This window comes from Labrys okinawensis (assembly GCF_047345005.1).
Lineage (GTDB): Bacteria > Pseudomonadota > Alphaproteobacteria > Rhizobiales > Labraceae > Labrys > Labrys okinawensis.
Window position 1 is genome coordinate 3,232,293 of sequence record NZ_CP178864.1, and the last position, 54,759, is coordinate 3,287,051.

Annotated in this window: 58 protein-coding genes (2 of these 58 running past the window's edge); 17 read left to right on the top strand and 41 right to left on the bottom strand. The window is 62.6% G+C overall.

The window, feature by feature from the left end; genetic code table 11:
* The 3 genes in view from ACMDCR_RS15100 to ACMDCR_RS15110 are tightly spaced (at most 59 nt apart) and all read left to right on the top strand, a layout consistent with a single transcriptional unit that may run on beyond the window.
* Positions 1-255: the 3' portion of an amino acid ABC transporter permease gene (locus ACMDCR_RS15100; RefSeq protein ID WP_413993289.1), read on the top strand. 411 nt of this gene lie to the left of the window's left edge; the window shows 255 of its 666 coding nt (coding positions 412-666); its start codon lies beyond the left edge, outside the window; it ends in the stop codon at positions 253-255.
* A gap of 9 nt (positions 256-264) precedes the next feature.
* Positions 265-1,062 carry a GntR family transcriptional regulator gene (locus ACMDCR_RS15105; RefSeq protein ID WP_413993290.1) on the top strand — a complete coding sequence of 266 codons (798 nt, stop codon included), beginning with the start codon at positions 265-267 and terminating at the stop codon, positions 1,060-1,062.
* A 59-nt stretch (positions 1,063-1,121) separates the two neighbouring features.
* Complete coding sequence (locus ACMDCR_RS15110; RefSeq protein ID WP_413993291.1) at positions 1,122-1,850, top strand: amino acid ABC transporter ATP-binding protein; 729 nt, start codon at positions 1,122-1,124, stop codon at positions 1,848-1,850.
* A gap of 443 nt (positions 1,851-2,293) precedes the next feature.
* Here the strand turns inward: ACMDCR_RS15110 and ACMDCR_RS15115 are convergent, their stop codons facing one another.
* The 17 genes from ACMDCR_RS15115 to ACMDCR_RS15195 all read right to left on the bottom strand — a co-directional run bounded on the left by ACMDCR_RS15115 (position 2,294) and on the right by ACMDCR_RS15195 (position 14,769).
* The gene (locus ACMDCR_RS15115; protein WP_413993292.1) at positions 2,294-2,722 is read right to left on the bottom strand and encodes a ribbon-helix-helix protein, CopG family; all 429 of its coding nucleotides are present in this window, start codon (positions 2,720-2,722) and stop codon (positions 2,294-2,296) included.
* Positions 2,723-2,726: 4 nt separating this feature from the next.
* Entirely contained in the window at positions 2,727-4,709 is a 1,983-nt protein-coding gene (locus ACMDCR_RS15120; protein WP_413993293.1) for a conjugal transfer protein TraG, read from the bottom strand.
* 24 nt (positions 4,710-4,733) lie between these two features.
* The gene (locus ACMDCR_RS15125) at positions 4,734-6,497 is read right to left on the bottom strand and encodes a relaxase/mobilization nuclease domain-containing protein (RefSeq protein ID WP_413993294.1); all 1,764 of its coding nucleotides are present in this window, start codon (positions 6,495-6,497) and stop codon (positions 4,734-4,736) included.
* Positions 6,498-6,744: 247 nt separating this feature from the next.
* Positions 6,745-7,551, bottom strand: a complete 807-nt coding sequence (locus ACMDCR_RS15130) for a lytic transglycosylase domain-containing protein (protein ID WP_413993295.1) — start codon at positions 7,549-7,551, stop codon at positions 6,745-6,747.
* 3 nt (positions 7,552-7,554) lie between these two features.
* Positions 7,555-7,890 carry a DUF736 domain-containing protein gene (locus ACMDCR_RS15135; protein WP_413993296.1) on the bottom strand — a complete coding sequence of 112 codons (336 nt, stop codon included), beginning with the start codon at positions 7,888-7,890 and terminating at the stop codon, positions 7,555-7,557.
* A gap of 67 nt (positions 7,891-7,957) precedes the next feature.
* The gene (locus ACMDCR_RS15140) at positions 7,958-8,503 is read right to left on the bottom strand and encodes a S26 family signal peptidase (RefSeq protein WP_413993297.1); all 546 of its coding nucleotides are present in this window, start codon (positions 8,501-8,503) and stop codon (positions 7,958-7,960) included.
* Positions 8,500-9,021 carry a DUF2840 domain-containing protein gene (locus tag ACMDCR_RS15145; RefSeq protein WP_413993298.1) on the bottom strand — a complete coding sequence of 174 codons (522 nt, stop codon included), beginning with the start codon at positions 9,019-9,021 and terminating at the stop codon, positions 8,500-8,502. The genes ACMDCR_RS15140 and ACMDCR_RS15145 overlap by 4 nt, the downstream gene beginning before the upstream one ends.
* Positions 9,018-9,272 (bottom strand): hypothetical protein, encoded by a 255-nt coding sequence (locus ACMDCR_RS15150; RefSeq protein WP_413993299.1) that lies wholly within the window; start codon positions 9,270-9,272, stop codon positions 9,018-9,020. The genes ACMDCR_RS15145 and ACMDCR_RS15150 overlap by 4 nt, the downstream gene beginning before the upstream one ends.
* Positions 9,269-9,907: a ParA family partition ATPase gene (gene parA, locus ACMDCR_RS15155; protein WP_413993300.1), complete on the bottom strand. Its 639-nt coding sequence runs from the start codon at positions 9,905-9,907 to the stop codon at positions 9,269-9,271. Before parA ends, ACMDCR_RS15150 begins: the two co-directional genes overlap by 4 nt.
* A 310-nt stretch (positions 9,908-10,217) precedes the next feature.
* Positions 10,218-11,105, bottom strand: coding sequence for a replication initiator protein A (locus ACMDCR_RS15160; protein WP_413993301.1), 888 nt, complete (start codon positions 11,103-11,105; stop codon positions 10,218-10,220).
* Positions 11,106-11,123: 18 nt separating this feature from the next.
* Complete coding sequence (locus ACMDCR_RS15165) at positions 11,124-11,405, bottom strand: helix-turn-helix transcriptional regulator (RefSeq protein ID WP_413993631.1); 282 nt, start codon at positions 11,403-11,405, stop codon at positions 11,124-11,126.
* 138 nt (positions 11,406-11,543) lie between these two features.
* Positions 11,544-11,831: a DUF2285 domain-containing protein gene (locus ACMDCR_RS15170; protein WP_413993302.1), complete on the bottom strand. Its 288-nt coding sequence runs from the start codon at positions 11,829-11,831 to the stop codon at positions 11,544-11,546.
* Positions 11,832-12,090: 259 nt separating this feature from the next.
* Entirely contained in the window at positions 12,091-12,315 is a 225-nt protein-coding gene (locus tag ACMDCR_RS15175; protein ID WP_413993303.1) for a transcriptional regulator domain-containing protein, read from the bottom strand.
* A 119-nt stretch (positions 12,316-12,434) separates the two neighbouring features.
* Positions 12,435-12,698 carry a DNA -binding domain-containing protein gene (locus ACMDCR_RS15180; RefSeq protein ID WP_413993304.1) on the bottom strand — a complete coding sequence of 88 codons (264 nt, stop codon included), beginning with the start codon at positions 12,696-12,698 and terminating at the stop codon, positions 12,435-12,437.
* Positions 12,699-12,824: 126 nt separating this feature from the next.
* A complete protein-coding gene (locus ACMDCR_RS15185; protein WP_413993305.1) occupies positions 12,825-13,073 on the bottom strand; it encodes a helix-turn-helix domain-containing protein in 249 nt (82 codons plus the stop codon).
* Positions 13,074-13,317: 244 nt separating this feature from the next.
* Positions 13,318-13,641 (bottom strand): DUF736 domain-containing protein, encoded by a 324-nt coding sequence (locus ACMDCR_RS15190; protein ID WP_413993306.1) that lies wholly within the window; start codon positions 13,639-13,641, stop codon positions 13,318-13,320.
* A 741-nt stretch (positions 13,642-14,382) separates the two neighbouring features.
* A complete protein-coding gene (locus tag ACMDCR_RS15195; RefSeq protein WP_413993307.1) occupies positions 14,383-14,769 on the bottom strand; it encodes a hypothetical protein in 387 nt (128 codons plus the stop codon).
* Here ACMDCR_RS15195 and ACMDCR_RS15200 point away from each other — a divergent pair.
* On the top strand, positions 14,753-14,893 hold the full coding sequence (locus ACMDCR_RS15200) for a hypothetical protein (RefSeq protein WP_413993308.1): 141 nt from the start codon (positions 14,753-14,755) through the stop codon (positions 14,891-14,893). The genes ACMDCR_RS15195 and ACMDCR_RS15200 overlap by 17 nt on opposite strands.
* A gap of 65 nt (positions 14,894-14,958) precedes the next feature.
* Here ACMDCR_RS15200 and ACMDCR_RS15205 read toward each other — a convergent pair whose 3' ends face one another.
* On the bottom strand, positions 14,959-15,126 hold the full coding sequence (locus tag ACMDCR_RS15205; RefSeq protein ID WP_413993309.1) for a hypothetical protein: 168 nt from the start codon (positions 15,124-15,126) through the stop codon (positions 14,959-14,961).
* Positions 15,127-15,595: 469 nt separating this feature from the next.
* Between ACMDCR_RS15205 and ACMDCR_RS15210 the strand changes: the two genes are divergently transcribed.
* Positions 15,596-16,306 (top strand): DUF1353 domain-containing protein, encoded by a 711-nt coding sequence (locus ACMDCR_RS15210; protein ID WP_413993310.1) that lies wholly within the window; start codon positions 15,596-15,598, stop codon positions 16,304-16,306.
* 230 nt (positions 16,307-16,536) lie between these two features.
* On the opposite strand, the gene ACMDCR_RS15215 is transcribed toward ACMDCR_RS15210, so the two are convergent.
* From ACMDCR_RS15215 to ACMDCR_RS15230, 4 genes are all read right to left on the bottom strand, one after another.
* Positions 16,537-16,854, bottom strand: coding sequence for a hypothetical protein (locus ACMDCR_RS15215; RefSeq protein WP_413993311.1), 318 nt, complete (start codon positions 16,852-16,854; stop codon positions 16,537-16,539).
* 87 nt (positions 16,855-16,941) lie between these two features.
* Positions 16,942-17,865: a DUF2493 domain-containing protein gene (locus tag ACMDCR_RS15220; RefSeq protein WP_413993312.1), complete on the bottom strand. Its 924-nt coding sequence runs from the start codon at positions 17,863-17,865 to the stop codon at positions 16,942-16,944.
* A 350-nt stretch (positions 17,866-18,215) separates the two neighbouring features.
* On the bottom strand, positions 18,216-19,253 hold the full coding sequence (locus ACMDCR_RS15225) for a toprim domain-containing protein (protein WP_413993313.1): 1,038 nt from the start codon (positions 19,251-19,253) through the stop codon (positions 18,216-18,218).
* The gene (locus ACMDCR_RS15230; RefSeq protein WP_413993314.1) at positions 19,253-23,578 is read right to left on the bottom strand and encodes a strawberry notch-like NTP hydrolase domain-containing protein; all 4,326 of its coding nucleotides are present in this window, start codon (positions 23,576-23,578) and stop codon (positions 19,253-19,255) included. Before ACMDCR_RS15230 ends, ACMDCR_RS15225 begins: the two co-directional genes overlap by 1 nt.
* A gap of 210 nt (positions 23,579-23,788) precedes the next feature.
* On the opposite strand from ACMDCR_RS15230, the gene ACMDCR_RS15235 reads away from it, so the two are divergent.
* Together ACMDCR_RS15235 and ACMDCR_RS15240 are read left to right on the top strand one after the other, a co-directional pair.
* Positions 23,789-24,025, top strand: a complete 237-nt coding sequence (locus tag ACMDCR_RS15235; protein WP_413993315.1) for a hypothetical protein — start codon at positions 23,789-23,791, stop codon at positions 24,023-24,025.
* Positions 24,026-24,055: 30 nt separating this feature from the next.
* Positions 24,056-24,712, top strand: a complete 657-nt coding sequence (locus tag ACMDCR_RS15240; protein WP_413993316.1) for an SEC-C metal-binding domain-containing protein — start codon at positions 24,056-24,058, stop codon at positions 24,710-24,712.
* A 93-nt stretch (positions 24,713-24,805) separates the two neighbouring features.
* On the opposite strand, the gene ACMDCR_RS15245 is transcribed toward ACMDCR_RS15240, so the two are convergent.
* The 6 genes from ACMDCR_RS15245 to ACMDCR_RS15270 all read right to left on the bottom strand — a co-directional run bounded on the left by ACMDCR_RS15245 (position 24,806) and on the right by ACMDCR_RS15270 (position 30,799).
* The gene (locus ACMDCR_RS15245; protein ID WP_413993317.1) at positions 24,806-26,944 is read right to left on the bottom strand and encodes a ParB/RepB/Spo0J family partition protein; all 2,139 of its coding nucleotides are present in this window, start codon (positions 26,942-26,944) and stop codon (positions 24,806-24,808) included.
* A 173-nt stretch (positions 26,945-27,117) separates the two neighbouring features.
* The gene (locus ACMDCR_RS15250) at positions 27,118-28,311 is read right to left on the bottom strand and encodes a DUF932 domain-containing protein (RefSeq protein WP_413993318.1); all 1,194 of its coding nucleotides are present in this window, start codon (positions 28,309-28,311) and stop codon (positions 27,118-27,120) included.
* Between the two features lie 192 nt (positions 28,312-28,503).
* The gene (locus tag ACMDCR_RS15255) at positions 28,504-28,716 is read right to left on the bottom strand and encodes a hypothetical protein (RefSeq protein WP_413993319.1); all 213 of its coding nucleotides are present in this window, start codon (positions 28,714-28,716) and stop codon (positions 28,504-28,506) included.
* A complete protein-coding gene (locus tag ACMDCR_RS15260; RefSeq protein ID WP_413993320.1) occupies positions 28,716-29,669 on the bottom strand; it encodes a hypothetical protein in 954 nt (317 codons plus the stop codon). Before ACMDCR_RS15260 ends, ACMDCR_RS15255 begins: the two co-directional genes overlap by 1 nt.
* Positions 29,666-30,340 (bottom strand): hypothetical protein, encoded by a 675-nt coding sequence (locus tag ACMDCR_RS15265; RefSeq protein ID WP_413993321.1) that lies wholly within the window; start codon positions 30,338-30,340, stop codon positions 29,666-29,668. Before ACMDCR_RS15265 ends, ACMDCR_RS15260 begins: the two co-directional genes overlap by 4 nt.
* Positions 30,341-30,799: a hypothetical protein gene (locus ACMDCR_RS15270; protein WP_413993322.1), complete on the bottom strand. Its 459-nt coding sequence runs from the start codon at positions 30,797-30,799 to the stop codon at positions 30,341-30,343. It abuts the gene before it with no gap.
* 37 nt (positions 30,800-30,836) lie between these two features.
* On the opposite strand from ACMDCR_RS15270, the gene ACMDCR_RS15275 reads away from it, so the two are divergent.
* Complete coding sequence (locus ACMDCR_RS15275) at positions 30,837-31,043, top strand: hypothetical protein (protein WP_413993323.1); 207 nt, start codon at positions 30,837-30,839, stop codon at positions 31,041-31,043.
* A 10-nt stretch (positions 31,044-31,053) separates the two neighbouring features.
* Here the strand turns inward: ACMDCR_RS15275 and ACMDCR_RS15280 are convergent, their stop codons facing one another.
* A complete protein-coding gene (locus tag ACMDCR_RS15280; RefSeq protein ID WP_413993324.1) occupies positions 31,054-34,356 on the bottom strand; it encodes a UvrD-helicase domain-containing protein in 3,303 nt (1,100 codons plus the stop codon).
* On the bottom strand, positions 34,353-37,004 hold the full coding sequence (locus ACMDCR_RS15285; protein ID WP_413993325.1) for a PD-(D/E)XK nuclease family protein: 2,652 nt from the start codon (positions 37,002-37,004) through the stop codon (positions 34,353-34,355). Before ACMDCR_RS15285 ends, ACMDCR_RS15280 begins: the two co-directional genes overlap by 4 nt.
* A 101-nt stretch (positions 37,005-37,105) precedes the next feature.
* Here ACMDCR_RS15285 and ACMDCR_RS15290 point away from each other — a divergent pair, with 101 nt between their 5' ends.
* From ACMDCR_RS15290 to ACMDCR_RS15300, 3 genes are all read left to right on the top strand, one after another.
* Entirely contained in the window at positions 37,106-38,893 is a 1,788-nt protein-coding gene (locus ACMDCR_RS15290; RefSeq protein WP_413993326.1) for an ATP-dependent nuclease, read from the top strand.
* Positions 38,886-40,052: a UvrD-helicase domain-containing protein gene (locus ACMDCR_RS15295; protein WP_413993327.1), complete on the top strand. Its 1,167-nt coding sequence runs from the start codon at positions 38,886-38,888 to the stop codon at positions 40,050-40,052. The genes ACMDCR_RS15290 and ACMDCR_RS15295 overlap by 8 nt, the downstream gene beginning before the upstream one ends.
* A gap of 102 nt (positions 40,053-40,154) precedes the next feature.
* Positions 40,155-40,667 (top strand): 3'-5' exonuclease, encoded by a 513-nt coding sequence (locus tag ACMDCR_RS15300; RefSeq protein WP_413993328.1) that lies wholly within the window; start codon positions 40,155-40,157, stop codon positions 40,665-40,667.
* Positions 40,668-40,674: 7 nt separating this feature from the next.
* Here ACMDCR_RS15300 and ACMDCR_RS15305 read toward each other — a convergent pair whose 3' ends face one another.
* Both ACMDCR_RS15305 and ACMDCR_RS15310 read right to left on the bottom strand, forming a co-directional pair.
* Positions 40,675-41,580, bottom strand: coding sequence for a DUF4238 domain-containing protein (locus tag ACMDCR_RS15305; RefSeq protein WP_413993329.1), 906 nt, complete (start codon positions 41,578-41,580; stop codon positions 40,675-40,677).
* A gap of 75 nt (positions 41,581-41,655) precedes the next feature.
* Complete coding sequence (locus ACMDCR_RS15310; protein WP_413993330.1) at positions 41,656-42,804, bottom strand: C2H2-type zinc finger protein; 1,149 nt, start codon at positions 42,802-42,804, stop codon at positions 41,656-41,658.
* A gap of 172 nt (positions 42,805-42,976) precedes the next feature.
* Here ACMDCR_RS15310 and ACMDCR_RS15315 point away from each other — a divergent pair, with 172 nt between their 5' ends.
* Positions 42,977-43,528 (top strand): hypothetical protein, encoded by a 552-nt coding sequence (locus ACMDCR_RS15315; protein WP_413993331.1) that lies wholly within the window; start codon positions 42,977-42,979, stop codon positions 43,526-43,528.
* A gap of 172 nt (positions 43,529-43,700) precedes the next feature.
* Here ACMDCR_RS15315 and ACMDCR_RS15320 read toward each other — a convergent pair whose 3' ends face one another.
* The 7 genes from ACMDCR_RS15320 to ACMDCR_RS15350 form a co-directional block, all read right to left on the bottom strand.
* Positions 43,701-44,078: an XRE family transcriptional regulator gene (locus ACMDCR_RS15320; RefSeq protein ID WP_413993332.1), complete on the bottom strand. Its 378-nt coding sequence runs from the start codon at positions 44,076-44,078 to the stop codon at positions 43,701-43,703.
* Between the two features lie 4 nt (positions 44,079-44,082).
* A complete protein-coding gene (locus ACMDCR_RS15325; RefSeq protein ID WP_413993333.1) occupies positions 44,083-44,448 on the bottom strand; it encodes a type II toxin-antitoxin system RelE/ParE family toxin in 366 nt (121 codons plus the stop codon).
* A 43-nt stretch (positions 44,449-44,491) separates the two neighbouring features.
* Positions 44,492-44,911 carry a thermonuclease family protein gene (locus ACMDCR_RS15330; protein ID WP_413993334.1) on the bottom strand — a complete coding sequence of 140 codons (420 nt, stop codon included), beginning with the start codon at positions 44,909-44,911 and terminating at the stop codon, positions 44,492-44,494.
* Positions 44,908-46,161, bottom strand: a complete 1,254-nt coding sequence (locus ACMDCR_RS15335) for a tyrosine-type recombinase/integrase (RefSeq protein WP_413993335.1) — start codon at positions 46,159-46,161, stop codon at positions 44,908-44,910. Before ACMDCR_RS15335 ends, ACMDCR_RS15330 begins: the two co-directional genes overlap by 4 nt.
* 147 nt (positions 46,162-46,308) lie before the next feature.
* Entirely contained in the window at positions 46,309-46,962 is a 654-nt protein-coding gene (locus ACMDCR_RS15340) for a JAB domain-containing protein (RefSeq protein WP_413993336.1), read from the bottom strand.
* Positions 46,963-46,977: 15 nt separating this feature from the next.
* Positions 46,978-47,808, bottom strand: a complete 831-nt coding sequence (gene map, locus ACMDCR_RS15345; RefSeq protein ID WP_413993337.1) for a type I methionyl aminopeptidase — start codon at positions 47,806-47,808, stop codon at positions 46,978-46,980.
* Between the two features lie 111 nt (positions 47,809-47,919).
* Positions 47,920-48,585, bottom strand: coding sequence for a TetR/AcrR family transcriptional regulator (locus tag ACMDCR_RS15350; RefSeq protein ID WP_413993338.1), 666 nt, complete (start codon positions 48,583-48,585; stop codon positions 47,920-47,922).
* A 78-nt stretch (positions 48,586-48,663) separates the two neighbouring features.
* On the opposite strand from ACMDCR_RS15350, the gene ACMDCR_RS15355 reads away from it, so the two are divergent.
* Complete coding sequence (locus tag ACMDCR_RS15355; protein WP_413993339.1) at positions 48,664-49,512, top strand: NmrA family NAD(P)-binding protein; 849 nt, start codon at positions 48,664-48,666, stop codon at positions 49,510-49,512.
* Positions 49,505-49,999, top strand: coding sequence for a DUF1772 domain-containing protein (locus ACMDCR_RS15360; RefSeq protein ID WP_413993340.1), 495 nt, complete (start codon positions 49,505-49,507; stop codon positions 49,997-49,999). Before ACMDCR_RS15355 ends, ACMDCR_RS15360 begins: the two co-directional genes overlap by 8 nt.
* A 79-nt stretch (positions 50,000-50,078) precedes the next feature.
* On the opposite strand, the gene ACMDCR_RS15365 is transcribed toward ACMDCR_RS15360, so the two are convergent.
* The gene (locus ACMDCR_RS15365) at positions 50,079-50,705 is read right to left on the bottom strand and encodes a 2OG-Fe(II) oxygenase (protein WP_284316588.1); all 627 of its coding nucleotides are present in this window, start codon (positions 50,703-50,705) and stop codon (positions 50,079-50,081) included.
* Positions 50,706-51,061: 356 nt separating this feature from the next.
* Between ACMDCR_RS15365 and ACMDCR_RS15370 the strand changes: the two genes are divergently transcribed.
* The 3 genes from ACMDCR_RS15370 to gpt all read left to right on the top strand — a co-directional run bounded on the left by ACMDCR_RS15370 (position 51,062) and on the right by gpt (position 53,772).
* Positions 51,062-52,192, top strand: coding sequence for an Mrp/NBP35 family ATP-binding protein (locus tag ACMDCR_RS15370; protein WP_413993341.1), 1,131 nt, complete (start codon positions 51,062-51,064; stop codon positions 52,190-52,192).
* Positions 52,193-52,269: 77 nt separating this feature from the next.
* On the top strand, positions 52,270-53,028 hold the full coding sequence (locus ACMDCR_RS15375) for a competence/damage-inducible protein A (RefSeq protein ID WP_413993342.1): 759 nt from the start codon (positions 52,270-52,272) through the stop codon (positions 53,026-53,028).
* Positions 53,029-53,268: 240 nt separating this feature from the next.
* Entirely contained in the window at positions 53,269-53,772 is a 504-nt protein-coding gene (gene gpt, locus ACMDCR_RS15380; protein ID WP_413993343.1) for a xanthine phosphoribosyltransferase, read from the top strand.
* Positions 53,773-53,929: 157 nt separating this feature from the next.
* Here gpt and ACMDCR_RS15385 read toward each other — a convergent pair whose 3' ends face one another.
* Positions 53,930-54,759 carry the final stretch of a glycosyltransferase gene (locus tag ACMDCR_RS15385; protein WP_413993344.1) on the bottom strand. The gene runs 982 nt beyond the window's last position, so 830 of the gene's 1,812 nt are visible here — the last part of the coding sequence; its start codon lies off the right edge, out of view — the gene reads right to left on this strand; the stop codon is at positions 53,930-53,932.

Consider the following 54,759-nt stretch of genomic DNA (forward strand, 5'->3'; position numbering starts at 1 on the left):
CCACAGGCGCGCCGGCTGATGGTTCCGCCGCTCGGGGGGCTCTACGTCATCATCGTCAAGAGCACTTCCATCGTCAGCGTCGTAGGGATAGGTGAATTGGTGCGAGCCGGAGACGTGATCGCGATGCGGGCGCCGCGTGATCTATTCTTCGTCTACGGGGCGGTGGCGCTACTTTATTTCGCGTATTGCTTCCCGCTGCTTCGTCTGGCCCGCTGGCTCGAACTGCGGTCCGGACGCCATCTTCCGATCTCCTGAAGAGAAGACATGATTGAGAACCAGTTTGAACATATGTCCGACCCCGACCAGCTTTCTACGGTGCCCGAGCGCATCCGGCACCTCGTCGACGAGGGCACCGCCCTTGGAAGGCTGAAACCGAACGGTCAGCTTCCTTCCGAGCGCTGGCTGACGGATCATCTCGGCGTCGCTCGAATGACTGTGCGGAAGGCGCTTTGGCAATTGGAGGCCGAAGGCTTCATTTATCGCTTCCACCGATCGGGCTGGTATCTCTCACCCCCACGTTTTTTCTATGATCCGTCGCGCGACGTCAGCTTCACCAAGGCCGTGGTCGATCAGGGACGCGTGGCCGGAGCCAAGGTTCTTTCGACGGGTAGCATGGTTGCGGACGCTGCGATTGCGAGTTCGCTGGGAATAGAAGCAGGAACCAAGCTCGTCATCATTCGCAGGTTGCGTTTCATCGACAACCGACCCGTGTTCGTCGAGATTTCGCACGTGATCGAGAGGCGGTGCCCTGGACTGGTCGAACTGGCTTCGACCGACATCTCGTTGGCGACCGTCTACGAACGGGAGTATGGAATCCTTCTTCGGCGCCGCGAGCTGTATCTGCATCCGACGGCTCTAAGCGATCCTCATGCCCGTGACCTACGTCTCGCGCACGGCACTCCCGGTCTGTTTGTGCGGCGGATTACCGACGACGCCGACGGCATGCCGTTCTCCTTCGACCACGAGTACTGGCGACACGATGCCTTGGAGATAAAGATAGATGTCCAAGGTCGACGCCCTGAAGAATCCGATGTTTCCATACGAGAAAAACAGGCAAAATGATCAGGATAGATATCCATAGCGCGCGTGACGCAAGCGATCGGACCAACGACAATTCTTGTATGGGGACGATCGAAATCCGGGATCTCAGCAAGTGGTTCGGAGATATGCAGGTTCTTCGAGATATAGCTCTCTCGGTCACCAAGGGCGAGCGGATCGTGATATGCGGCCCGTCAGGCTCGGGGAAGTCCACGCTTATTCGGTGCATGAACGGCCTCGAGCGATTTCAACAGGGCCGGGTTGAGGTAGGCGGAAAGATCGTTGACGGTGGCCGTGGTATCGACGAGACGAGGCGCGATATCGGCATGGTTTTCCAGCATTTCAATCTCTTTCCTCACCTGACCATCCTGGAAAACTGCACGCTGGCACCTAGAAATGTTCGGAAGACATCTCGGAGCGATGCCGAGCAACTTGCCATGAGTTACCTCGAACGAGTCCGGATTGCCGACCAGGCGAGCAAGCATCCGAGCGAGCTGTCAGGCGGACAGCAGCAGCGTGCGGCGATCGCACGAGCTCTATGCATGCAGCCCGACATCATGCTGTTCGACGAGCCGACATCGGCCCTTGATCCCGAGATGGTGAAGGAGGTGCTGGATACTATGGTCGGCCTTGCCGACGACGGTATGACGATGATCTGCGTTACTCATGAGATGGGGTTCGCCCGGCAGGTAGCGGACAGAGTGATATTCATGGATGGGGGAAAAATCGTCGAAGAGAACAAGCCTTCTGCTTTCTTCGACCACCCCCAGCACGAGCGCACGAAGAAGTTTCTCGGACAGATACTACAATAGCCTTCGAACGCGAGGTCTTGTTCGGGCCGACAGGAATCCTGTCGAGTGCCAGAGGGAAGCGTTGGGCCAACTACAGGGAGGCCGCGAACCGCATTCGCGCAGACTAGTCGCGCTGATTCGAGCAGTCACTGTTTCCTCCGCATCAACGGCCGCTCCTATCGTCGTGGGCCTCGCGGACCGCAAGAATTCAGCATCGTCGAAAGTGATTCATTCAAGTGATGTATTTTAGAGCAGCCACGTCCCCTGCGATGTGAATAGGGCGGTGGCGGTCCAGGCAAATGACGATCGATCCTCACACTACTGCGGACCGTTCTTCGAGGGGCTTCCTGCGATTTCCGCCTACGAGTTCGCCGCTGCAGCAAAACGAAGTTTCCAGAAAGCCGCAATCGAATAGACCTATCATCGTGAAAAGTATGGAAACGATGCCGTGAGTGGAAATCGTTTCACCCCGATTGGTCGCTACCAGGGCCTGCTGCAATATCATCCGGGATCTCGCGCAGAAAGCTCTGACCTTTCTGCAGCCGCTTGCCGAGAGTCTCCACAAAGCCGTCGAACCGCTCTCGCCCTTTGGCCTGCGCTGCAGCCTGGGCGTCCGGCGGCAAGGGCGGCGTGATCGACAGCCAGAAGCGCACGAACAGCGCCAGCGTCTCGGCAGTGATGCCGAGATCGCGCTCCATCCGCTGGACCTGTCTGGACAGCCGATCGAGCCGCCGGGCAAACGCCGCCTCGCGCACATCGGCGTGGTCGGGCGAGAGGAACGATGTGACCGCCGCCTCGACGATGGCGGATCGCGGCAGTTTCTTGCGATCGGCCAGTTCATTGATGCGCCCGATGAGCTCAACGGGCAGGGTGAGGTTGAGACGATCACGCATGGTCTCAGAGCTCCATGCCGTCGCCGGGATCGAGCGAGACCTGGCGAGCGACGCCGGTCATCTGGCGGCGCAGTGCCTGGCGTTGGCGCGCAACGTCCTCCGGCTCGTCATCGAGGATGTGTGCGAATTCCTCTGCCGGGCGCTGATCGGTGGTCTCCTTGACGATGGCGACGTGATCGGGAAGCTCGGGTTCGCGGCGCAGGCCGGCATTGGCGGTGTCGGGTGCCTGCGCCGCCATCAGCGCGGGGTCGGGTTTCTGCGGTTGCAGCGTCGACCAGCCATCCGTATGACGGGTGCGCCCGGATTTCTTCGGGTCGGGCGGCGGCAGCACGCGCTCGCGGAAGCGCGCATCCTCGTAATAGCGCGCCTTTCTCGCCCGGATGGGGGCGGTGCCAGCGACCATGACGATTTCGTCGGTTGGGGGAAGCTGCATGACCTCGCCCGGCGTGAGCAGGGGCCGTGCAGTTTCCGAGCGCGACACCATCAGGTGGCCGAGCCAGGGCGAGAGTCGGTGGCCGGCATAGTTCTTCATCGCCTTCATCTCAGTCGCCGTGCCGAGCGCATCCGAGACACGCTTGGCCGTCCGTTCGTCATTGGTGGCGAAGCTGACGCGAACATGGCAGTTGTCGAGGATCGAATTGTTGGCGCCGTAGGCCTTCTCGATCTGGTTCAGCGACTGGGCGATGAGGAAGCTCTTGATCCCGTAACCGGCCATGAAGGCCAGCGCGCTCTCAAAGAAGTCGAGGCGACCGAGCGCCGGGAACTCGTCGAGCATCATCAGGACGCGGTGCTTGCGCTCCTTGGCATGGAGATCCTCGGTGAGCCGCCTGCCGATCTGGTTGAGGACGAGACGGATCAGCGGCTTGGTCCGCGAGATATCCGAGGGTGGCACGACCATGTAGAGCGTGGCGGGCTTGGCCTCGGTGGTGAGATCGGCGATGCGCCAGTCGCATCGGCTTGTCACCTCCGCGACGACCGGATCGCGATAAAGGCCGAGGAAGGACATGGCGGTCGAAAGGACGCCGGATCGCTCGTTGTCGGATTTGTTGAGGAGCTCGCGCGCCGTTGAGGCGACGACCGGGTGAGGGCCGGCCGCTCCGAGATGTTTCGTCGTCATCATCGCGGCGAGCGTCGCCTCGATCGACCTCTTCGGGTCGGAGAGGAAGGCGGCGACGCCGGCGAGCGTTTTGTTCTCCTCGGCATAGAGGACATGCAGGATCGCGCCGACGAGGAGCGAGTGGCTGGTCTTTTCCCAGTGGTTGCGCTTGTCGAGCGAGCCTTCGGGATCGACCAGAACGTCGGCGACATTCTGGACGTCGCGCACCTCCCAGTCGCCGCGACGGACCTCGAGCAGTGGATTGTAGGCGGCAGAGTTCGGATTGGTCGGATCAAAGAGCAGCACGCGGCCGTGCCGTGAGCGGAAACCGGCAGTGAGCTGCCAGTTTTCTCCCTTGATGTCGTGAACGATGGCCGAACCCGGCCAGGTCAGGAGCGAGGGCACAACCAGGCCGACGCCCTTGCCCGATCGGGTGGGCGCGAAGCACAGGACATGCTCTGGCCCGTCGTGGCGCAGATAGTCCTGTTCCAGCCTGCCCAGAACCACGCCGTCCGCCCCGAGCAGGCCGGCCGCCTCAACCTCCTTCTTCTCGGCCCAACGTGCTGAGCCGTAGGTGGCGACATTCTTAGCCTCGCGAGCGCGCCAGACGGACATGCCGATGGCGACGGCGATGGCGATGAAGCCACCGGAGGCGGCGATGAAAGCGCCCTTGTTGAAAATGTCGGGCGCATAGGCGTCGAAGAAATACCACCACCAGAAGAAGGCGGGTGGGTAATAGACGGACACGCCGGCGAGCATGAACCAGGGCGTTCCGAGCTGCGCCTGAAACCCCAGCTGCCAGGCGACATATTGCGTGGCGGCCCAGGTGGTGGCGATCACGATCAGGAAGACGACGGTGATCTGCCCCCAGAGGATTTTGGTCGCGGACATGGCGAACTCCTTTTCTTGTCCTTGTCAGATGCCGAGATCGCGCTTGCGGCCGATCGCCCATTCGATGCCACCGCCCTCCTTGGTGACGCCGGCGACGTGCTGGCCGAGCTTGCGTTCGAGGTCGCGGGACCAGGGGACGAGCTGGAAGCCCAGACCGTCATCGATCATGGCGAAGCGGCCGGAGGAGAGGGTGAGACGCTGACGCACGACGCCCGCGACATGCTCGCCGGCCTGCGCCTTCACATGGGGTAGGCCGGTCTCGGCCGAGAGCTTCTCGCCGACGGCATCAAGCTCGCGCCGGCGGAGCGTGGCGAGGAGTTCGCGCTGCATGACGATGCGCTGACCGTCACGACGCGCCAGTCCCTGATCGGCGAGATGTTCGGCGCGGGCCTGCATGGCGTCGCGCACCTCCCGCCCGAATCCTGCCTGCGACAGCGGCATCGCCTCGCGCTCGACCAGGCGATGGTCGAGCCAGGTCGCGCCGGGTGCGGTGACCTGTGCCTGAAGGTCGAGATCGGAGCGCGTGGCGAGTACGAGAGTCGGGCGCGGGTCGTCCGGGCCACCGAAGTGGCGAAGCTCGACGATGCCGCCATTGGCCGGAGCATGTTCGAAGGCATCGACGTTGCGAAAGCGGACATGGTGCGCGCGCCCGTCGACACCGTCGATGACGGCATAGGCTTCACCACTCAGCTCGTCATGCAGCCCGCGATCGACGAGACGGCCGACGATCGGCGCGCCGGCAGTGCTACCGTCAACGACGAAGTCCGAGAAGCCGCGATCCTGGCCGCGTTCGGCGAAGGCGCGGTGCATGGTCTTGATGATGTCGCCGCGAATGCCGAGATCGCGCAGCGCGCGCTCGGCTTCGAGCCCGACCACCCATTGGCCGGGCTCGCCCTGGACGGCCAGGCCCATCTTTTCGAGATGCTGGAGGCGGCCGACCATGAGGCGGCGCAGTTCGGGATCGGAGGGACCGTGCTGCTCGGGCCGCAGATCGAGAAAGCCGGTCTCGTCGGCGGCGCGCTGAATCTCGCCATCGATGCGGGTCCAGCGCTCGGCGGTGATTTCTTTTTCAAGGGCGCTGCGGATCTCGTGTTCGGGCTTCGGGCCGAGCTCGATGTCGACCAGATCCTCGGCGCGGTAGCGAAGGCCACGGCTGATATAGTCGCGCGAGATCACGAGATCAGCGCCGGTCTCGTCGACGCCGCGCACCAGAAGATGGACATGGGGATTGTCGGTGTTCCAGTGATCGACGGCCGCCCAGTCGAGACGGGTGCCGAGATCGGCCTCCATCTGCCGGGCGAGGTCCCGGGTGAACGCCTTGAGGTCGGTCATCTCGGCCGCGTCCTCCGGCGAGACGATGAACCGGAAATGATGCCGGTCGTCCTTGCACCGCTCGGCGAAAGCGACGTCGTCGGCGCGATCGGCATTGGCGTCGAACATGACGCCCTTCTCGCCGTCCCGGCTCACGCCCTCGCGCTTGAGATAGGCGGCGTGGCTGGTCAGCGGCGCGGATCGGTAGGCCTTGCCCGTATGACGGGCGATGCGCGCCTTGATGACGACGCGGCGCTGTGACGAGAAGATGCGGGAGCGGCCGAAGACATTGCGGCCGCGCCCGAAGGTCGAGTGGCCGAGGTGCCGGCCAGATTTCCCTGTTGGTGCTCCGCCGGAGGTATGGCCGGCACGCTGCGCGGCGGCGAGAACCTGATTGACGAAGCTCTTTGTCCCCGTCGCCCGCGTCGAGCGGATGCGGCCCGGCTTGATGCGGAAGTCGCTGTCGCGTTCGCTCATGCCGGTGCTCCGGGCCGAGCAAAGATCGCTCCGTGCATATCGCAGCGTTGAAAACGCTGGAAAAATTCGGGCAGTATGCCCGCGACCGACCGGCATGCCCGCCAAAACGCAAGCCATGCCAATGGCTTACAGCGTTGCGGGCAGGGCCTTTTATCTCGCCTTCCTCTGTCGTTGCTCTTCGCGCTTCTCCTGATCCGCACCGATCCTTTCCGAAGCTGCGCCAGACCACGCCGGCCTGCGATCCCGGTCATTTCGCACCTCCCGCGCCGATGCGCACGGCGAAGAGGCCGTTCGAGCGGGGTGTGATTGCGGAGACATCGCGCACGGTAGCGTTCTCGGCTGCTGCCCCTGTGTCGCCGTTTGGCTGCACTGGTTCTGCAACTGCGATGCGGACGGCAGGTTGAACAAAGAGCGCCGCGCGACGCCAGGGCAGCGTTTCCAGCGTGATCGCGGCGGCGCGGCGCGGCGTCGGATCACTCAGTGGCTCGCCGCCGATAAGAGGGGCGAGCGCTGTGACATAGGCGCGGGTTTCGGCGGGTAATGGGCGTCCGGAAAGGTAGGCTTCGTAGCGCGTCGGCCCCGCATTGTAGGCGGCAAGGAAGCCGGGCGAGCCGAAACGATCATGCAGCTCGCGCAAATACGCCGTGCCCGCGAGAATGTTGTCGCGCGGATCGAAAGGATCGTGTCCGAGAGCCCAGCGGGTGCGAAGCTCCTGCCAGGTATCGGGCATGATCTGCATGAGACCGCGTGCGCCTGCGCTGGAAACGGCCTTCACGTCGCCGGCGCTCTCCTGCCGCATCACCGCGCGTATCCAGGCGCTCGGCACGCCGAAGCGCTTCGAAGCCTCGGCAACGTGCGCGGCGTAGGGATCGGCCTGAATGGCCGCCACGGCGGTATCTGCCTGCGCAACTGCCGGTGTGATCGAACAGGCCGGCAGGAGGAGGCCGGAAAGGAGAAGGAGGGCGATGCGGCGGGCGGAACCTCGCCGTCCGTCCTCCGGGCAGCTGCGGCGGAAGCGCAGCCATGGAGCGATGGAGATGTCGCGGTGGGGCATCGACTAGGCCCTTTCGCCGCGTTCGCGCGGACGGCCCCAATGCAGCAACCACGACGTGGCGTCGTCGCCGTTCTGGAACAGGCGCGCACGGATCGGCTCGTCGAAGGTCGGATCGTCGAGCTGAAGCGAGATGTATTCGCCGGCCTTGTCGCTGCTGCGCGTCCAGCCGGCGCCGACCTCGGGGCCATCCTCCGCGCCGCGCAGGACGCGATAGTCGGGCGCGTTCTCGGCGTCGCTCGGCTCGGCGGGAACGATGGTCAGTTCGAGGTTGAGGGTGAGGGTGTGAACGCGACCGAAGAAGCCGTTCGCCTCGCGTGTGAACTGTCCGATCTGTGCCATGGTTGTGGTTCCTTTCTGCGGATGCGGTGGTGAAGGAGCGGCGCAGCGCGCGCCGTCGGTCGCGCGTTCACCGCGTTGGCGCGCGCCATTCGAAGCGGTCGTCGCCTTCTTTGTCGGTCCACAGCGGGACCGCGCGGCCGATGATCTGGTCGGTGGAGAGGAGGCCGAAGTAGCGACCGTCGAGGCTGTCGCGGACTTGCCCATTCATCAGGAAGATTTCGCCGGCTGGGATGCGCAGGCAGCCCCGCCAGACGGGCAACGGACGGCCGGTGCGATCGCGCTCAAGCGCGGTGCCGGCCTCGATGCCGTCGACCGTGATGGCGAGGTTCGAGCGGCAGACGGTTTGCCCGGAGACGGCGCGGACGCGCTTCAGGAGCGGCACGCCCTTGGGCAGATAGCCGCGCTCGGCGAGGAACGAGGCGAGCGGTTCGGGCGGGTCGACGGCGACAAGATCGGTGACTTCGAACGGGCGGCCGAAGTCGATCGTGTAGAAGCCGATCGGTGCACTGGCCGAAGCGTTCCAGATGAGCTTGATCGGCATCGGCGTGAGCGCCGGATAGCTGACGCTCATCGTCGCGAGCGCCGTCGCGAGGACGATCCCCATGCGGCTCATGGTTCGGCCCTCCGGCGCAGGAGGAAGGCGCGGTGCTGATCGAGCGTGTAGGCGCGCGGCTCGTGGCCGGCGGTCAGCCGGTTGTGAACATGCCGCCAATAGTCGGGGGACGCCGCTTCGGGATCGACGCCGAGGCGTTCGACGGCATCGATCGCCTGGAGCACGCGCTCAACGTTGGGCCAGCCTTCGATCTTGAGCAGGATGTCGCCGCCGGGGCGGACGAAGGGCAGCGTCTGGTAGGCTTCGCCGCGGGCGACAATGCGCACGATGTCGATCCGCGAGATGATCGTGCCGAAATCATTGGAAGCCCAGCGCACGAAGGCGAAGACGGCGCCGGGGCGGAAGGAGACGATGCGGCGCCGGCGATCGATAGCTTGTTCGCGCGAGGCCGTGCCAAAGCGAATCCAGTGTTCGATCTTCTTCTCAACCCAGGTCAGTTGGACATGGGTGAGTGTGTCTGTCGGGAGCGCGGCCAGCGTCGGGCCGCCGCGCATGCGGGGGGCCGCGATGCCGGTCATGGGGTGTCTCCTTCGGGTTTGGGGAATTCGCGCGCGAGCAGCTCGCGCAGCATGTCGGCGACGGTGATGCCGCGCTGGAACGCGGCGATCTTGATGCGGCCGCGCAGCTCGGGCGTGACGTCGATGGTGAGCCGTGCGGTGAAGCCGGAAGGGCCTGCTGGAGTTCGTACCGGCGCGTCGGTTGCCTTGATCCAGCTATCGGGATCGGCGGGACGCGATGCGAAGCCGCGGCGCGGGGATCGCTCGTTCATGGCGCGACCCTCGCGATCTCGCTGACGAGCGCAGCGATCTCGCGCGCAGCAGGCCCGTCGTCACCGATCTCGAAGGCGAGGCGGCCGGACTGGGCGGCGTCTGCGTAGATGACGCGCTGGCCGATCGTCGTGCGCAGCACCGGCGGATCATGGTCGGCAAGCGTCTCGGCCGTTTCACGCGCAATGACGGTGCGGGCGCCACAGCGATTGAGAACAAAGCGCGCCCTGAGTTCAGGCCGGTAGATGCGCGCCTCGGAGAGCAGCGCCAGCATCTCGGCCGATGCCCAGCCATCGAGCGGCGATGGCTGCACGGGGATCAGCACCAGGTCGGCGGCAAGTAGCGCAGAGCGCATCAGCTCGGCGACGCGCGGTGGTCCGTCGATGACGATGTGGTCGACATCACGCGCCAACTCGGGCGCTTCCCGATGCAGCGTGTCGCGAGCAAGGCCGAGAACACCGAACAGGCGCGGGAACTGCTCTCGCGCTCGTTGCTGCGACCAGTCGAGCGCCGAGCCCTGCGGGTCCGCATCGATCAGGGTGACGCGGCTTCCCTTCCTGGCCAGCTCTCCGGCGATGTGGAGGGCGAGCGTCGTCTTGCCGACACCGCCTTTTTGATTGAGCAGCGCGACGATCATGACGCGCTCCCAGCCGTGAACGTGTCGCGCCAGTTCGCGATTAAGGGGAAATGAGTCTCCGATTTAAGGTGCAAGACAACGCCGGATCGCCCGCAGCCTGCGGCCCTCAGGGAGGCTGCACGGCGGTTATCCTCAAGCGTGGAAAAGCGGGGTGGCGTTAGAAAGATTCCGAAGGAATCTAGGTTAGATAAGTTACGGCCGCTGCAAGGCTTTGAATCGCGACGATGAATCGCCGATTCCGGTCCCCGATAGCACGAGGATCGGGTCCCCGATGGCACGATAGGGGCGGTCCCCGATAGCACGAGTGAATTCACAGCTTATCCCCAAAGCGCGTTGACGGTTTCCGTCGCGGGCGCGGCGGGGTGAAAAAGGTCGGATCGGTGGCGACGAAGGTGAGGACCTCGGGACCGTCGACCTGCTGCTGGATGGCGAGGCGATAGCCGGGGAGCGGCTGGCGCTTGACGATCGCGCGCAGGTCGTAGGCGAAGTGCTTGAGCGGCGAGAGACTGCCGGACTTCTGGTGGAGATGGCCGAAGTCGAAGCTCCAGCCGTAGGACTGGCGGCCACCATGCTTGCGCACGATGCGGTAGAGCCAGCGCTCAAGGCCGCCGGTTAGCTCGAAATAGGCCCGGTCGATGGTGAGTACGAGCGCGTCATCGAGGACGGCGCGATAGAACCAGTCGGGCAGGATCAGCTCGATGCCGGTTGGCCGTCCGTCACGATCGGTCTGCTCCTGCCATTCGTTGATCCAGGAGAAACGATGGCGTCGGCCCTCGGCCGGCTGGCGGATCGAGGTCGCGACGGTGGTGGATTGGAGACGGTCGAGCGCCGCCTTCAGGCGCTGGTAGTCGCGCATCGACACGCCGCGCCCCGTGAAGGTCAGGATTTCATAGGGCGTTGTCGCCATGAGCCGCGAGGTGCGTAAGCCAGCATCGCGCGCATTGACGATCTGGCTGGCGGCCCAGATCAGGATGTCGGCATCCCAGATCGTCGCCATCCCATGGTCCGGCACGGCCTCGACGCGGATGGTGACGCCGCCGGCCTTGAAGTCGATCGGGGCGATACGCTTTGATTTTGCGAGGGAGAAGAACGGATAGGCCATGAGGTCCTGCGCGTCACGGAGCGCGAACTCACCGGGAAGCGCATGGAACAGATCGAGCTGTCCGCGTTCCGAGGGTGGGTGAGAGCGCGCCGACAAGAGGGAGCTGCGGCGCGATCAGCGCGCGTAACGACCGGCGTGGACCGGCGCGTAGGTCTGTCGTTTGGCCGGTAGGACATTGCCGCCGCGCGGGTCGGTGGTCGACGTTACGGCGCCGCGATCGGCCCAGGCCTGAAGGTCGTCGACGGCATAGACGACACGGCCGCCAAGCTTTCGGTAGGCCGGGCCGGTGCCGTAAGTGCGATGTTTTTCGAGCGTACGGGCCGAGAGGCTCAGAAACGTTGCGGCTTCCTTGGTGCGCAGGAAGCGCGGCGGGATAACGTTGATATTGGGCTGCACGATGCGGGCCTCCGTGGGTTCGTTGCGGCCGTTGGTGAGCGGCGGGTGACGAAGGCCACGATGGCGAAGGACGATCGGCGAGATGCAGTGGGAAATTGGGCAGGCCAAATTCCCACACCGGCCGCGCCGGGATCTGTGTCAGGATTTCCAGCGATGACGAAGGAGGGCGCGATAGCCGCCGGCGATCATGGCGTTACCGTCCCGGATCAGGTCCATGACGGCGAAGCGTTCCGGCGCAACCTGCCATTCGTCGCGCGTCGGCCGCGCCAGGCGGAAGATGACGACGGCGATATCCATCTGGCTTGCGCCGTTGCGAAGGCCGTCGACGGCCTGGAGCATCCGGCGCGCGCGCCTGCGCTGCTGCGCCGTCATGCGCGTGTCGGGTGGGACGGCCCGGCCGTACAGCGAGGTGAGCAGGCGCAACACGGCTTCGGCGCGCCCGAAGCCGCTCGTGTCGATCGGAACGAGAGCGACGAGCGGCCGAGACGGCCCGCCGGCATCCGTGCGCAGGATATTGAGGTGCTTGCCGGCGCCGAGGTCGCGCAGGAGGTGCGTGCCGGCATCCTCGCCGCGCTTGACCGCCCCGAGCGCCGGCGAGGACGGAGCTGCGCCCTTCAGGATATCCGGACTGGCGGCGAGGACTACCGATCCGGTGTCCTCGTCCGGCTGCCAGATGACGGAGGTTTCAGGGGCTTTGAAGGCTGGCTCGACAGGGAAATCGCAAACCCCACCGATCGCGGATGTGTTTGATCAGATCGGCACTGTCGCTGCTGGAGCGAACCAGGCGAGTATAGTCGGCCCGATAGAAATCATTACGGCGGAGCCATTCCCAGCCGATTTCGGGAGCGCTGAGATCGTCGATGTAGTCGTAGCTGGGCGTATCGCTCCAATTCTCAGGGAATTCAGGCATTCGAACTCTCCACTTTCCACCGCTAGTCGTGGTTCGAATACGATTCCGATGAGTTGCGGCCGCCGCTAGCCGGAGGTGCGGTCAACAGGTGTTGCCACAGAGGCATCACTCCCGCTTTTTCAGTGGCGGGTGCCTTCGCGGACGAGTTGGCGATAGCCGTGCTCCGTCATCCAGCGGGCGCGGGCCAGATGGCTGTCGTGGACACGGCGCGCCCGGTCTGGTTCGAGGTCGGCGTCGAGCCCGAACAGAACCTGAACCGCATCCCGCCAATCGGCGCCGTCCCGATCCGCATCGAGCAGCCGCATGTAGAGCTTCATATGCGCGCGGTCGTAGGGCGTTAGCTCGTCGTCGGATGGCGCCATATCCTCAAACGGGTCGTTCATCGCGTATTTTTTCCTCCGCCCCACCGAGATTTTGGTGGCATACTTCTACAGAAGCTTTGTGGGAAACGGATGACGTCCAAAAAGGGTAGGTCGAGCCCTGTTGCCGCATCGAGCGAATGCAGTGGATCAGCGCTGATTATTGCCTTGGTCATTGACGAGCAGAACACCTTGTCCCCGATCGGTGGACAGCAGAACGATGCCGGCCGCCTCAAGAGCCCGTCGAACTTGATCGCGCGTCGTCTCGTACACCTCCAACCCGCTTTCGGATTCGAGGCGCTTCAGCGCGGTCAAAGATACTCGGGCCCGTTCAGCGAGCGTCTCCTGTGTCCAGCCAAGCAACGCGCGCGCGGCCCGTGATTGTCGGGCGGTGATCATGCATGATCACCTCCCATCTGGACCTACGCGCACGCCAGAACTACGGCTATAATAGTCGTTCTTGACGCGCGACGCCACCTGTTATGGCGTTGTCAGAACGCTCTTCCTCCGCTTTCCCCGGCGACAGATTCGGTTTCATCGCCAACATGTGGGCAAATGGTTCGGGCCGATCTATCGCGTGTTTCCGCCCCCATGGCAGGAATAGGTCCCGCCCGGGTGACCGGGCGGGGCGGCTGTGGGAGACTTAGTCGCCGTTGCGGCGGCTCGGGCGAGACCAGATCAGGGTGTAGCCTTCGCCCTCCTCGTCATCGAAGAGGTTGGCGAAGATCGGGGCGTTGAAGCTCGGGTCGTCGAGCTTGAGGCCCAGATAGTCGCGGCCTTCGTTGGAGCGCTTGGTCCAGGCGGCTCCGATCTCCGCCCGACCCACGAAGACCCGGTGGCTGGGGGCGTTCTCGCCGGTGGCGCGGGTTTCGGGGACGATCCGCACGCCGCGGGTCTGGACGCTGAGGGTGACGATTTCGCCGGTGAACTCTTCGCCCGACTTCTTGAAGGTGCCGATGGTCGCCATGGTAATTCTCCTTGATCCGGTCTGTTTCGAGCCAGCACCATTGCGGTCTCGATGGTGATCGAGCGGACGGAGGCGATCGCCGGCGCACCCTTGGGCCGAAGCGCAGCGGAGGATGGCGCGGGAGCGACTTTGTTGTTTCGCGAGGAATGACGGCGCCTCGGGGTCCCGCGCGGCTTGCCGCGTGGGGTGGGGGCCGGCAGGGGAAGAAAGTCGTGACGCGCCATTGCGTCGAAGGCGACCGAGGCTTTAGCCGGCCTTCGGCCAGATACACCCATCGATGAGACCGCTTCGGTGCGCTCGCTGCGACGGGAGGGGATCGAGGAGAACGAACTGGCGTCCCCGCGCGACCTCAACACTGACGGCAACCCAAGTTTCACTGTCGACTGGCCAACTCTTGCGAGCAGGGTTCAAGTGCCGGCATCGCCGAGCGATCAACCATCTGCAGATCCACCCTTTCCATCGGGGCGGTGTGGGTGACCCATCGAGGAGGAACCGTCGTTTCCCTCAGCGCTGCTGTGACCGCCGACAGCCGGGCACAACCATGCCCAAGCAAAAGCCGCCACTCCCTTCCGGCCTTGCTATGACGAGGGGCATAATCCTCGGCCTGTTCTGATCCGCCTTGCCTATGCAACGAGGCGCGTATGTGGAACACGGCGTTTCGTCGGTCCCCCCGAGCGGGCCTAAATCAATGGCGCTTGAGGTGAAAGGTTGCCGCTCAGCGAGATGATAGCTTCACGGCATTCATGCGCCGCGCGTGGCGCGTCGATCCGTGGCATCGGCTGCGGTCATGCCGGCGAGACGAATGAGCGCGGTGATACTGATTGCAATCGCCCCGACGCATGAGAATGCCATTTGCCAGCCGTCCGAAGGCATCAAGTGTTTCACGATGCCATGGGTCGCGGCATAGCCGGCGATCGCCGCGGGCGCCATGAACGCGAATGCGATCAGGAGCTTTGCCCATGTCGGCCGCAGAAAGGCGAGAAGCAGATGGCCTGCGCCGAACGTTGCACAGGCTGTGAGCAGACCGACGATGATCCCGCCAACGATGCCCGCTCCGCTTGTGTGCGCCCATAGGCCGGCGTTGACGCCGATGAAGGCGGGGAGAGCAAAGATGGCGAGCGAGAACATCAGCCAGCAAAGTGCAATGATGGCCGTAATCGAGCCGATAATGGCGAGAATTATCATGGTGGTGGTCTCCGTGAGAAAAGATCAGACGGTTGCGCCTTCCACCACCACCGCGGCGCATTTCTAGCGTTAGCGCGAATATGGCCGGAAAGGGAGCGGAATTTGCCGCTCCGCCAACCGGATTTCACCATTTCATGGGGCGTGAGGGTCAATTTCATGGACGATCTCCGAGAGGTCGCCGTCGTATTCGTCGGCGGGAATGACCGAGAGGGAACCGTCGCCCGCGCGGAAGATCACGATGGCGACCATCAGGCTGGCGGCGAGGCTGAAGGCGAAGGCGTTTGCATCGGCGAGGGACATCGATCCGGCTCCTGTTTGGGAGGCGGGGGACCATCCCCCGCGTGACAGGCGCCCGATGTGTCCGGCCGTGGGCCGCAATCACCGCGCGGGCGAAGCCGAGCGGCGGCACGCTTTGCGTAGTCCGACCCTTTAGGGGTTGATGGCGCCAGGCCCGCGGTTGGACCAAGGAATTGCGCTCATGAACACGGGGATGAGTTTCCTCTGCATCAACGAGAACGGATCGTTGGTTCGATTGATTCCACGCCACATCAGCCGATTAACTGCGGTACTGATGACTCCGCGCAGGCGAGTTCGTCGATCATGGCCGCGCCACGAATACGTTGGTGCCCCTCCCGTTCCAGAGCCCCCTTCGACCGCGGAGCCTCGGCGCGGTGTGGACAGTGCTCCTGCTGAATTTCACAAAACGCGCAACGCCCAGTTGATGGCCGGAGCAAAAAGGGTAGTCTGCGCCCAATAGGGAGGGGCGACCGTGAGAATTACAGGGGCATTTTTCGTATGTCTTGTGGGTCTGTTGATCGGGGCCAGCGAGGCGTCTGCGATTACTTTCTGCAAGACCAAGGATGAGCGTAACTGCTTTACGGGGAAATTTACCCTCGTGGACATTCCTGGCGACGCCGGGCACAAGCTGCTGGAGGCGGATTTTGGCTATGTCGATCCGGACGGGGTCGGATGGCAGACCAACAAGGATGCGAAAACGGACGGTGCGTCCATCCCACCGCTGCTACAGCCGTTCGTCGGGTCTCCGTGGGAAGACGGCTACATCCGCGCCGCCGTCATACACGACTGGTACTGTGATCGCCATGTCCGTGCATGGAAGGACACGCATCGCGTTTTCTACAACGCGATGCTTGCGAGCGGCCTGAACAAGCCGAAGGCCAAGCTCCTGTTTTATGCCGTCTACTCGTTCGGTCCGCGCTGGGGCTATCTGGAGCCAGGGACCAAGTGCCCAGGTACGCAGAACTGCATCCAGATGACGGGCAAGGAAGCGGTGTTCGTGCAATTGCCCGACACTTTGAACAGCCTCGCGAATGCCGACGAGCTGAAAGCGATGGAGGCAGCGATCGAGCAATCGGAGCCGACTGGCGGCTTCACCCTCGATCAATTGGTTGCAATCGCGGATAAGGCGCACCCGAAACAGACCCTGCTCGATACTGCGCCAAGCAAGGGCGAAACGAAGTAGCTAGGCCCGCAGAGACAGCCTGCAGCTTCATCATGCCGCTGTCGTTTGTAGTGATCGGACAGGGCGGGGTGATATCATCCTGGCCTGCGACTTTCTTGACGTCGCCGTCGGTGAAGTCGCAGGCGAGGATGCTGTGCGTGGGCGTCTTGCGAGCCGAATAGACGTTCACATGGACCTTAGCGGGACCGACCAGTCACTTCGGATGATCCGTTTTCGCAATGCGTGGCGTTTCACTGGGAGGTAATTTCGACGAGGGCTTTTCGGGCCGTATCCCGGCGCCCGATCAAGGCAAGCAGTTCGGCCTGTTCTGAGTGGGACAGGTTTCCGCTTTTACCTGCCTTATAGATTCCGAGATGGAACGCGTACCAATCCTGATAGGCATCGGCAAACTCGACCAGGGCATCGGCGTGGTTCGGTGATACGCCAATCAGTTCCAACACATTGTCTGGAAGGGATGTCTCATCATCGCCGATGATCCCAAGCGATTTTGATGTCTTCAGCATTGCCCATGCGATGACCTGACGAAGTATTTCTTCTGTGAAGATCATAAAACCCCCGTTAGATGACCTGTGCTCGAAACAACGCATATATGCGGGGCTTGGGTAGTGGAAGGGGGCACGTGTTGCTGGCGGCGCTCACGCGCCGCCGAATTTCCAGACCGGGATGCCGAGCTTCTTCGCCTTGTCGGCGAGGTTGTCGTTGATGCCCGTGCCGGGGAAGTGCATTATGCCCTTCGGCACGATGTCGAGCATCTCGTCGTTGCGTTTGAACGGCGCTGCGCGGCCGTGCTTCGTCCAGTCGGGTGCGAAGCCGATCTGCGGCACGTTGCGGTTCTGGGCCCAGAGCGAGGCGATATTTTCGGCGCCCCTCGGGGATTTGCCGTGGATCAGCACCATGTCGGGATGCTTCTCGTGGACCTGATCGAGCTTGGCCCAGATCAGTCGATGGTCATTGAAGTCCAGTCCGCCGGTGACGACGATCTTCGGGCCGGGAGGGAGAAGGACTTCCTGATCGGCCAGCCTTTTGGCCATGAGGAAGTCGCGGCTGTCGATCATCGCGGAGGTCAGATGGCGATGGTTGACCTTTGAGCCGGTGCGGGGGAGCCACGGTTTGCCGATCTGGCATTCGTAGTGCTCGGCGGCCTGGTCGCGCATCAGCTCGAAGGCGTTCTGCCGTTCGATGAGCGTTTTGCCCTCGGCGATCTGGCGCTCGAGTTCGACTGACTTCACCTCGCTGCCGTCCTGTTGCCGCTGCGAGCGCTTCTGCGCCTGTTCGTTGTCATCGAGCTCGCGGGCGATCCGCTCGGTGCCGCGGTGGAAGACGTTGACGGTCGACCAGAGGAGATCGTCGAGGTCGGGTTCGAGGCGGGTGTCCTCCAGGGTCGAGATCAGGGCGTCGAAGATGTCGGCGATCGCGCCTGCGACCTGATTGCCGTCTGGCAGGAGACGCTGGTCCGGCTCGTCGGCGAAGGGGCGGTAGCCGTGGAGCTGGAGTTCGTTGAGGACGTGATCGGTGGGTGACGATTCGCGGTGGGGTTCATAGTCGTCATGCTCGCTCATGGGATGCTCCCTTGGCTGGACCGCGACCGTCGCGGCCTTCATGGCGACGGAGCCCACGGGCGGAGCGGACCTGCATCTGGCGCGTGCGCCGGGCCGGAGCGAACGCGGAGGATGCCGGAGGCCGGCTATTTTGCTTCGCGATGGAAAGGCGGTTGATCCGGGGTCCCCACGCGACCTGTCGCGTGGGGTGGTCGGCCGCCGCCGGAAAATAGTCGGCCGCAGGCATTGCCTGTCCGAACCGCATGTGGGCCGATCGCCCTCTCGAAGGCCGAGGCGCGGTCCTCTCCGAAGGATCGGGCATCCATGCGAGCATGATGGCGGCGGCGCGCCGCCACCGTTCAGCCGCCGGTCTACGCCGCCAGGGGCATGAAGCGGGCGACGTCCTGTGGTGCGAGTTGCACCCGGATATGCGCCGTCAGGGCGTCACGGCCGAATGTGCGGAGGTCCTCGTTGAAATCCCCGAGCATGGGTGACAGGGCAATCGCCTCGATCCCAACGGCGTTCGCCCGTTCGATCAGCGTGTTTCGCGCGACCTCTCCCGCGCGGTCATTGTCGCGGACGACGTAGAGCCGGCGCAGTGCATCGTGGAACTGGATGGCAGCGAGGTGCGCAGCGGAGAGTACCGCCGCCGCCGACATGCCGGGCATGACCTCACGGGCCGATAGCACGCTTTCGATGCCTTCGCCGGCCGCCAGCACGTCGCCGGATAGCCCAAAACGGACCGCGTGCCCGAGAAGGTCGCCCATCGCCTTGCGCTGGATGTCGATCGGCGCCTTGCCAGAACCATCCGGGGCGAGCCAGGTCCGATGTGCGCCGGTGATCTTGTCGGAGAGATCGGTGACGGCGGCAACCATGGCCGGCCAGGTCTCGGTCTGGCTATGCTCGTCCGGACGATAGTAGCACCGGGAATGGAAACGCAGGCTTCCGCATCCGTGCAAAGCCGTAATGCCGCGTCCGCGCAAATACGTTTCTACGAGTGTCCCGCTGATCGGCTGACACATGGCGATGAGCCGGCGTGCGGCCTCGGCGGACCCCGATGGTGCTGACCTGCGAGCGTGCTGTTTCGGCGCCGGTTCGGGATCGGGAGGCATGCTGAGGAAGATGCGGGCCTCTTCCGCGACGTCAGCGAAGTTGATGAGGCTCAGCGATTCACGGATCACGTCGAGCAGGTCGCCATGCTCGCCCGTTGCGGCATCGGTCCATTTGCCGGCGGGGCCTTTGACGGTGTCTTTCAGGCGCACGAACATAGATCGGCCCGGCGTGTTGCGAACATCGCCAACCTGCCAATAGTTGCCCTGTCGGCGGCCGGCGCCGAGATAGCGTTTGCACACCGCTTCGGCCTGCCGGCCGAGACGGGATGCGAGATCGGAAGCGTCGCGGCGGGCCATTACGCTGCCTTCCGCTCGCCGATTCGAGCCACCGGATAGGTGTCGAGCAGCTTGCCGAGTACTGTCGGTCCCGTGCTGTCGATCGGTACGAAGAACCGCAGCGACCAGGAGATGATTTCGGTGAAGAGGCCATAGGCGCGAAGGCGATCGCGCATGGCTTCGGTGAAGCCGGACAGCTCGATGCGGTTCGCGCCCATGACGCGCACGCGACGAAGCCGAAGACCTTCCGCGAGATCGAGGATGGTTCGCCCGTCGATCAGCGCTGCGTAGGCGGCGTCGGCCGTCAGATCGGTCGTGCCGGTCGACGCGGCGTTCGCGGCCCAGGCCGGAGAGACGCGGCGGCCGATGATGCGCTCGCCATCGTCAGTCTGAAGCCGATAGACGCGGGTCGACTCGTTCGGCAGACGCTTCCACACCGGCAGCAGCAATCCGGCGACGATGTGGATCGTGCTCTCGCTGAAGGCGGGCACATCGCCGAGTTCGCGAGACCAGGTCGTGGCGAAGGCATTTCGATCGGCCTCCTGCCAATGGCTTTCCGCCATCGACTTCAACGAAGCGTGGTGATGCTCCATCGGTCGGAGCAACCGAATGCGGCGCTCGATCTCACCGTCGTCCAGCATGAGCGATGGCGCGGGGATCTGCACGGCGGCGCGACCGGATCGCTCGTTGACCAGCAGCTTCGCACCACGATCACCCAGCCAGCCGAGCGCGTCGTCAAGCGACAACGGACGATTGCGGGTCCGCTGGGTGATGGTCAGCAGCCGGGTTTCCGCGCCCGATGCCGGGTGAGTGTAGATGGTCGTGCGATCGGTGACGACGAAGCTTTCCGCCGTCAGGGTTTCGAGGCCGACGTCATAGACGCCGCTGGCGATCGCGCCCGACACCTTCGCATCGAGAAGCTGTTCGAAGGCGGTGAACAGGATGCCTTGAAGCTCGATGGTGAGCGCCAGCAGCCGGTTGAGAAACGTCGTGATCGGCGGCAATTCGTCCTTGATGCCGTTGTCGTCCATCAGCTTGAGGCCGGTAGCGGTCTCGAAACGATGGAGCGAGCAGCCCTCGATCTTGCCGCGCACGATCAGGAGATAGAGCTGGCGCAGTGCATCGCGGGCGTAGCAGGATTCTAGATTGTCCTCTGGTCGGAACAGGCCCTGGCCGCCGGTCTGACGCTGCCCGCGCGTGATGGCGCCGAGCGTATCGAGGCGGCGGGCGATCGTGCTGAGGAAGCGCTTCTCCGCCTTCACGTCGGTCGCGATCGGGCGGAAGAGTGGCGGCTGCGCCTGGTTCGTGCGGTTGGTGCGACCGAGCCCCTGGATCGCCGCATCCGCCTTCCAGCCCGGTTCGAGCAGGTAATGTACGCGCAGCCGCTGGTTCTTGGCCGACAGTTCCGCGTGGTAGCTGCGGCCGGTGCCGCCGGCATCGCTGAACACGAGCACGCGCTTCACATCGTCCATGAAGGCGGCGGTCTCGGCGAGGTTCGCGGACGGGGCGCGGTTTTCGACCGCCAGCCGGTCGCCCATGGGGTCGGCACCCGACTTGCGGACAATCCGCCGCGAGCGGCCCGTCACCTCGGCCACCATATCGGTGCCGAAGCGCTGGACGATCTGATCGAGCGCGCCCGGCACCGGAGGCAGGGATGCGAGGCGCTCGATCAGCTCATCGCGGCGCGCGACGGCTTCGCGGCTCTCGACGGGCTGGCCATCACGACAGACCGGACGCGACGACAGATTGCCCTCGCCATCGGAGAAGGGCTCATAGAGCTGAACCGGGAAGCCGGTCTGCAAGTACGACAAGACATACTCACGGGGCGTAATGTCCACGCGCACATCGTTCCATTCCTCGGTCGGGATCTCGGCGAGGCGCCGTTCCATCAGGGCTTCGCCGGTCGACACGATCTGCACGACGGCGGCGTGCCCGGCCTCCAGATCGCGCTCGATCGAGCCGATCAGGGTCGGCGTCTTCATCGACGTCAGCAGATGCCCGAAGAAGCGCTGCTTCGCGGATTCGAAGGCCGAGCGGGCGGCGGACTTCGCCTGCCGGTTCAACGTGCCGGTCGAGCCGGTGATGTTGGCGGCTTCCATCGCCGCGTCGAGGTGATTGTGGATGATGGCGAAGGCGCCCGCATAGGCATCGTAGATGCGGCGCTGTTCGTCGGTGAGCTGGTGTTCGATCAGTTCATATTCCACACCGTCGTAGGAAAGCGAACGGGCGGTGTAGAGCCCGAGCGAACGCAGATCGCGGGCCAGCACTTCCATCGCCGCGACGCCGCCGGCCTCGATCGCCTCAACCAATTCCGCGCGCGTGGCGAAGGGGAAGTCATCGCCACCCCAGAGGCCGAGCCGCTGGGCGTAGGCGAGATTGTGGACGGTCGTGGCGCCCGTGGCGGAGACATAGACGACGCGCGCATTCGGCAGGGCGTGCTGAAGCCTTAAGCCCGCACGACCTTGCTGCGAGGGGGCGACGTCGCCGCGTTCTCCCTTGCCGCCGCCGGCATTCTGCATCGCGTGGCTCTCGTCGAAAATGATCACTCCGTCGAAATCGGAGCCCAACCATTCGACGATCTGCCGCACGCGCGAAACCTTGCTCCCGCGGTCGTCGGAGCGCAGCGTGGCATAGGTTGCAAATAGGACGCCTTCCGACAGCGCGATGGGCTTGCCCTGCGGGAAGCGCGACAGCGGTGTGACCAGCAGGCGCTCCATGCCGAGCGCGGACCAATCGCGCTGAGCGTCCTCGATCAGCTTGTCGGATTTGCTGATCCAGACCGCTTTGCGCCGGCCCTGGAGCCAATTGTCGAGAATGATGCCGGCGGACTGGCGACCTTTGCCGGCGCCGGTGCCGTCGCCGAGCATGAAGCCGCGGCGGAAGCGAACGGTGCCGGTCGCATCGGCGGGCGCGGCCTTCACGAGATCGAAGGTCTCATCGACCGTCCACGATCCGGCGAGATAATCGCTGTGTGCCTCGCCGGCATAGATCACCGTTTCGAGCTGGGCATCGGACAGCAAGCTAAGGATGTTCGTCGGCAGGGTTGGCCGATAGCTCGGCCTCGGCGGCGCGACGCTAGCCATGGCAGCGGACTGGACGAGCTTGGTCGGATGCGCCAGCGCGCCGGGAATGCGGATCGACTGCAATCCGTATTCTTCATAGATGGCGTCGGTCAGGTGCGCACCCTCGGCCGGCGTCCAGTCCACGGTCTCATAGGCGAGCGCGATGCCGGAGGGATCGGCGGCGACCGATGCGGGCGAACGCGAGGAGGCCGCGCGGGCGATATAGCCGCGCACCGATTTCGGGGGCTCAGCGGCAGCCGGCGCGGAGATCGCTGGCAAGGCGACGGGCGCACGGGCAGGCACGTCACGCTCGATCCATCCGAGCAGCGTGGCGACATCGGGCGCCATGCCCGGCGACATCGGAAAGCTTGCGGGGTCGTCGGCCGGCAGCTTGTCGATGACGGTTAGCCTGGTGGGGAACGTGGTGCCGTGCTTGGCATAGACCGAGCCGGCGATTGCGGCGGAGAAGACGACGCGGCTTCGTTCCTGCAGGTGCGCGAAGGCATCGCGCCAGTCGGGCATGTCGGGACCGACGTTTGCGCCGGTGATCGTCACCAGCCGGCCACCGGGCGCGAGCCGGTTCAAGGCCGATGCGATGTGGCGAAACCCGGCCTCGGCAACACGGCCGGAGACGCTGGCCATCGCCGAGAACGGCGGGTTCATCAGCACGACGGAGGGAACGGATCCGCGATTGAGGTGATCGTCGATCTGGGCGGCGTCGAAGCGCGTGACGGCAACGTTCGGAAAGAGGGATGAGAGAAGATCGGCGCGGAGATCGGCCAGTTCGTTGAGGATCAGCGTACCGCCGGTCATCGATGCCAGGATGGCGAGCAGGCCGGTGCCGGCCGAAGGCTCCAGCACGATGTCGGAGGGCGCGATGGCCGCGGCCGTCACCACGGCAAGGCCGAGCGCGACCGGCGTCGAAAATTGCTGAAGCGCCTGGCTCTCCTCCGAGCGGCGGGTGTGGGTCGGTAGGAGCCCAGTGACTTTTGCGAGGGTGGAAAGGCGTGTTGCCGGAGATGCGGATTTGCGGAACAGCGCCTTTCCGTATTTGCGCAAGAACAGGACGGTGGCGACCTCGCAGGCCTCATAGGCGGCCTTCCAGTCCCAAGCGCCGGCGGCATCGGAGCCGCAGAATGCGGCTTCCATCGCAGTACGCAGAAGCGACATATCGATGCGCTCGCCGCGTTCGAGATGGGCGAGCAGGTTCTGGGCGACCGACAGGATGGCGGGCGCGAGCGCGACAGGCGCGGCCGGGGCGGCCACGGGCAACAGAATGGTCATCGGGAGATCCTCGGGAGAGCGGGAACGGACAAGCCCGGCCGGCGCTCTCTCTCGAACCGCCCGGACTCATCCCATCCCGGCTCGCCTCTCACTCGAAGCGGCTCCGTTGCGCAGCAATTCTGACGATCAATTGGGCATGAACAGTTCCCAACAATCGCGAAGTCGCAGCAGGGGCACTACAATAACTCAGCGATTCGAGGAGATGTAAGAATGGTATCTGTTATTTGGACACCGGCTGAAAAACCGACGGAACGGCATGTTGTTGTTCATGCGCATCGCGACGGAATGCCAGTTGCCGACAAGGGGTATTTCTTTCTCAGTGATGAGAATGACTGGGGCGGTGCGGGCCCCTTTGACATGAGATTGGATGAGGTCATTGAACGTGCGAAGCAAAAGGCATCGGACGAAGGTCTTCTCACGGTCGTCGTGGTGCGCAAATCCCAATGAGAAATCTGATCGTCTGATGGGATAGCTTACATGCCTGCGATCAGCACTGACCTTTTCAAGAAGAATTTCACGACGACGCCGAGGACGATCAGTGCCGAAGTGCGGGCGATTTGTCAGCGCATCAGTCCCGACCACACGCCAGCCTATGTGCCTGTGTCTCAGGATGCTGGCGCTCTGCCATCGGAGTGCTTTAACAACGTCGCGAGCAAGGTGGAGCGCGATGGCGGAACGCTGCTCTATGGCTGGCTGATCTGGGAGTGGCCTCGTGTTTTTCTCGAGGCTGAGCATCATGCCGTGTGGGAGCGTGATGGTATCCTCACCGATATCACACCTCATGTGAATGGCGAACGGCAGGTCCTGTTCCTGCCTGATCCGATGCGAGCATATGATTTCGCTACGCAGAAGCGTCTGATCAATATCAAACGAAGCTTGGGTGAACTGCCATCGGTTGGCGGCTGGATCGCTGCGACCGACAGGCTGCATCATGCCATCGAGGCGAACTCCGTCGGCAATCAGTTTACGCTTGAGCGCTCGTATCTTTCGTCAATGGGCCAGGAAATCCGGAATGCTTTGGGATTGGTGTTTGTCGATCTGGCCAAAACAACTGGTCCCAACAACCCCTGTTTCTGCACGAGCGGTCGCAAATTCAAGAAGTGCTGCGGACCGCTGATCCAGCTTTATCCCTAGGCAGATGCCCGGGGCGTCACGAAAAATGGCCCGATGCTTTCAAGGAAGCGCCGGGCCATGATGAAATTGGTAGACCTATCGATTGTAGGAAGGTCACTCGGCCGCGATCATTGCGGCTTCGTCTTCTTCTTCAGCGGCGGACAGCTGTTCCTCGTCGATGTCCCCGGAGAGGAAGGCCGGCAATGCGTCGCCGCCACCCGCCTGATCGGCGGGTTCATCGCAAGCGTCAGTCATGCGCAGCGGTTCCGGTAGCCAGCCGGTATCGGCCAACAGGCGTTCGGCCTCCTTGGCCATGTCACCCTTCTTCAGGTGGCCGATAAGCTGCGCGGCCCGCTCGCCGGCGCCTTCGCGCACGGCTTCGAGAATGCGCCCCTTGGTCACTCGCCCGAGGTAATTGCCAACGGTCGGCTTCCAGCCTGCGGCAACCATATCGAGCCCGGTGACAACGGCGAGTCGATCGGCCTGAGCCAGGCGCACGTCGAGGCCGTGGCGGCTGATGCCGGAGGCGACGTGCGGGTTCGGCCGCTCGAAGAGGGCATTGATCCCGAAGCTCACGCAATGCGCCAGCAGGTCCAGACGGGTGCCGTCGTCGAGCTGTTCCAGCCAATCCCAGAGAGCCTGGTCGTCGGCGGGAACATGGTCGCCCCAGCGCTCATGGCGGTCATTCTCCGACCGAGCCGATTGACTGGCCTTCATCTCCTCGGATTGGCCGGAGAGATAGAGGTGCCGTACATTTGCTTCGAGGCAGCCGGTCGGGGCTGTGCGCCGGAACGTGTCGCTGACCAGCTTGTGAAGCAACATGGTCAAGGCGACCTGCGGGTTGGTCGCCACGGCGTCACGCAGGGCAAGCGTGCGATGGGCCGTCAGCTCGATGATGAGGCGTTCGGGCAGCGGCTTCAGGCCGTCATCCTCGTCTTCTTCCTCGGCTTGCACGGGTTGGCCGCCGATGGTGATGGCGGTGCGCTGGATGGCGGGCGCGCGAATTTCGCCGGTCTCAGGATCGACGTCGTCGTCCGGCGCCGTTTCATCGGCAACCTCGACCGGCCTTTCGTCTTCGGGCCTGACGTAGCCACGATCAACAGAAAGCGAGCCGTCGGCGTCGATGCTGACGAAGACGCCGGCAATGGCGATTTCCTCCGGATCATGGCGGACAGGACGATTGTCGAGCGCGTCGATCGCCGCTTCGATCTCGCCCAAGCGGGCATCCACCTCGTCCGGCAGCTCCTCGGCGTCCTCGTACTCCGCGGTCAGGCGGTCGAGTTCCTCCTGCAGCGCGTCGCGAGCGGCCTGTTCGTCCGCGGTGATGTCGAGCGGAACGCCCTTGATCTCGCGGAGGCCGTGGGCGACGCCGTAGGGGATGCTGACGGCGGCCTCGACCCATTTCCAGCCGTGCGTTGCGATCTCGTCGGCGATCGTCGTGAGCTTCTCGGACACGAGCCGGTCAAGAAGCCCGACGTCTTGAAGCCAGCCACCGTCGTCGGACTCGAAGAGATCGCGCATAACGACGCCGCCGGCGGCTTGATAGGCGTCGACGCCAACGAAGATGGCACGCTTGTCCGAGGCACGCGCTGTCGTCTCGGTCAGCATGCGACGGATGTGGTACGGCTCTTTCTGCCAGCTATTGCGGATCGCTTCCCAGACCTGCTCCTGCCGGGCGTGGTCCTGCGACACGGTGAAGGCCATGAGATGCTTCAGCTCCATGCCGTCTTCGGCATAGATGTCGAGCAACGCGGGCGAGACCGATGCAAGGCGCAGCCGCTGCTTGACGATATTGACGTCGACGAAGAACGCCGCGGCGATATCTTCCTCGGTCATGCCCTTATCGCGCATGGCCTGGAACGCGCGATACTGGTCGAGCGGATGGAGCGGCGCGCGCTCGATATTCTCGGCTAGCGAAACCTCGTCGATCAGGATGGTGGCGTCCGCGGCCGAGACGACGCAGGGGACCGGCGTGGTCTTGTTGAGACGCTTCTGTTTGGCGAGCATTTCCAGCGCGCGGTAGCGACGGCCACCGGCGGGCACCTCGAACATGCCGGTCTCCTGACCCTCGGCATCGATGACGGGGCGCACATGCAGGCTCTGGATCAGGCCGCGACGGGCGATCGACTCAGCCAGTTCCTCGATCGAGACGCCGGCCTTCACGCGCCGGACGTTGGCCTGGCTCAACACCAGCTTGTTGAAGGGGATGTCGCGCGACGACGACAGCGTGATCTTCTGAACGGCAGTTGCCATGTTCCTTACTCCGCGACGAGCGCCGAGAGCCTCTCTCTCGAACCCAAACTCGTCACGAAGCGAAGCGCCGCCCTTTCACTCTTGGAGGGCAGCGCCACGGACACGGAGAAATGGAAGGGCACGAAGGCGCAAAGCCGGAGACACGGAAAACCGCATCTCCGGCTTCACGGAAATCAGGCAGCGCGGTCGAGCAGCTTCTTGGCCTTGCCCTCCAGTTCGAGCCGGGCATCCTGATTGGTCTTTTCACGGGCGACGGCGGTGATGCCCGCGACGAAATCGAAGATGGACTCGGGCGGGCGACCTTCCTCGGCCAGGACGGTCTCGACGATCTTGCCTGTCTCGGCCTTCGAAAACCCGCGCTTGCGCAGGAACTCGGTGCGGTCCTCGTCAGATTTTGCGACGATCCGTTCGCGCGCGGCCTTGATGCCGTTGATGAACGGCATGGGCGAGGAGTTCGCGAAGTTCAGCAGCGCCGGCGCAGCTTCGTGAGCGAAGCGGGACGCCGCGTATTTGCTATGGCGGATGGTGATTTCCTCGAAATCCTCCACGCCCCAAAGCGTCCTGTTTTGGCAGACCGCCCGAAGATAGAAGGAGGCGATGCCGAGTGTCTTTGCCCCGACCTCGCTGTTCCAGGCGTAGAAGCCCCTGAAGAATAGATCGGGCGATCCATCGGGGAGCCGACCAGCCTCGATGGGATTGAGATCGTCCACCAGAAAGAGGAACACGTCGCGATCGGACGCGTAGAGCGTCGTCATGTCCTTCGTGATGTCGACACGAGGATTGTAGACGCCCGTCGACCAATCGAGCACGCCGGGCACCTTCCATCTCGTATCGCCCGTGCCGTTGCCGGCAATGCGCTGCACAGCTTCGACCAACTCGTGGTCATAGATGCGCCCGTAGGTCGAGCCGGTGACGGCGCGCAGCTCGATGCGGCCGTTGTCGGTTTCAAGCGTCTTGATCTGCTCCGCCCGGTGCGAGGTCAGGCCGTATTGCAGATTGATGCCGGCGAGCGCGGCCGGCAGCTGGCGGAGATAGGCGGCGGGAGCGCCGAACTGGCTTGCAAGCTGGCCGAAGCTCCAATGGGTCGGCGCGACGGGCGTGTCCGAGCCGGGCAGGATGAGCGACAACCGCTCCGGATCGGTGCGACTCGCCTCGACATGGATGAGCGCGGTTTCCACCACGCGCGTACGGCTACGCTCCGATCGGCCGCGTACCGAATCTGCCAGCTCCGACAGGGACAGGTAGCGCTCGTCATCGGGACGCGAGAACCACTCCGAGGAAACGCGGCCGATCCGCTCGCCGCGGCTCACATCCACTTTGTAGCCGCCGCTCATGTCGCGACGGGCTTCGAGAGCCTGCATGTTCATGGGACCAAACTCCATGACGGGCGCCGGGAGCCTCTCTCTCGACACTCAACCCGTCACGGAAATCCGGTCCACACTCTTACTCTGGGCGGGGTCTCCCCGCAGAAGGGGTCGTCCGAGACCTCGGGCTCGGCCGCAGAGGAAGGCTTTCCCCACAAGTGTCCTACTATGGAGTGGTCGCCGCGAACCGTTGGTTCAGATTGCGAATGCTGCCTGCCGGGGTTCGTCCCAATATTCCTCGACGCGATAGGTCGCCTTTGGGACTGGCCGCAGCAGCTCGGACTCCGGCCGTCCCAGATCAAGCCAGACCATCCGCTCTTCTCGGCGCAACACGGCCATCTGGCGATTAGGGAAGGGCGCAATGTCGTCATTCGCCTCGACCGTGAGGATTGCCTTGGCGTTGAGCATCAGCGTTCGTTATTGTCGTCTTCGTAGTTCGACCAATCGTCAGCGGGAGCATAATATTCTGCCGCATCGTAGGTTTGCGTTTTCTTGTAGCGATCGCTGAGGCCAACAACGGCGAGCCTGGAGAGGCCGGCGATCTTGAGGCTGCATGCGACGCATTCGAAATTCGTCGGAAGATACTCCTGGGTCTCGATGATTTCGTCGTCATCGAGTTTCTGTGTTGGAGCAGAAACCGGCTCGCCAATTACAAGCGCTGTCGACGCACATGACGGGCAGTGGACTCGGTGACCGTTTTGACGGGTGGCCCACACAGCAGCCTGCGTTTGCAGCGTCGCGCGCTCGTATTCGGGTTTGGCGTTCCAGACCTTTTTGTGCGCCTCGACATCCCCCTTCACGGCTTTCGCGCTTTCATCAGCAGCGGCGTCGATCAGCTTCCTGGCAACCTCCGCTTCGTCTTTGCCGACGAATTCCTCGAGCGGAATGCCCATTGACGTCAGAAGGATTTCGCTAGTCTGATAGAACCTTGGTTGCCAGGTCGATCCCTTGATGCCCTCGAATGCCAGCTCGCCGGTATGGAGCTCGGCGTTACGCTTGCCGGTATGCACCACACCGAAGCTCTCATGCTCCTTGGTGAATTCCGGGAGAATCCCCGAGAGGCGTTTGAATACCTCGCTGATTGCGATGGATTTCGGCGAGAACCTCTCCTCGAACGGCGTGAAGCCGAGCGCAAAATAGAGGTTCGACCCATTTTTATCGGCTTCAGCCAGCAGCGCCGGGCTGACATTTGCAAGGGCGGCGCGGGCGAGGAATTCCAGGGCGAGGCTCGACCAGAGAGCGTATTCCCACTCATCACTGTCGTAGTCGTCCATATTCTGGATGTAGCGCGCGGCCTTTGCGTAGAGCGCCTCCGGATCGAAGGTTGGAGGTGTCGCGTCCGGTTCAATCGTCTTCTTCAATGCAACCCTCCCAAATATACTCGTTGAATTGAACGATCCTCTCGTCCTGCCGGAATTGGTGAACGAGCGTGTAGCATCCGCCAGTTGTCGATTATCAGCGTATCGCCGGGGCGAAAGAGCGCGATCGACAACGGAGTGCTCCTCGCGAGCCAGTCGCGGACCTGGGCGTCGGCAGTCTCGCCAACTCGGCTTGCCGGCCGGAGATAAACTTCATCCCACCGCAGGAGATCGGCGTCTTCCGCCGCAGGTTCGAAAAGACGAAGAAGCGCGAGCGCCCCGTCTCGTGGCCGGCGTGGCTTGAAGATTGCGCGTGCGAGTGTGTCCCGAGACATGGCGTCGAGAAGCGCGCGGCCGTCGATCAGAGATGTGGGGACGTCTTGATAGCCGACCAGGCATCGCAGCAGCAGGTAGCGTGGTGGCCGGCGCCAGTGGGCGAGATCGGTGTGAAGTGGGAACCGCCCCAGGCCGAAATTCCCGCTGTAGGTATTCGGAGCAGCGTCTTCGCGGGGAATGAGCGTCTGCACAAGGCCGCCCTCCCACGGAGTCAGCGGGGTGCCGAGCTCGTTGGCGACGTCAACGATGTCGGCACCTGGACGATGCTCGGGGATTAGAATGTAGCCCTGCTCGGCGATCTTGTTCCTTAGCTCAGTCCCTGCGATTTCCCCCGTCATTCAGATCGCCTTTTCGGCTTTCAGTAGATCGCGGACGCGGGCACCGAGCGGCGTGAGACTGTAGACGGTTCCGCGATACGTGCCGTCAGGGAAGTGCGTTTTCTTCGGAACCGCGAGGCGACGCATTGCGTGATCGTGCGCGAAGACGGACCGCAATGCCTTGGAGATCGCTCCCATGGCGTTTCTCAGAGCCGGATCGGCTTCACCGCCCTGGTTGGTAAAGGTGTCATGTCCACTCAGAAGCTTTTGGAGCGCCTCTTTGCGAAGCGGTTGGGTGGGCTTGGGACGAACGGCCTCGACAACTTTCTGCGCAAGCTGGTTCAGCTCGCCATCGCCTTGGTCGTCCGGCAGCGCGATCGGGTTAAAAAGCTTGAGGTTTTCTGGCGCGACGAAGGGGGCTAGAGCCTCAAGTGCACCTTTGAGGCTTTGGTCGGATATCTCGGCGATGAGCGTGGGCACGGGCATCTCTCATAAGAAAAGTCTAATGAGAAAGCTAATGAGGAGTGCGCTGAAACTCAAGCCCGAGCGTTGCGGATCATCGGAAATCTCGTGTCTTCACCTTCAGCTCGCAGCCCCTCACGTCGACGACGCTTTAATTGCAATAGAGGCCCGCGCGCTCGCAGAGCACCTGAAAATGCCGCTCGCCGATGCGACCAATGCGATCGGGGTCAAACTCGGTTTCCATTTAGCTCCTTTGGCTTGAACCGTGATCTTCAAACGCGTGCCGGTAAATCAGCCGCGTCGACCCACGTAACCTCACCGCTCGTAACGTATACGATAGCGCCACGAGCGGCATGAGTTGCCAACAGATAGTCGAGGAGCTGTTGCGCGTGTGCCTTGCGAACGGCTGGTGTCGGGTTGACATCCGATTTCCAGTCAATTGCGGCGTCAACACCCTGGTCGCTGATGGCCAAGGCATCGGCGCGACCGGCGACAAGAACGTCGCCATCCGTCCCCCAGACCGGAATCTCTGGTTTGAGAAAGGGTCGCAGCTCAGCAATTTCGGGCAAAACAAGCGTACGAAGCGCAGCCGCCCCCATTTCGTTGGGATCGGGCCGGGTTCGATCATCTTCTGTGCCGGGCGTTAGCTGAGCGAGCAGGAAGTCGGCCCGTGCGATGCTCGCCGCCAGTTCACCCGCGAGTTCGCCAGTTAGCAGCTCCTCCATAAGCTTATGCAGGATCACCCCGCGCCGAGCGCCCGCGCCTGCAATTTCGAGACGCTCGGCGTTGCTCTCTAAGGTGATCACTCCGTCGAGAGAATCGCCAAGGCGATCACCGTCATGTTCGCTGGGTCGACGCCATGCCAGAGGCGGCGAGCTGTCCTCGACGAGACGCTGTTCCGTCGCAAAGATTTCGGCCGACTGTTCATTCGGTTGAGAGGCGCCTGAACGGTGTGCCAGTGGCGTGAATGAAGAAAGATCCAGTTCTGGGACTTCCAGCTGACGAAGATCGACGGAGCTGAACCACGAATCTTTTGACGCCTGTGGGATGTGAGGAAGGATGAGAAGGTTTCGCGCCCGTGTGCATGCAACGTACCAAATTCTCTCGCGCTGATTGGCATCCTCCAGGCTTTCCGCCGCGCGCGCCGCAGCCAGCTCCGGGGGCGCGACGCCGCCGATCATCCAATGCAGGCTGTTGTCGGATTGCCTGTGAACGAACTGGTCCGGCCGATAGAGCTCTGTCGTCGAGTTGATTGGAATGACCACCGGCCATTCCAATCCTTTCGCACTGTGGATCGTGACAATCTCGACCGCATGCTCGGCGGCGTCGATGCGCCCCTCCGGTGCTCTCGCCTTGCGCTCCCAGTCAGATTGGAGATCGCGGACGAAAGCGCGCAAGCCGGCAACGCCGTAGCTTCGCGCTCTCTCGATCAGCGCATCCAAGTTGGCGAGTGCGCGTGCGTTTCGGTTACCATGGCGCGCCGCGACAATGACGCGGGCATTTAGGCGCTCGATGGCCTCGGTGAGAATGAGGCTTGGGGTGACGACGGACGCCTTTCGCCGCAGGCTCTGCAGCAGCATAAGAACTTCCTTGGCCAGCGGATGCTGCAGCAAGGCGGGGTCGGTGCGCACCGTAAAGAAGGTTTGACCCGTCCCATCTGCGGAGAGGGCCGCCGTAATGTCGAGCAGCTCCTGTTCGGTCAGCCCAACCAGCGGACCACGCATGAATGCGCCGAAGGCGAACGTGTCCGACGAATCCGCCAGTACCCGCACGAGTGCCAAGACATCCTGCGTTTCCTGCCGGCGCATTAAGGTCTGGCCAGCTTGCGACGACACCGCGAGGCCTCGCTGTTCGAGGGCCCGTTCATAGCGCCAGAGTTCCGTATGACCCGGTGACAGCAGCGCGATATCACCGGCCTGTAGGGGCGTGCGAGTGTTGTCGGCCCTCAGAATTCGCAGGTTTCCGACCAACGCTGCACAGATATCCGCGATCCTTTCCGCTTCGGCTTCCCGAAACATCTCTGCGTAAATGCGCTCGTCGGTAGCAATCTCGATCGTGGAACGTGCCACGCAGGGGAGGGGCTGCGATACGTCGGACAGGGTCGGAGCGAGAGCGACATATCGGGGCTGCGAAGGCTTCGCAAAAACCGGTTCGAAGCATGCATTGACGTGGCGGATGATTGGGCTAAGCGATCGAAAATTGGCCGTGACCTCGATAACTGCTCCGCCATCCTGGCCTTGGATTAGCCTGCTGCAAAGCTCGTAAGCTTCGATATCGGCGCCGCGAAAGCGATAAATCGCCTGCTTCGGATCGCCGACGAGGAAAAGAGCTCCAGCGCGTAGCCGCGCGGCTTCCCAATGCGTTGGGCGTTCGGCGATTGCAGCAATCGAGAACAGAATCTCGCTTTGGATGCGATCCGTGTCCTGAAACTCGTCGACCAGAATATACCGATAGCGCCGTCCGACTGCCTGTCGAACCTCTTCGTGTGATCGCAAGAGGGACTGCACGTGAACTATCAGGTCGTCGAAATCCAATATTGCCGCCGCGCGTTTTCGGGCGCGATAGCTCTCAAGGAGCTGATCAAGCGAGCCAGATAGCGAGCAGACGAGCGTGCTCGCGATGTGGCCAATGAGCTGGCCCCATGCATCGTTGACTGCCTCGTACAGTGCCCGCCCTGCATCGTTGCCAATGTCATTCGTGTGGGCGCCAAAACCACGAGCGGCCTCGTCATAAGTCTTGAGCTGCAATCCCTTCCGTCCAAACAACTGGCCCGATCCTGGATCGCAAAGCTGCCACAGCGAGCGGAAATCCGGATCGCCGGTGAAGCAGCCTTGGTAGCGCGTCGCCAGCCTCCCAAGTTCCTGTGCGATTTCTCGCGCCCATGCCTCCTCCCCAACGCTTGCTCTCCAACGCTCGAAGTCGTCGACCGCCTGGACGAAGTCGACGTCAGGTCTCAAGCCGCGGGGCGGAACGATCGGCTGAGCATCGGGGTGCTTGCGCCGCAGGAGTGCAAGTTCGCGGACGAGGTCGACCACTTGCAGCGGGATTTGCTCCGCCAAGACGACGATCGGATCGTCTTGTGAGACGTCAATCGCGAGCCGGCGTGAGAACCACGCTGATAATTCCGCCATGAACAAATTATCAGCGACAGTCGCGTCGGCGATGCGAGCGCCAGGATCAAGGCCGGCCTGGACGCCATGGCTGCGAATGATCGCCTGACAAAAGCCGTGGATGGTTGTCGCAGTCAACTCGTCGAGTTGCGTGGATGAGGCGACAAGTGCGCTTCGCTGCTGCTCGGAGAGCCCCAGCGGAATGACCGCCTTAAGGAAAGTCGGAACAACGCCCGCCAGCAGGAGGTCGACGGTCTCTTTGATGCGCGCGGCAAGTTGGCTTGCCGCTAATTCAGTAAAGGTGATTGCAGCGATCTCTTCGGGGCGGTGGCCTGCGGCGAGCATCATCGCCACGCGCCCGGCCATGATTGACGTCTTTCCGGTTCCCGCAGCCGCTTCCACCAGCAGGATCGACGAGAAGTCCGTCATCGCTCGGCAACGATTGTCCTGATCGACGAGCGTCATGTCGAGGCGCCCCAGAGTTTGTTGAGCTGCTGGTTGGCCGCGCGGAATTCAGAGGCTTTGCGACGAAGATAGCTTTCGCGATCCGCTGGAAGCGCGAGACGCATGTCATCGTAGAAGGCGTCCTTTTCCCAACGAGGCGCGATCCGTCCGCTGCGCAGAATTACCGTCGCCGCCGAGAGGTAGTCGGTGGCGTGAGTGATCGCGTTATCGAGTTCGTCCCCCTTGAGCTCGAAGGTTGCCGGCTCATCCGTCAGATAAATCAGACGTGCCACCACTGTTCTTACCTCAGGCAACAGCGCCCGCACCGCAATTGCGTAAAGCACGCGCTGCAACTCGCGTCCTTGTCCAAGCGTAATGCGTTGGGTTTTTGGAGGCGGCTTGGTGCTCTTGTAATCTGTGATCCTTGCGGCATCGCCGGTCGCGCGAATATCCAAGCGGTCCATCCGGCCGCCGAAAACCAAACCGGTCGGTTCGATTGGAACCGGCAACGTTGCATTCCACGGCGCTTGTTCCGCCGCCGGATCGATTTGGCCGAACGGCACCTCGGTCCAGCTTCGCGTGTCGGATCGCACCAGATCGTCGGAGGCAAGGCCCTTGGCCGTCCTGCGCGCCGCTTCCTTCACGGTATGGCGCCAGAGGATTGACGGCGGGACGGATCGTTGTAACGGCCATGCTACCAGGACAGCCGCTGAAGCGTCTTCGATTGCTGCCTCGATTTCGTCGGCGCTTGCGCGCGCAAATCCCGGCGTGGGTTCGAGCGCTGTGATCGCATTGCTGATCAACTCGTGCACGAGCTCGCCGAACGACGTTGGATCGAGCTGCAGCGGTTCCGGCTCTTGGCGGGCCGAGTGCCAGCCCAACGCATATCGCCAAACAAACCCGAGCGGGTCACGCAGCAAGCGCTGCATTGACGTCGTCGACTGGATCCGCGCTAACGCCGCCTCGATGGCTGGGTGATTGGCGTTCGACAATCCGTCATGTGCGGTGAGATCCGCACGCCACTGCCAATTTCGCCAGCAGAGCTGAGCCTGCCGCACATGGGCGAGCTGCCCGGCATCGCGGGCGCGCGCCAGCAACCTGTCGGCTTCGCTGAAAGCGTGTTCTGGCACGCGGTCGCGTTTGTGAACGACCGAGTCGCCCGGCCATAAGGTGCTTGGAGATAGCTGGCCGCCTCTGGCGTTTCGCTGCGCACGCGATAAGACAAGTTGCTCGCGCGTCTGCGCCCTTATGATCTCGAAATGAAGGCGGTCTCGCTCGGCGGTGCTGACCGGATGCAGCTTGCGACGCTCAAGCATATGATGCGGGATTAGGGGATCGTCATGATCCGAACGTGGCCAGGATCGGCTGGTGAAGCCAAGCAGACGTGTGAACGGTCGCGGACACGACACCAACTGCGATGCCGGACACCAAACAACGCTGTTAGCGGGTTCCCGCTGATCTGCGACGCGTAATGATTGCAGCGACAGCGCAATTGCATGCGGCGGGGCGCTTCGCAACGCCTCTTCCCACATCGTCCGGCTGGCGCCGCTCAATAGCCGCGTGCCGGCTTCGCCCCCCGCGTCGGGCCCTCGGGCAAGGAGCTCGAGGATCGGCAGAAGAGTTTGCTCGGCGAGCTCGGCCGCGGCCCGCCGCGGCCTGGCCGCGGTCAGCGCCTCGCGCCATTGATCAAGCGTCCGTAGTGCTGCGCTTCTCGGAATACCCGCGAACCAATCCTCGGGAAGTGAGCTGGCGAACGGCCGCGCCGGAAGGCGCCGGATCAGGCGCCAGACGCGTTCCTGGGTGAGACCATTGCCGAGGATATCCGCGAGGGCAGCGCAGGTCTGACCGTCCGCTGTGCTCAGTGCCGGAACGCCATGAGAAAAATGGACCGGAAGCGCAGCACTTCTCGCGTAGGCAAGAAAATGGTCGTCCCAATCTTGCGTCGAAGTCGCTGCGATTGCGATGTCCTGTGCCTTAATCTGGCCCGTCGATAGCAGTCGCCTAGCCCACCTCAGCGCCTCCACGACCTCTGACTTCTGATCGGCACTCGTTTCGGCGGAAATTTGAGTGGGGCCAGGGGCTGCGCTCGTTCGGATCGCGCCGCCGAACCAAGGTTGCTCGATACCTTCCGGCATGTTCCAAGATAGGTCGGTGACGCGCGCGACCGCATTGAGCAGCGGGTACCAAACCGAATCAACTTCGACGATCCCGGCAAGCGTGACGGGTCCTAGCAGGCGGCGAGCGTGATCGGCGCGTTTGACGGCCGCGTCGCGCAGGTCGCGCGGCAGCAGATGGGTGGCCGGTATGTTCTCACGGATTCGCGCCTCGATCAGGGCAAGGTCGTGGAATCGCGCTGCCTCGTGGGCGAGTGAGGCCAAATCCAAGTCTGTCCGCCAGACCGAATCGAGTGATTGAAGAACCGCCCGTGGCATGCCCGGCAAACCTGCCATGTCGGCAATATCCTGAAAACCGCCAGCAGCAAGTGCCGCCTGAATCGCCGGGTAAAGTACATCGGTCCCCGCTGGTGTCGTGAACCCGCCGACAAGGCGGCCGGCGAGAAGGGGCAGCGTCAGGATCTCGCGGCCAATGGCTCCGTCCCGGGCGGCCGCCGCGCGGGCAGTGCGTAACGCGAGCAAACCGTCGACGATGTGGGTAGAGCGAGTGATCATTAGGAGCTTTACGATATTGTTCGATCGAGATTCTATCGATGTCCAGACTCGCTATTTACTGAAATGCTACGCTAGTAAAAGCTATGATTCCGGGGGGTGCAATGCGTCTGAGCAAGTTGAGCATAAGAAACTTCAGAAACTTTCAATCTATCGATATTCCGCTATCTGGCAATGTCGTGCTGCTCGGGCAGAACAGGGTAGGAAAAAGCAATCTTCTCTTCGCAATCCAGCTCATCCTCGATCCGACACTCCCCGACTCGGCGAGGCAGTTAAAACTGACTGACTTCTGGGACGGGGGGCCAGCGGACTATAGCGCGCCTATTGAGGTGCATCTGGAGCTTTCTGATTTCGCGACCGACATGGCCTTGACCGCGCTTTTGACCGATTTTCGCGCCGCTCACGATCCGACGGTCGCCCAGCTCAGCTACGTCTTCCGCAAGAAGTCCGACATCACTGGCGCTCCGCAATCAAGTGCCGATTGTGAGTTTTTCGTTTTCGGTGGCGGCGATGAAACCCGCTCGCTTCCTAGCAGGGTGCGCCGCCGTATCGCGATCGAGTTACTGGACGCCTTGCGCGATGCCGAAGGGCAATTGGGAAACTGGCGCAGTTCGCCATTGCGCCCTCTGCTCGAGGATGCCGTCTCCGGGATCAGCCGCACGGACATCGACGCCGTGGCTGCCGAACTCGACAAGGCGACCAAGACGCTCGAAACGTTTCCGACGATCAAGACGCTGGAAGATGAGTTGCGGGCGGGCATCGTCCATCTTTCCGGAAAAGCGCATGACATCGATGCTCGCCTGAGATTCGCGCCGACCGACCCGCTGCGCCTGTTCAGGGCGATTGCGATGTTCATCGACAACGGAAAGCGTGGCATTGGGGATGCCAGTCTTGGCTCGGCCAACGTGGCGTTGTTGGCTTTGAAGCTCGCAGAATTCTCATGGCGCCGGAAGAAGAACGAACGAAACTTCTCGCTCCTTTGCATCGAGGAGCCCGAGGCGCATCTTCACCCGCAACTCCAGCGATCCGTCTTCAAGAAGCTGCTTGGCAACGTCGACGCGTCGCAGGCGATGATCGTCACCAGCCATTCGCCGACTTTGGCGGCAGTCACCCCGTTGCGCTCAATCGTACAGTTGAAGAAGCAGGCTGGGGCGACCCAGGCATTCTCGCTGGCGAACCTGCCGGTAACTTCAGACGAGATCGACGATCTTGAAACGTATCTAAACGCGACACGCGCTGAGCTGCTGTTCGCCCGAGGCGCCATTTTCATCGAAGGCGACGCGGAGGAGGCGCTCCTGCCCATCTTCGCCTCATCGCTCGGTCATTCGTTGGACGAGCTTGGGATCACGGTCTGCAATGTTGGCGGGGTCAACTTCCGCCCCTATGTCAAGCTCGCGGAAGCGTTGAAGCTCCCCTATTGCGTGATCACCGACTGGGATCCTCTCGACGGTAGCAAGCCGCCTCTGGGAAAGAAGCGGACGTTCGATCTTTGGCAGGACATGCTCACAGTTCGTGGCCAGCCTCTGCTAACACCTCTGCAACTGGCAAAATGGGACGCGATGGACTATGCCGCGTTCAGTGTGGATGCCGCGAAAACTCGCGTCTTCCTCAACGATCAGACCTTCGAAGTGTCTGTCGCCAATACGCCAGCCTTGCTGCTGCCGCTACTCGATATTCTTGGCGAGCAAGACTTCGGCTCGGTTCGGACGGCGCGCATCGCCGCCTGGCGGGCCGGCGCGCCGGTCGATGCCGTGCAGCTGCTTGCCATGATCGCCAGCGTCGGCAAGGGCCGACTCGGTGCCAGGTTGGCGAAGAAAGCGGTGGGTCTCAAGCCACCAACTTATATCGAGAGCGCTATCGCCGCAGTCGTTGCCGCGGTCGATCATGTCTAATGATCGCGCGCTCGCGCAGGCGTTGGCCGAACTCAAAGCGAACCCGGAACAGGCGGCCGCTGTCGTTGAAACCGGACATTGCATTGTGCTGGCCGGTCCCGGAAGCGGGAAGACCAAAACCCTGACCACGGCTATGGCGCGGGTTTTGACGCAGGATGTCGTCGAACCGCGAGGCGTCGCCTGCATCACCTATAACAACGAGTGTGCGATCGAACTCGAAACCCGTCTCGCCCGCCTCGGCATTGCTCCTGGAGATCGCGCCTTCATCGGCACCGTGCACGGCTTTGCGCTCAGCCAGGTGATCGGCCCCTATGCCCGCTGTGTACCGGTGGGCCTTCCGGCGAACTTCAGGGTTGCTACGCGATTGGAAGCGAGAGCTGCGGTGGAGGTGGCGTACAGGAACGCCATCAACGGCACCGACGATCCGCACCGGCGTTGGGAGTTCGCGACCGAGAAGCGCAAGCGCGACGTTGATCGCTCGCGGCCGGAATGGCGTGGGCGCAATCCCGAACTGGCTGCTTTCATCGAGGCCTATGAGGCGGAACTGCGCCGACAGGGCCTGCTTGATTTCGACGATATGCCGCTTCTTGCCTATCGCATGATCAAGGAGAACCTCTGGATCCGTGAGGCCCTTCGCGCGCGGTTTCCGGTATTGTTGGTCGATGAGTATCAGGATCTCGGCCATGCGCTGCATGAGCTCGTCCTGCTTTTGTGTTTTGAAGGCGGAATCCGGCTTTTCGCCGTTGGCGATGCCGATCAATCGATCTATGCCTTTGCCGGCGCCAATCCAGAACTGCTCGAAAGCCTGACGCGCCGACCCGATGTGCGGACTATCAGGCTGCGCTTTAATTATCGCTCGGGCGGAAAGATCATTCGCGCGTCGCTGGGCGCGCTCGGTGAAGAGCGCGATTACCATGGCGTCGACGGCGCCCCCGAGGGAGATCTGAGTTTTTGGCACGTTCCGTATGGCCACGACTCGCAGGCGCAGGCCATCGCCGACACCATTATCCCAAAGCTGATCGAACAAGGATTCGAGCTCGAGCAAATCGCGGTTCTCTATCGCGCGGCTTGGCTCGGTGACAAAGTCGCGAGTGCGCTGAAAAACGCCAATATTCCGTTCGCGCGAACGGACACCAACGCCCTCGTCAGGAGAAACTAGCGTCTCGCGCGCTTCATCGAGGATTGTGCTCGTTGGGCGACTGGCGGATGGCTGGACGCTGATCCACCGTATACGCGGCTGCTGTCGCAGGCGAAGACGATCGTGTTCGGGCGCCATGCCAGCGAACGCGAGGAACAGGATCTGTCGGCACAGCTTATGGGGTTCCTGAATGCCTCGATTGGTAGGGCGGAGACGACGCACGCATGGCTGCAGCGTTTCTATCGAGAACTCGTCATGCCATGGCGCGACGTTGCCCGAAATTCGGAACAAGAATGGCAAATTTGCACCGAAATGATCACCAACACGGATCCAGCGCGAGATCTCGATCTTTCGCTGGCTCACTTCGCGGGCCGTGTCGAAGGGGCGGGCCGCGTCAACCTCAGCACGCTGCATAGCGCCAAGGGCAGGGAGTTCGACGCCGTGATCATGTATGGCGTCAACGCCAGCGACTTTCCAAGCGAACGCGACAGTCGCACTCCGGCAGGGCTTCGGGAAGCAAGGCGACTGTTCTACGTCGGTGTGACGAGGCCGAAAAGGCACCTCAGCCTGATCTATCAGGAGCATCATCATTCGCCGTGGGTCGTCGAGCTCTATCAGCGAAGCCAACGGGAGTAGAAGATGCTCAAGTGCGTCGGCGGAAGACGATCTTTCGGACCGAGCTTTCGATCACGTCGTAGGGCGCCCAGGTCATATCGACTGCGATGTTGTCGGCGGGGGTAATCAAGTGCCGAACGTAGTCGAATTTGGCAAACTGTCCGACGAAGTGTCGATTGAAACCCGCAGCTGTGGCGGCGTCGATCTCTCGATTCGAAAATACGCCATCGAAATCGCCGAGAACCAAGCAGGCAATCGTGGTTGGGTTGAGCGTCAACACGAGTTGGTATGGAACCATGCCGGGAAGCGGGAGCGCCATTGCCGGATGACGCGGAGCGGGCATCGAGAACACTGGAGTTGTTGAGGAGCGGAGGACGATCGGAGAGCGAAGTATCATCATAAGAGCGCCTTTGAAGCTGCTCTCTGCCCACTCCGTTGTTGCGGCCATGTGGTTCTGCATAGCTTTGGCCAGGTTCGGATTGGCGTGCATCGCCGCATAGGCGGCGCGCTCCTCGTCGGCGAAAGCGATTTCCGCAACCGGGTCTCTCGCCATCTGTGTGAGATCATTCATTGTCGCTTGGTAGTGCGGCGTGCGGGCGTCGAGATGTCGTATCAGCGCGTAGAGGATAGCTCTGTCAGATTGATCGAGAGCGTCGGTCCGGCCGCTCATAATTTTTGCCCACGTGTCGCTCTGCGAGATCGGAGTCTCGATGCGACGGTTGATATCCGTTTCGACCGAAACCGGAATGCCGTCACGCAGGTGCACATAGAAGTCGCGTTCGTAGCCAAGGCTCTCGATTGAACGCTCGGCCCAGACCGCCATTGGCCCATGCTTTCCGACCGTCGTTATCCGAGTTTTTGCCTCGTCAACGGCAAAATTTCGCAGGAAGAACTGTGGAACGTAGTGATGGTCGCGAGGTTCATTCGTTGCCAATTTTGGTAATCCACCAGTGTGAAGGCTACGGGTTCACTTCCGAGGACCCGAGGTGACGGTGTGGTCGACTGCATTCTACCGCAATAAGTTGGCGCTACCCCGCTTGCGCAGAAAAGCCCGCATTGCATCAGAGACAGGGTGCTCGACGTCGAAAATGCCGAAACGCTGGCGGAAGCGGTCCCAATGTCGATCGAGCTGGCCCAGGCGGCGGGCGTCCGGGCAGATCCAAATCCAATCAAGGCGCCACGGTCTTTCACGCTCTCCGTCTTGCGGGCGGAAAGAGCACGCGCCGACGATGCGACCGTATTCGTCGGAGAATAGGAAACCGATGGCGTCGGGATCATGCTGGGCCTCTAACGACCACTGCGTGAAGTCGTAGCCAAGTTCGCGCTTAAATTCGAGCGCCCGGCCGTAGACCTCTGCGCGTTTCCATTTTGGGGATCTGGCATCTACCCATGCGGCATCCAGGTCTCGATCAAGTGCTTCGCTGAAGCGTCGGTGCGGCTTGGGTTCGATGAACGAAAATCGTTTCCGGTGAAAAGAACGATGCATTTGCTCGTCAGTCCGAGAACCCTTGACGTACGTCATTCCGCAATCGGGGCATGTCACCGCCGCGGATTCGGGCCGCTTGCGGTATTTCGGCGATCGGGCGGTGAGCCACAACGCGTGACCATCGTCGTCAAAGGCATATTCCAGCCGATATCCGGATGCTGTCTTGAATCGCGATGTCGTCATGCCGCGCCATTCTCGATGCGGGGCGGAAAGCGTGATCGGCCGGAGGCGATGCCGGTTCGCCTCATAGAAGAGCACCGAAATCTCCTCGTCGGTCAGGTGCGTTGTCGCGTCCAGACGCGGGCGAACGCGAGCGCAAAGGTCGGCGACATCGATCCGGAAGCCGAGCCGCTCCAGCCAAATGCAAAGCGCCGCGGTATCGGCCGCTGAAAGCATGTCATAGCCAGAGACATCGTCGCTGCGTCGCTGCGGTCGAGGGAATACCGAGCGATATGGCAGGCCCAGCGCTCCTGCCAAAACTTTGGGGTCGACGACGGCTGGAGGGTCGAGCCTGCGATCGTGTGAAAGCAGATAGTCCTCCAGATCAACGGCCGACGCCCACCCCGATGCAGCGATGCGCTCGTCCATCGTATTTGCGCGACGGGACGTTGCCGGTGCGGGCTTTTGCAAGGCACGCCAGATTGCCTCTATCGTTTGAGCTTCGATCTCCATGCGGTAGCCATCAAAGTATTGCGAATCAAGAGTTTTACGAATTCGACGATACTCGCGTTACTCAGGCTGGTCTGTAGTCGTTAGCCTGGGACGCGAACATAAGAAGCGAGCCTGTCAAGAATCAGATATTCTTTCATGAGAGGCGAAGCAGTGCGCCAACGAGAGAAGGAAAGTGGATAAATTTCACATTGATCTGAACCAGAGAGAGGTCGAGCTTGTTCAAAGGATCGATCTTCGTGTGACGCACCGCGATCACACCGAAGGCCATGCCGCTTACAACGCAAACAAGGAGCCCATTCTGACGCTCTTGCGTTCCTTGAGCGAGCGCAATGTGGTGCCGCCACAAAGGCTAAGCTACTGGAACGATCCTAAGTATAATTTCGGCAGGGTGAAAACTTCTCGGAAAGGGTTATTCGAGCGCAACGGGTGCACTGGAACGGAAATCTATACTCACCCTCATTTCATTCCGTATCTAAGATATTTCCTGTTCGGTCCTGAGCTTCCTGACAACGTCATTGCGGAGTTCGAAGCAAAGGTCGGTAATCCAGAATGGGTGACATCAAGCGATGTCGTTCCGATCGGGAAATTTGCGCGCGACCTAACGCGGCGGCATCGCCTCGATACCTCCGACGCGCCGGATGAATTCTTCAAGCTGTGCCTCGATGTTGGCTTGAGCCTCAGCGTCGCAGAAAGCGTCATGCGGTCAGTGCGACAGATACGCTGATTCTCACGCATATGCGCTGAGGTCCCGTCCGCGACGCTGGTTACCAGCAGTGGGTGCAGCCGGCGGTTAGATTGAGCATCCCGCGACGAGAGATAGATAGATTCCAAGTGGCATCCGTCCACTCGATCTAAGCTTCAGCCATCTTGTCTCTCGCGCTGTTTTCGAGTTCCAGTCATCGGGCGCCCGCGTGCTTTCGTCGGCGCGCTACGGTCCGAACGGGGGTGCTGCTCTCGATGCCGACATCGCCGAGGCTGTGCAGACGAAGCGCCGGGTGCGCTGGAAGCTTCACCGTCAACTCGAGCTTCCCGCCGATCGCCTCGACATAACTGCGTAGCGTCGAGAGATACATATCCACCTGCTTCTCGATCTTGGATACCGAGGGTTGCTTGATGTTCAATGCACTCGCGACCTCTTCCTGGGCTTTGCCTGCGATCTGGCGCAGCTCACGAAGGCCCTCCACCTCCTGCCGGAGCTCTTCGTAGCGGGCCTCGATCTGCTCCTGCTGGTCGCGGGGCAGAGAAGCTATGACTTTATCTAGGCTGCGTCCCATAGGATCATCCCTTCCTTAAGGATTTCAGGTTTTCCAGATGATCGGAAAACCGCCTATCCGCTTTTGCGATAAGCTGCTTATAGAAGCGCTTCTGGCTGCCGCCCGACTTGTCGCCCGCAACGAGAAGGATAGCCTTCCGCTCGGGATCGAACGCGAAGCCAACACGCCATTCGCCATCGGCCGCCGAGAAGCGCATCTCCTTCATATTGGCGTGTTTCGAGCCCTTGAGCGTGTCGGCATATGGCCGGCTGAGCTGCGGGCCGAACTCAGCGAGCAGCTTCGCGAGGGCCAGCAATTCGGTCTGGACCTCACGCTCGAAAGCTTGGAACTCCGCCTCGAAGGCATCGTGCAGTCTGACGTCCCAATTCATATAGCTTCCAAGCTATGCAAGGTCAATGGTCGATTCCGGCTCATCAGTTGCCGCCTTCGGCAATTCCCGCCCGCCGGAGTAGGTCTCCGATGCTGTCGGGGCCTATTCGGCATCGGGCTAAAACGCGGTCATATGTGACGACCCGCCCGCTTCGACCTCGCTCCGTGGTGCAGATGACGTCGCGATGAAGGGTAATGCGCACGAGGGCCGACTTTGCCGAAACGCCACCCGGCTTGTGCAGTTCGGGCGCATTGAAGTCGGCGAGCCGAACCTCGATCCACTCATTCGGATCGGACGTTCGCCCGACACAGAGGCCATCGCCATCCCCCACGTATCGGACGGTACCCACGAACTGGATGCCGGCTTGGGTGGGGAAAGGACCTCTGCAGGGGTCCGCGAGTGCGGGCGCGGCGATGGTGATGGCAGCGAGCAGGCCGGCAGGGAGGAGGAGTCGATAGGTCACGCGGCTTCCTTCAGCGGGGCATTACGCCTCTTCTTCGTCAGGAGTTCGCGTATAAACTTGTCCCACCGGGCCATAGCTGCCCGCTTTTCGGGCATATAGTTCCAGCGGTCATAACTCTTGGAACTTACGTCTTGTAGCGTATGATTTTGCAGTCGGTCTCGGATTTCCTTCGAAAGGCCGGCCTTGCCAGCGAGCGTCTTCCACGTTCGCCGGAGATCGCGGTTCGTCACGACGGGAATGACTTCGCGATCCCTTTGGCGCCACATGAACGAATAAAGCGTCCCATGGCTTACGGGCTTGGACGGATCGGTCGCTGATGGGAAAAACCAGCCAAATTCGTTCGGCTTGATCGATTGAATAAGTTCGGCCGCGATCCTGGGGACGGGGATGGCGTGTGGCTTTCCGTTCTTGGTTTTTGACCAGTCGATGATGCGCTCGGCCGCGTCCCATTGATCAACATGCAGGCGAGCGATTTCCTCGACGCGCTGGCCCGTCAGCATAAGAATCCTGACGGCACGGGTGTAAGGCGGGTGGACCGGCGCATCAGGGCATTCCAGCCAGCGATAGAGACGGACGAATTCGTCCTCATCCAACCAGCGGGTCCCCACATTCTTCGGCTCTGTTGGAATGCCTGCTGCCGGATTGTAGACGAGGCGGAAGCGACGGGCGGAGGTCGTGCGATAGTCGTGCTCTGACTTAAGTCCCCAGCTATATGCCGAACGAATGTAGCTGCGGACGTGATCGGCCATGGAGCGCTTACCGCGCTCGTAGATGGGGCGAATAATGTCTCGGATTTCGTCGGGTTCGATGTCGCGCGCCGGGCGGTTACGCCCGAGCGTATCGGCGATCTTGTTCAATCCCTTCTCGGCCTCTTTCCAGGATGGCTTCCCGGCGGCCTTGAGTGACGCCACATAGGCTTCGAAAAGATCGGCGACGGTGCCGGGGCGTGTGTCGCCCGCAATTTTGATGCTGCGACCCTTCTGGATCATGTTGGCGTAGTCGCGCTTGAACACCTCGCGCGCCTGGCTGAGGCTCATCGAGGGATATGAGCCGAGCTTCTTCTTGAGGCGCTTCTGGTCCCGCCACTGCTGGGCCATCCAATCCGCGGTGACGCGGGTCGGCATCGGCTTCATGACGAGGACAAGGCGGCCGGTTCCGTGACCCTCGCCGTCAACAAGGCTTAGCTGCTTTCCGGTCTGCTCCACCTGTTTTAGGGCGCGGCGTATTTCTCCATCTGTAAGGCTTGGCACTGGGCTCTCCCATGGGCTTTCGAGTGGGGTCGCCAAGCGGTTTCGTGGGGCCGACGACTGGGGTCAAAAAGGGCATCAATCCCCCTTAAAACCGACCCCTTATGCCATGGTATCCGGTGCTACGACAAGAGAAAAAAGCATTATGTTTCAATGTGCTAGAGCGTGATCCAACGTGACAGAATAAGGGTTAGTGGGATGGTTGTGCACCAGGATGAGGGCAGTGGCCGAGAGTTCCAGCGCGCGCTTGATCACCTCGCGCGGGTATACGGGCGTATGATTGATGGTGCCCGTCTGCTGCACCTCGTCAGCGATCAGACCGTTCTTGATGTCGAGGAAGAGGATGCGAAAGTTCTCGCGCTCGGCGAAGGCCATGCTGGAGCGGCAATAATCGATCAACGCGGAGGAGGTTGAGAAGACCGGGCGCTTGGCGACATCGCCCCGGGCAAGGCGATGGCCGGCGGCCTCGATGATCTTGAGATCGCCCGCTACGCCGTCGCTCACGCCATCCACCTCCTTCAACCGCGCGATCGGGGCGCCGAGCACTTCGGCGAGCGAGCCGAAGCGGGCGATCAGAGCCTTGGCCAGCGGCTTGACGTCGCGGCGCGGGATCGAGCGGAAAAGCAGAAGCTCCAGAAGTTCGTAATCCGGCAGCCGGCCCCCGGATTCGGCGAAGCGCTCACGGAGCCTCTCGCGATGGCCGTGATAATGCGGCTCGGACTCGAGCACCTCGATGGCCCGCGCAACGGGAGCCTCGCCCAATTCCAGAAGGGGGGCTGGAGACGTCGAACGCCCCTTCCTCATTCAAGGCACTCGGAATCAGGCCACTTTGGCATAGGGCGGCTGGTCATATTTGGCGGGCGAGAGCGTGAAGATCTCGACGCCTGTCTCGGTGACACCGACGCTGTGCTCGAACTGGGCCGAGAGCGAGCGGTCACGCGTCACGGCAGTCCAGCCGTCATTGAGCACCTTCACGTCGGGGCGGCCGAGATTGATCATCGGCTCCACCGTGAAGAACATGCCGGGTTTCAGCACCACCCCTTCGCCGCGGCGGCCGTAATGCAGGATGTTCGGCTCGTCATGGAACAGGCGGCCGAGGCCGTGGCCGCAGAAGTCGCGCACCACCGAGCAGCGCTCGGCTTCGGCGAAGCTCTGGATGGCATAGCCGATATCGCCGGTGGTGGCGCCGGGCTTGATGGCGTGGATGCCGCGCATCATCGCCTCATAGGTCACTTCCATCAGGCGCTCGGCCCGCCGCGGAATTTCGCCGGACGCATACATGCGGCTGGAATCGCCATGCCAGCCATTCAGCACCACCGTGTAGTCGATATTGAGGATGGCGCCTTCCTGCAGCGGTTTGTCGTCCGGTATGCCATGGCAGACAACGTGATTGAGCGAGATGCAGCTCGACTTCGGATAGCCGCGATAATAGAGCGTGGCCGGATAGGCGTTGTTGTCCATTGCGAACTCGAACAGCATCCGGTCGAGTTTGTTGGTCGTCACGCCCGGCTGGACAGCGTCGGCCATCAGGTCCAGCCCCTCCGCCGCGAGCCGGCCTGCGGCGCGCATGCCGGCAAACGCTTCCGGGCCATGGATCTTGATCTGGCCGTTTTTGCGTTGGGGGGACAGTTCTGCGTCGATAAAGCTCATGAAAGGTCCTGGATATCTCTTTCCACGCTTATGCCATTTGGGTATGCGGGCAGGAAAGAGAATTTTGAATTTTGCATGACTGCCACGCGGCTTGTACGCAGGCGTCCGTGATCAGGGCGTGAGTATCTCACGGAGCGTCATCTGCCGGAAGGCCGAAACGATGGCGCCACCTTCCGCCTCGTCGACCGAGATCGCCAGCCGCATCGCGGCCTCTCCGAGCTGCCAGATCATGAAGGCCCTGGCAGCATAGATCGCGGGATCCCTCCCGTTATGCGCTCGCGCCATCGCCTGTGCCAGCATCATGCCGCAGAGGCGGCTCTCGGCGAGTTCCAGCGCCATCAGCTGCTTGTCGGCCTGCATGCCCGACCAGATGTCCCGCATTACCGGTTCGGCCTTGAACAGCGCGTAGTAGACGTCGATCAGAGAACCATAGGCCTCTTCCAACTCGGCGAGCGAGGTCACCGGCAGCAAGGCCTCCTCGATGCAGCGCCGGCTCTCCAGGCTGTAGCGCTCGGCGAGGCTGCGGATGATCGCGCTTTTGTCGGGAAAATATTGATAGAGCGAGCCGATGGAGATGCCGGCCTGTTCGGCGACTTCCCCCATCTTCAACTGATCACTGCCCCTGCTGCCGATCAGCGACGAGGCAACGGCGAGGATCCTGTCCATGCGTTCGCGACTGCGCTGCTGCACCGGCGCGCGGCGGGGCAGGGAGGTCTCGGCCGGCGCATGGCTGGAAATCGAGGGCTTGCGGGGGGAAGGGGTGCGAGCGGGGGCCATGCTTGACATCGTAAATATGAGGGTTTATCACATTACAGAAATGTGAGGATTCTTCATATTTAACCAAGGGAGCTGGAAATGGCAAACGATCCTTATGGCAACGGTTCGATTCTGGTGCTGGGCGGCACGGGCAAGACAGGCCGGTTGGTCGCGGAGGGACTGATCAAGGCTGGGCGTCACGTCCGCATCGGCTCGCGCCATGCCGAGCCGCCCTTCGACTGGGAGCGGCCGGAGAGCTGGGGCGCCGCGCTGGCTGATATGTCGGCCGTATACGTCGCCTACCAGCCCGACATTGCCGTACCCGGCGCCGTCGAGACCGTACGCGCTTTCTTCCGCCAGGCGATCGCGGCCGGCATCGCCAAGATCGTGCTGCTCTCGGGGCGCGGCGAGGCGGAGGCGGAGGAGGCCGAGGCCGTGCTGCGGGATCTGCCGGTCGACTGGACGATCCTGCGCTGCAGCTGGTTCTTCCAGAATTTTAGCGAGGCTTTTCTGCTTGACAATATCAGGGCAGGGGAGGTCGCGCTTCCAGCCGGCCTCGCGCCCGAGCCATTCGTCGACACCAGGGATATCGCGGAGATCGCCGTGGCCGCCTTCAACGATCCGCGCCATGCCCGCCAGCTCTACGAGATCACCGGTCCGCGGGCGTTGACCTTTGCCGAGGCCATTGCGGCAATTGCCGCCGCGGCCGGCCGGCCCATCGCCTATGCAAGCGTGTCGGTCGAGGCCTACAAGGCCGAGCTTCAGCGCCTGCAGGTGCCGGCCCCCTATGTCGATCTCATCCTCTATCTCTTCACCACCGTGCTGGATGGCCGCAATACACCGCTGGCCGACGGGGTGCAGAGGGCTCTCGGACGCCCCCCGCGTGAGTTCGCTACCTATGTCGCCGATGTCGTCGCCACGGGCGTCTGGGGAGGCAACCATGCTTGAGCGCAGCCTGGAAGTGCTGACCTTCATCGCGGCGGTGGGCTGCGGCCTGGTGGCCGGGGTGTTCTTCGCCTTCTCCTCTTTCGTGATGCCGGCCCTGGGGCGCATTCCGGCGCCGAGCGGCATCAGTGCCATGCAGTCGATCAATGTCGTGGTGATCAATCCCAGCTTCATGACCGCCTTCATGGGAACGGGCGCGCTCTGCCTCGCTCTGCTCGCCGGTGCCTGGATGTGGTGGGGCGATCTCAGCGGCAAGCTAGTGCTGGCCGGGTGCCTGATCTATCTGGTGGCCTGCATCGGGGTCACCATGGTGTTCAACGTGCCGCTCAACGACGCGCTCACCGCCGTGCAAGCCGACACGGCCGAGGCCGCCAGCCTCTGGTCGCGCTATCTGAGGGAGTGGACGGCCTGGAACCATGTGCGAACCGTGGCGCCGGTCCTGTCCCTGGTGCTGTTCGTGCTGGCGCTGATCCGGCGGGCGGTGGCATAGGTGTGCCGATCTCGTGATCGGCACGAAGGCGGCAGCATTTCAGGAAGAGGTGCCGATCTCGCTCGTCGGCACACCACTCTCAGCGCCCGAAGATACCCTTGAAAAACTGGGCCATGCCGTTGCGCTTCTTCTTGCGCTCCAGCTCCGAGGCGTCCTTCAGCCAGGTGATCTGCACCACGCGGCGTTCGCCGGCGAAGGGCTTGTGGCCGTGCCAGGAATTGTCGGCGCGGCGGAAGCCGAAGCAAGAGCCCATCACGGGGGAGATCTCGGCCGTCATGTCGTCGAAATCTTCGGGGCCGTTGAGCACGCGCAGGCGGCCGTCGGCACTCGCATTCCAGCTGTCGTTCATATAGACGAGGAAGGTGGCGAGTTTGCTTTCGCTGTCGGTATGGATGCGGCCATCCTTAAGCTGCGACAGGCGGCGGATCGTGGTCAGGCGCGGCAGCGGCGTCAGGTTGAGGTCGAGCTTGGCCGACAGGGCGTCCGCCATCTCGTCGCTTTCGAGATCCTCGATCAACTGCTTGAAGGTGCCCTTGATCATCACCTCGTCCACTGTGAGGTAGCCCGGCTTGTCGATGGGCGGGAATTCCTCGCGCAACTTCGGGATCTTGTCTTCCTTGAGGAAGGCATCGCCGACGATATAACGATAGGGTTGCTGATGGATTTCAGCATTCTTGACGACGTCCAGATTGATGACACTGGTCATCTCTTACTCCTGTGGTCACGGATGCGGCAGGCCGTACGGCGCCTCCCGCATGATTCGATCGCCCAGCCGATACCCCATTTTGTGGCGGAATGTCCTGCCGAATGGACCTAGCGTCAAGGAAGATCGGGATCTCACCCTTAAAACCCTGGTATTCCCGGGCGGGAAGGGCGCCTCTGACGACATGAACTCGTATGGGGCACCTGCTAAGCGAGCGCCGCTAACACTGCTATGAGGCATAATTATTACGGATCTGCTGCCCGCTGCCGTTGATTGGTGCTATGGCGCTTCCCAATTCTGACGGGCGGCCGCACGCTGATTCCGCGGCTTGGCCCCTCTTTCCTGGTGAGGATTCCTTCGTGCCACTGACGCCCGCCGATGTCCAACGTGCCCTCGAACTCGTCAAACTGCCGGCGAGCGGCCAATCGCTGCCGGCGTCCGGCCGCCTGACAGAGATCCGCATCGACGGCTCCAAGGTGATGTTCGCCATCGCCATCGATCCCACCGAGGCGCGCGCCATGGAGCCGGTGCGGGCGGCTGCCGAGAACGCCGTGCGCGGGCTGCCGGGGGTGACCAATGTGCTGGTCGGCCTCACCGCCGAGCGGCCGGCAGGAGAAGTGCGGCAAGGAGCGCCCGGCCCCCGGGCGCAGACGGCGGCGCATAATGCGCCGCAGGGGCGTCCCCTGGGCTTGCCCGGCATCCATCGTGTAATCGCTGTGGCCTCCGGCAAGGGCGGTGTCGGCAAGTCTACGACTGCCTGCAACCTCGCCATTGCGCTGGCTGCCCAGGGGCTTAGGATCGGGCTGCTCGACGCCGATATTTTCGGACCGTCCATTCCAAAGCTCTTCGGCCTGTCGGCCAAACCGGAGCAGACGCCCGACAAGAAAATCGTTCCGCTCGAAGCCTATGGCGTCAAGGTGATGTCGATCGGCTTCCTGGTCGACGAGGAGACGCCGATGATCTGGCGCGGGCCGATGGTGATGTCGGCGCTCACCCAGCTCCTGCGCGAGGTGTTATGGGGAGAGCTCGACGTCATGGTCGTCGACATGCCCCCCGGCACGGGCGATGCGCAACTGACCATGGCCCAGCACACGCCACTGGCCGGGGCGGTGATCGTCTCGACGCCACAGGATCTCGCGCTCATCGATGCCCGCCGCGGCGTCGGCATGTTCCAGAAGGTGAATGTACCTCTGCTCGGCATCGTGGAGAACATGTCGACCTTCACCTGTCCCAATTGCGGTCATGTGAGCCATCTCTTCGGTCATGGCGGGGCACGGCGCGAGGCTGAGAAGCTCGGCGTGCCCTTCCTTGGCGAGTTGCCGCTGTCGATGGAAGTGCGCGAGCGCTCGGACGCCGGCAAGCCGGTGGTGGCCACGCTGCCGGGCAGCCAGGAGGCGGGCATCTATCGGCAGATGGCGGCGCAGGTCTGGGCGCGCTTATCGGGCGAGGGAGTTGATCGGCGCCAGCCGCCGCGTATTGTCATCGAATGAGGGGCGGGCGCGTCCAACCCAAGTCGTCAGCAGCGCCCCAAGTCTTCAGGATTGCCTAAAGTCTTCAGGAATGCCCAATGGAAAATCGTGAGCCTGCTTCGTCCGCCGCGGTGACGGCCTCCATCCTTGTCGTCGGCGACGAGATCCTGTCGGGGCGCACCAAGGACAAGAACATCGGCTACATCGCCGAATTCCTCACGGGTGCCGGTATCGACGTCAAGGAAGTGCGGGTGGTGCCCGATGTGGAGGAGCGCATCGTCGAGGCCGTCAACGCCCTGCGCTCACGCTACGACTATGTGCTGTCGACCGGCGGCATCGGGCCGACGCATGACGACATCACTGCCGAATCCGTTGCCAAGGCCTTTGGCGTAGGTATTGATGTCAGCTCCGAGGCCGTCGAGATCATGACCAGGCATTATGGCGGCGCCGAGCACCTGACGCCGGCGCGCCTGCGCATGGCCCGCATTCCCGATGGCGCCGAACTCGTGCTTAATCCGGTCTCGGCGGCGCCGGGTTTCATGATCGGCAATGTCATCGTCATGGCCGGCGTGCCCAACATCATGCAGCGCATGCTCGACAACGCGATCAAGAAGATGCGGGTGGGGGCTGTGACCTTGTCAGATAGCGTTTCCCCGGGCCCGGGCATCGGCGAGGGCATCATCGCGGCCCCGCTCGCCGCCATTGCGGAAGCCCATCCCGAGGTTTCGATCGGCTCCTATCCCTCCTTCGGCCCGGCCGGTTTCCAGACGCAGCTGGTGATCCGCGGCAAGGACGCCGCCAAGGTTGCAGCGGCGAAGTCAGCAGTCGAAGCGATGGTGGCCGGCATCAAGCGCTGATGTCCTTCCTGGGATCGCAGGTATCCTTGCCTGCTCTTGGAAACGCGGTGCCATGAGGAGGGGCGGGCCTTGGTGTGCGGGTCTTCAGACCGGCATGCCCGGGACTTCGGCAGCACGATGCTGATCTGAAGACCGCCACACCGTTCCGACCTGCACCTCCTTTGTGGCATGCCTCAAAACCGGGCTTGATCCCCCCGATTTCGCCGCTATGAAGAGCGACCTGCGAACAAGGACCGGACCATGAGCTCGCCCAAGCCAGACAAGGCATTTCCCGTATCCTGGGATCAGTTCCACCGCGACGCCCGCGCGCTCGCATGGCGCCTTTCCGGCAGCGGCCCGTTCAATGCCATCGTCTGCATTACCCGCGGCGGCCTGGTGCCGGCGGCGATCATCTCGCGCGAACTTGGCATCCGCATGATCGAGACGGTCTGCATCGCCTCCTATCACGACTACAAGACCCAGAGCGGCCTGATGGTGCTCAAGGATATCGACGACAAGCTTGCGGCCAATGACGGCGAAGGGATCCTGGTGGTCGACGATCTCGTCGACACCGGTTCCACCGCCCGCGTGGTGCGCGAGCGCCTGCCGAAGGCGCATTTCGCCACCGTCTACGCCAAGCCGCTAGGGCGCCCGCTGGTCGACACCTTCATCACCGAGGTCAGCCAGGACACATGGATCTACTTCCCCTGGGACATGGGCCTCGCCTTCCAACCGCCGATTGCCCAGGACACCACGGCAGGGTGAGCGGGGGGCTCTCGCATGTCACTGAAAAGTCGGGGAGTGGCTCTTACCGTCATTGCCAGCGAAGCGAAGCAATCCAGGGGCCACTGACGCCGCCCTTCGACCCCTGGATTGCTTCGCTCCGCTGGCAATGATGAAGTCGGCTTAGGCGCTCCACCTTCTAACCCGCTCCAGCCCTGATCCTTTCAATCTCCTGCTCCGTCTGCCGAATGATCGCCTCGGCCACCGGGCCGACATGGGCGCGGAAATGCGCAAGCATCTCCTCCATCGGCAGGCCGAGCTCATCGAAGCCGATCATGTAATTGCGGATGCGATCGTGCCAGCTGATCGGGTAGGGCGCGCCCATCGGCCGCTCGAAGCGGTGGAGCCAGCGTAGGAAAGGCAGGCAGAGCGTGCGCCCGCCGGCCTGGCGGAATTTCTCGTGGATGTAGCCTTCCTCCCCGCCGAAGCCGCGGAAATGGCCATTGTAGCCTGGCCAGGCAGCCCGGCGGCAGGCGTAGAGGCCCAGGCCCTGCATTGGGATATCGAAGGGCGGGGCCTCGGGTGAACGGCCGGCCTCGTCGAGATCCCAGGCGCCGAGCATCCCCTGCTGCCAACGCGGTTTCCAATGCGTTGAAATCGTCATGAGGTCGTCATTGACGAGGGGGCCCTGGAGGAGGTCGATGCTGTCGGGATTGTCGTCGAAGTAATGCAGCAGGCGGGCGATGGCGCCCGATACAACCAGGACGTGGCAGTCCAGGCACATCACGAGATCGCCAGCAGCTTCGCGCATGACCACATCCCGCACCGCCGTGCCGATGCTGTCGGCCACCGGGACATAGCGATAATTCGGTATGCTGCGCGCCAGCTTCCTCAAGGGTTCGCCGCAGGCACCGTCGGGGTTGTTGTCGACGACGATGAACTCGACCTCGCCGGCCACCTCCGGGTGGTAGAGCCGCAGGGCCTGCAACGTGAAATAGACGCCGTCATAGTCGTCATAGGTCGCCATGC

Bases quoted from the DNA above. Each gene is read 5' to 3' on its own strand.
- gpt (WP_413993343.1), top strand. From the start codon at position 53,269: ATGAGCTCGCCCAAGCCAGACAAGGCATTTCCCGTATCCTGGGATCAG.
- ACMDCR_RS15285 (WP_413993325.1), bottom strand. From the start codon at position 37,004: ATGATCACTCGCTCTACCCACATCGTCGACGGTTTGCTCGCGTTACGC.
- ACMDCR_RS15115 (WP_413993292.1), bottom strand. From the start codon at position 2,722: ATGCGTGATCGTCTCAACCTCACCCTGCCCGTTGAGCTCATCGGGCGC.
- ACMDCR_RS15340 (WP_413993336.1), bottom strand. From the start codon at position 46,962: ATGAGGAAGGGGCGTTCGACGTCTCCAGCCCCCCTTCTGGAATTGGGC.
- ACMDCR_RS15240 (WP_413993316.1), top strand. From the start codon at position 24,056: ATGCCTGCGATCAGCACTGACCTTTTCAAGAAGAATTTCACGACGACG.
- ACMDCR_RS15365 (WP_284316588.1), bottom strand. From the start codon at position 50,705: ATGACCAGTGTCATCAATCTGGACGTCGTCAAGAATGCTGAAATCCAT.
- ACMDCR_RS15350 (WP_413993338.1), bottom strand. From the start codon at position 48,585: ATGGCCCCCGCTCGCACCCCTTCCCCCCGCAAGCCCTCGATTTCCAGC.
- ACMDCR_RS15265 (WP_413993321.1), bottom strand. From the start codon at position 30,340: ATGACGGGGGAAATCGCAGGGACTGAGCTAAGGAACAAGATCGCCGAG.
- ACMDCR_RS15195 (WP_413993307.1), bottom strand. From the start codon at position 14,769: ATGTTCTCGCTCGCCATCTTTGCTCTCCCCGCCTTCATCGGCGTCAAC.
- ACMDCR_RS15290 (WP_413993326.1), top strand. From the start codon at position 37,106: ATGCGTCTGAGCAAGTTGAGCATAAGAAACTTCAGAAACTTTCAATCT.
- ACMDCR_RS15250 (WP_413993318.1), bottom strand. From the start codon at position 28,311: ATGAACATGCAGGCTCTCGAAGCCCGTCGCGACATGAGCGGCGGCTAC.
- ACMDCR_RS15255 (WP_413993319.1), bottom strand. From the start codon at position 28,716: ATGCTCAACGCCAAGGCAATCCTCACGGTCGAGGCGAATGACGACATT.
- ACMDCR_RS15220 (WP_413993312.1), bottom strand. From the start codon at position 17,865: ATGAGCGAGCATGACGACTATGAACCCCACCGCGAATCGTCACCCACC.
- ACMDCR_RS15280 (WP_413993324.1), bottom strand. From the start codon at position 34,356: ATGACGCTCGTCGATCAGGACAATCGTTGCCGAGCGATGACGGACTTC.
- ACMDCR_RS15105 (WP_413993290.1), top strand. From the start codon at position 265: ATGATTGAGAACCAGTTTGAACATATGTCCGACCCCGACCAGCTTTCT.
- parA (WP_413993300.1), bottom strand. From the start codon at position 9,907: ATGATCGTCGCGCTGCTCAATCAAAAAGGCGGTGTCGGCAAGACGACG.
- ACMDCR_RS15320 (WP_413993332.1), bottom strand. From the start codon at position 44,078: ATGGGACGCAGCCTAGATAAAGTCATAGCTTCTCTGCCCCGCGACCAG.
- map (WP_413993337.1), bottom strand. From the start codon at position 47,808: ATGAGCTTTATCGACGCAGAACTGTCCCCCCAACGCAAAAACGGCCAG.
- ACMDCR_RS15185 (WP_413993305.1), bottom strand. From the start codon at position 13,073: ATGATCACCGCCCGACAATCACGGGCCGCGCGCGCGTTGCTTGGCTGG.
- ACMDCR_RS15145 (WP_413993298.1), bottom strand. From the start codon at position 9,021: ATGACCGGCATCGCGGCCCCCCGCATGCGCGGCGGCCCGACGCTGGCC.
- ACMDCR_RS15180 (WP_413993304.1), bottom strand. From the start codon at position 12,698: ATGAACGACCCGTTTGAGGATATGGCGCCATCCGACGACGAGCTAACG.
- ACMDCR_RS15205 (WP_413993309.1), bottom strand. From the start codon at position 15,126: ATGTCCCTCGCCGATGCAAACGCCTTCGCCTTCAGCCTCGCCGCCAGC.
- ACMDCR_RS15140 (WP_413993297.1), bottom strand. From the start codon at position 8,503: ATGAGCCGCATGGGGATCGTCCTCGCGACGGCGCTCGCGACGATGAGC.
- ACMDCR_RS15175 (WP_413993303.1), bottom strand. From the start codon at position 12,315: ATGCCTGAATTCCCTGAGAATTGGAGCGATACGCCCAGCTACGACTAC.
- ACMDCR_RS15295 (WP_413993327.1), top strand. From the start codon at position 38,886: ATGTCTAATGATCGCGCGCTCGCGCAGGCGTTGGCCGAACTCAAAGCG.
- ACMDCR_RS15245 (WP_413993317.1), bottom strand. From the start codon at position 26,944: ATGGCAACTGCCGTTCAGAAGATCACGCTGTCGTCGTCGCGCGACATC.
- ACMDCR_RS15150 (WP_413993299.1), bottom strand. From the start codon at position 9,272: ATGAACGAGCGATCCCCGCGCCGCGGCTTCGCATCGCGTCCCGCCGAT.
- ACMDCR_RS15125 (WP_413993294.1), bottom strand. From the start codon at position 6,497: ATGAGCGAACGCGACAGCGACTTCCGCATCAAGCCGGGCCGCATCCGC.
- ACMDCR_RS15110 (WP_413993291.1), top strand. From the start codon at position 1,122: ATGGGGACGATCGAAATCCGGGATCTCAGCAAGTGGTTCGGAGATATG.
- ACMDCR_RS15215 (WP_413993311.1), bottom strand. From the start codon at position 16,854: ATGATCTTCACAGAAGAAATACTTCGTCAGGTCATCGCATGGGCAATG.
- ACMDCR_RS15200 (WP_413993308.1), top strand. From the start codon at position 14,753: ATGGCGAGCGAGAACATCAGCCAGCAAAGTGCAATGATGGCCGTAATC.
- ACMDCR_RS15120 (WP_413993293.1), bottom strand. From the start codon at position 4,709: ATGTCCGCGACCAAAATCCTCTGGGGGCAGATCACCGTCGTCTTCCTG.
- ACMDCR_RS15230 (WP_413993314.1), bottom strand. From the start codon at position 23,578: ATGACCATTCTGTTGCCCGTGGCCGCCCCGGCCGCGCCTGTCGCGCTC.
- ACMDCR_RS15355 (WP_413993339.1), top strand. From the start codon at position 48,664: ATGGCAAACGATCCTTATGGCAACGGTTCGATTCTGGTGCTGGGCGGC.
- ACMDCR_RS15225 (WP_413993313.1), bottom strand. From the start codon at position 19,253: ATGGCCCGCCGCGACGCTTCCGATCTCGCATCCCGTCTCGGCCGGCAG.
- ACMDCR_RS15235 (WP_413993315.1), top strand. From the start codon at position 23,789: ATGGTATCTGTTATTTGGACACCGGCTGAAAAACCGACGGAACGGCAT.
- ACMDCR_RS15130 (WP_413993295.1), bottom strand. From the start codon at position 7,551: ATGCCCCACCGCGACATCTCCATCGCTCCATGGCTGCGCTTCCGCCGC.
- ACMDCR_RS15275 (WP_413993323.1), top strand. From the start codon at position 30,837: ATGAGGAGTGCGCTGAAACTCAAGCCCGAGCGTTGCGGATCATCGGAA.
- ACMDCR_RS15325 (WP_413993333.1), bottom strand. From the start codon at position 44,448: ATGAATTGGGACGTCAGACTGCACGATGCCTTCGAGGCGGAGTTCCAA.
- ACMDCR_RS15360 (WP_413993340.1), top strand. From the start codon at position 49,505: ATGCTTGAGCGCAGCCTGGAAGTGCTGACCTTCATCGCGGCGGTGGGC.
- ACMDCR_RS15135 (WP_413993296.1), bottom strand. From the start codon at position 7,890: ATGGCACAGATCGGACAGTTCACACGCGAGGCGAACGGCTTCTTCGGT.
- ACMDCR_RS15310 (WP_413993330.1), bottom strand. From the start codon at position 42,804: ATGGAGATCGAAGCTCAAACGATAGAGGCAATCTGGCGTGCCTTGCAA.
- ACMDCR_RS15375 (WP_413993342.1), top strand. From the start codon at position 52,270: ATGGAAAATCGTGAGCCTGCTTCGTCCGCCGCGGTGACGGCCTCCATC.
- ACMDCR_RS15190 (WP_413993306.1), bottom strand. From the start codon at position 13,641: ATGGCGACCATCGGCACCTTCAAGAAGTCGGGCGAAGAGTTCACCGGC.